The 52,437-nt window shown below is 71.6% G+C and carries 55 protein-coding genes and 2 pseudogenes (1 of these 57 cut by a window edge); 25 read left to right on the plus strand and 32 right to left on the minus strand.

Translation table 11 applies throughout. From position 1 onward, the window contains the following. The 7 genes and pseudogenes from ACWC21_RS28675 to ACWC21_RS28705 form a co-directional block, all read right to left on the minus strand. Window positions 1-463, minus strand: the 5' end (the start) of a protein-coding gene (locus tag ACWC21_RS28675; protein ID WP_450885845.1) for a HAMP domain-containing protein. 1,796 nt of this gene lie to the left of the window's left edge; the window shows 463 of its 2,259 coding nt (coding positions 1-463); the start codon lies at window positions 461-463; the stop codon falls past the left edge of the window. A gap of 458 nt (window positions 464-921) precedes the next feature. Beyond that, the gene (locus tag ACWC21_RS28680) at window positions 922-2,826 is read right to left on the minus strand and encodes an ArnT family glycosyltransferase (RefSeq protein WP_450885846.1); all 1,905 of its coding nucleotides are present in this window, start codon (window positions 2,824-2,826) and stop codon (window positions 922-924) included. Window positions 2,827-2,971: 145 nt separating this feature from the next. Next, window positions 2,972-4,264 carry a DUF418 domain-containing protein gene (locus tag ACWC21_RS28685; protein WP_450885848.1) on the minus strand — a complete coding sequence of 431 codons (1,293 nt, stop codon included), beginning with the start codon at window positions 4,262-4,264 and terminating at the stop codon, window positions 2,972-2,974. A 216-nt stretch (window positions 4,265-4,480) separates the two neighbouring features. Then, window positions 4,481-4,564 (minus strand): annotated as a pseudogene (locus tag ACWC21_RS28690) (VapC toxin family PIN domain ribonuclease); the annotation flags it as partial. A gap of 163 nt (window positions 4,565-4,727) precedes the next feature. Beyond that, complete coding sequence (locus ACWC21_RS28695) at window positions 4,728-5,786, minus strand: Rieske 2Fe-2S domain-containing protein (protein ID WP_450885849.1); 1,059 nt, start codon at window positions 5,784-5,786, stop codon at window positions 4,728-4,730. A gap of 180 nt (window positions 5,787-5,966) precedes the next feature. Continuing rightward, on the minus strand, window positions 5,967-6,635 hold the full coding sequence (locus ACWC21_RS28700) for a hypothetical protein (protein ID WP_450885851.1): 669 nt from the start codon (window positions 6,633-6,635) through the stop codon (window positions 5,967-5,969). Between the two features lie 55 nt (window positions 6,636-6,690). Beyond that, window positions 6,691-7,719, minus strand: coding sequence for an ArsR/SmtB family transcription factor (locus ACWC21_RS28705; RefSeq protein ID WP_450885853.1), 1,029 nt, complete (start codon window positions 7,717-7,719; stop codon window positions 6,691-6,693). A 169-nt stretch (window positions 7,720-7,888) separates the two neighbouring features. Between ACWC21_RS28705 and ACWC21_RS28710 the strand changes: the two genes are divergently transcribed. Next, complete coding sequence (locus ACWC21_RS28710; protein ID WP_450885854.1) at window positions 7,889-8,221, plus strand: hypothetical protein; 333 nt, start codon at window positions 7,889-7,891, stop codon at window positions 8,219-8,221. Between the two features lie 191 nt (window positions 8,222-8,412). Here the strand turns inward: ACWC21_RS28710 and ACWC21_RS28715 are convergent, their stop codons facing one another. Together ACWC21_RS28715 and ACWC21_RS28720 are read right to left on the minus strand one after the other, a co-directional pair. Further along, complete coding sequence (locus ACWC21_RS28715) at window positions 8,413-9,291, minus strand: alpha/beta fold hydrolase (RefSeq protein WP_450885856.1); 879 nt, start codon at window positions 9,289-9,291, stop codon at window positions 8,413-8,415. A 25-nt stretch (window positions 9,292-9,316) separates the two neighbouring features. Beyond that, on the minus strand, window positions 9,317-10,018 hold the full coding sequence (locus tag ACWC21_RS28720; RefSeq protein ID WP_450885858.1) for an SDR family oxidoreductase: 702 nt from the start codon (window positions 10,016-10,018) through the stop codon (window positions 9,317-9,319). Between the two features lie 324 nt (window positions 10,019-10,342). On the opposite strand from ACWC21_RS28720, the gene ACWC21_RS28725 reads away from it, so the two are divergent. From ACWC21_RS28725 to ACWC21_RS28735, 3 genes are all read left to right on the plus strand, one after another. Beyond that, complete coding sequence (locus ACWC21_RS28725; protein WP_450885860.1) at window positions 10,343-10,912, plus strand: TetR/AcrR family transcriptional regulator; 570 nt, start codon at window positions 10,343-10,345, stop codon at window positions 10,910-10,912. A 1,219-nt stretch (window positions 10,913-12,131) separates the two neighbouring features. Next, window positions 12,132-12,782, plus strand: a complete 651-nt coding sequence (locus ACWC21_RS28730) for a YeeE/YedE thiosulfate transporter family protein (protein ID WP_450885862.1) — start codon at window positions 12,132-12,134, stop codon at window positions 12,780-12,782. After that, window positions 12,782-13,198: a YeeE/YedE thiosulfate transporter family protein gene (locus tag ACWC21_RS28735; RefSeq protein WP_450885863.1), complete on the plus strand. Its 417-nt coding sequence runs from the start codon at window positions 12,782-12,784 to the stop codon at window positions 13,196-13,198. Before ACWC21_RS28730 ends, ACWC21_RS28735 begins: the two co-directional genes overlap by 1 nt. 24 nt (window positions 13,199-13,222) lie before the next feature. Here ACWC21_RS28735 and dhaK read toward each other — a convergent pair whose 3' ends face one another. The 6 genes from dhaK to ACWC21_RS28765 all read right to left on the minus strand — a co-directional run bounded on the left by dhaK (window position 13,223) and on the right by ACWC21_RS28765 (window position 18,976). Beyond that, the gene (gene dhaK / locus ACWC21_RS28740) at window positions 13,223-14,218 is read right to left on the minus strand and encodes a dihydroxyacetone kinase subunit DhaK (RefSeq protein ID WP_450885865.1); all 996 of its coding nucleotides are present in this window, start codon (window positions 14,216-14,218) and stop codon (window positions 13,223-13,225) included. After that, entirely contained in the window at window positions 14,215-14,892 is a 678-nt protein-coding gene (gene dhaL / locus ACWC21_RS28745) for a dihydroxyacetone kinase subunit DhaL (protein ID WP_450885867.1), read from the minus strand. The genes dhaK and dhaL overlap by 4 nt, the downstream gene beginning before the upstream one ends. Before the next feature lie 71 nt (window positions 14,893-14,963). Beyond that, window positions 14,964-15,767 (minus strand): HAD-IA family hydrolase, encoded by an 804-nt coding sequence (locus ACWC21_RS28750; protein WP_450885869.1) that lies wholly within the window; start codon window positions 15,765-15,767, stop codon window positions 14,964-14,966. Between the two features lie 3 nt (window positions 15,768-15,770). After that, on the minus strand, window positions 15,771-16,631 hold the full coding sequence (locus tag ACWC21_RS28755; RefSeq protein ID WP_450885871.1) for a class II fructose-bisphosphate aldolase: 861 nt from the start codon (window positions 16,629-16,631) through the stop codon (window positions 15,771-15,773). Between the two features lie 120 nt (window positions 16,632-16,751). Further along, window positions 16,752-18,080, minus strand: a complete 1,329-nt coding sequence (dacB, locus tag ACWC21_RS28760; protein ID WP_450885873.1) for a D-alanyl-D-alanine carboxypeptidase/D-alanyl-D-alanine endopeptidase — start codon at window positions 18,078-18,080, stop codon at window positions 16,752-16,754. 353 nt (window positions 18,081-18,433) lie between these two features. Then, window positions 18,434-18,976, minus strand: coding sequence for a DUF4232 domain-containing protein (locus ACWC21_RS28765; protein ID WP_450885875.1), 543 nt, complete (start codon window positions 18,974-18,976; stop codon window positions 18,434-18,436). Between the two features lie 243 nt (window positions 18,977-19,219). Between ACWC21_RS28765 and ACWC21_RS28770 the strand changes: the two genes are divergently transcribed. Then, a complete protein-coding gene (locus ACWC21_RS28770) occupies window positions 19,220-19,585 on the plus strand; it encodes a beta/gamma crystallin domain-containing protein (protein ID WP_450885876.1) in 366 nt (121 codons plus the stop codon). Window positions 19,586-19,640: 55 nt separating this feature from the next. After that, window positions 19,641-20,009 carry a beta/gamma crystallin domain-containing protein gene (locus ACWC21_RS28775; protein ID WP_450885878.1) on the plus strand — a complete coding sequence of 123 codons (369 nt, stop codon included), beginning with the start codon at window positions 19,641-19,643 and terminating at the stop codon, window positions 20,007-20,009. Between the two features lie 122 nt (window positions 20,010-20,131). On the opposite strand, the gene ACWC21_RS28780 is transcribed toward ACWC21_RS28775, so the two are convergent. The 8 genes from ACWC21_RS28780 to ACWC21_RS28815 form a co-directional block, all read right to left on the minus strand. Beyond that, complete coding sequence (locus tag ACWC21_RS28780) at window positions 20,132-20,770, minus strand: hypothetical protein (protein ID WP_450885879.1); 639 nt, start codon at window positions 20,768-20,770, stop codon at window positions 20,132-20,134. Window positions 20,771-20,838: 68 nt separating this feature from the next. Continuing rightward, window positions 20,839-21,072 (minus strand): ferredoxin, encoded by a 234-nt coding sequence (locus ACWC21_RS28785; RefSeq protein WP_450885880.1) that lies wholly within the window; start codon window positions 21,070-21,072, stop codon window positions 20,839-20,841. A 5-nt stretch (window positions 21,073-21,077) separates the two neighbouring features. Beyond that, entirely contained in the window at window positions 21,078-22,451 is a 1,374-nt protein-coding gene (locus ACWC21_RS28790; protein ID WP_450885881.1) for an NADH-ubiquinone oxidoreductase-F iron-sulfur binding region domain-containing protein, read from the minus strand. Next, entirely contained in the window at window positions 22,448-23,200 is a 753-nt protein-coding gene (locus ACWC21_RS28795) for a ferric reductase-like transmembrane domain-containing protein (protein WP_450885883.1), read from the minus strand. Before ACWC21_RS28795 ends, ACWC21_RS28790 begins: the two co-directional genes overlap by 4 nt. Continuing rightward, window positions 23,197-24,177 (minus strand): FAD:protein FMN transferase, encoded by a 981-nt coding sequence (locus tag ACWC21_RS28800; RefSeq protein ID WP_450885885.1) that lies wholly within the window; start codon window positions 24,175-24,177, stop codon window positions 23,197-23,199. Before ACWC21_RS28800 ends, ACWC21_RS28795 begins: the two co-directional genes overlap by 4 nt. After that, the gene (locus tag ACWC21_RS28805; RefSeq protein WP_450885887.1) at window positions 24,174-24,584 is read right to left on the minus strand and encodes a hypothetical protein; all 411 of its coding nucleotides are present in this window, start codon (window positions 24,582-24,584) and stop codon (window positions 24,174-24,176) included. The genes ACWC21_RS28800 and ACWC21_RS28805 overlap by 4 nt, the downstream gene beginning before the upstream one ends. A 214-nt stretch (window positions 24,585-24,798) precedes the next feature. Beyond that, a complete protein-coding gene (locus ACWC21_RS28810; protein WP_450885889.1) occupies window positions 24,799-26,214 on the minus strand; it encodes a sensor histidine kinase in 1,416 nt (471 codons plus the stop codon). Between the two features lie 6 nt (window positions 26,215-26,220). Further along, window positions 26,221-26,916, minus strand: coding sequence for a response regulator transcription factor (locus ACWC21_RS28815; RefSeq protein WP_450885890.1), 696 nt, complete (start codon window positions 26,914-26,916; stop codon window positions 26,221-26,223). A gap of 214 nt (window positions 26,917-27,130) precedes the next feature. Between ACWC21_RS28815 and ACWC21_RS28820 the strand changes: the two genes are divergently transcribed. Continuing rightward, complete coding sequence (locus ACWC21_RS28820; RefSeq protein ID WP_450885892.1) at window positions 27,131-27,400, plus strand: hypothetical protein; 270 nt, start codon at window positions 27,131-27,133, stop codon at window positions 27,398-27,400. 203 nt (window positions 27,401-27,603) lie between these two features. Here the strand turns inward: ACWC21_RS28820 and ACWC21_RS28825 are convergent, their stop codons facing one another. From ACWC21_RS28825 to ACWC21_RS28845, 5 genes are read right to left on the minus strand one after another with little or no spacing between them, the layout of a single operon-like run. Beyond that, window positions 27,604-28,032 carry a hypothetical protein gene (locus tag ACWC21_RS28825; protein WP_450885893.1) on the minus strand — a complete coding sequence of 143 codons (429 nt, stop codon included), beginning with the start codon at window positions 28,030-28,032 and terminating at the stop codon, window positions 27,604-27,606. Beyond that, window positions 28,029-28,775, minus strand: a complete 747-nt coding sequence (locus ACWC21_RS28830; protein WP_450885895.1) for a class I SAM-dependent methyltransferase — start codon at window positions 28,773-28,775, stop codon at window positions 28,029-28,031. Before ACWC21_RS28830 ends, ACWC21_RS28825 begins: the two co-directional genes overlap by 4 nt. Then, on the minus strand, window positions 28,772-29,536 hold the full coding sequence (locus ACWC21_RS28835) for a DUF2071 domain-containing protein (protein WP_450885896.1): 765 nt from the start codon (window positions 29,534-29,536) through the stop codon (window positions 28,772-28,774). The genes ACWC21_RS28830 and ACWC21_RS28835 overlap by 4 nt, the downstream gene beginning before the upstream one ends. Further along, complete coding sequence (locus ACWC21_RS28840; RefSeq protein ID WP_450885898.1) at window positions 29,533-30,456, minus strand: hypothetical protein; 924 nt, start codon at window positions 30,454-30,456, stop codon at window positions 29,533-29,535. Before ACWC21_RS28840 ends, ACWC21_RS28835 begins: the two co-directional genes overlap by 4 nt. After that, complete coding sequence (locus tag ACWC21_RS28845; protein ID WP_450885899.1) at window positions 30,453-30,842, minus strand: DoxX-like family protein; 390 nt, start codon at window positions 30,840-30,842, stop codon at window positions 30,453-30,455. The genes ACWC21_RS28840 and ACWC21_RS28845 overlap by 4 nt, the downstream gene beginning before the upstream one ends. 288 nt (window positions 30,843-31,130) lie before the next feature. Between ACWC21_RS28845 and ACWC21_RS28850 the strand changes: the two genes are divergently transcribed. Continuing rightward, window positions 31,131-32,108, plus strand: coding sequence for a TolB family protein (locus ACWC21_RS28850; RefSeq protein WP_450885901.1), 978 nt, complete (start codon window positions 31,131-31,133; stop codon window positions 32,106-32,108). Here ACWC21_RS28850 and ACWC21_RS28855 read toward each other — a convergent pair. Beyond that, entirely contained in the window at window positions 32,096-32,683 is a 588-nt protein-coding gene (locus ACWC21_RS28855; RefSeq protein WP_450885902.1) for a hypothetical protein, read from the minus strand. The genes ACWC21_RS28850 and ACWC21_RS28855 overlap by 13 nt on opposite strands. Before the next feature lie 294 nt (window positions 32,684-32,977). Here ACWC21_RS28855 and ACWC21_RS28860 point away from each other — a divergent pair, with 294 nt between their 5' ends. The 9 genes from ACWC21_RS28860 to ACWC21_RS28900 all read left to right on the plus strand — a co-directional run bounded on the left by ACWC21_RS28860 (window position 32,978) and on the right by ACWC21_RS28900 (window position 43,191). Continuing rightward, on the plus strand, window positions 32,978-34,279 hold the full coding sequence (locus ACWC21_RS28860; protein WP_450885904.1) for an alpha/beta hydrolase family protein: 1,302 nt from the start codon (window positions 32,978-32,980) through the stop codon (window positions 34,277-34,279). A gap of 293 nt (window positions 34,280-34,572) precedes the next feature. Further along, window positions 34,573-36,825, plus strand: a complete 2,253-nt coding sequence (locus tag ACWC21_RS28865; RefSeq protein ID WP_450885906.1) for a HAMP domain-containing protein — start codon at window positions 34,573-34,575, stop codon at window positions 36,823-36,825. Window positions 36,826-36,840: 15 nt separating this feature from the next. Beyond that, window positions 36,841-38,304 carry a poly-gamma-glutamate synthase PgsB gene (gene pgsB, locus ACWC21_RS28870; protein WP_450885908.1) on the plus strand — a complete coding sequence of 488 codons (1,464 nt, stop codon included), beginning with the start codon at window positions 36,841-36,843 and terminating at the stop codon, window positions 38,302-38,304. Then, the gene (locus ACWC21_RS28875) at window positions 38,301-38,783 is read left to right on the plus strand and encodes a poly-gamma-glutamate biosynthesis protein PgsC/CapC (protein ID WP_450885909.1); all 483 of its coding nucleotides are present in this window, start codon (window positions 38,301-38,303) and stop codon (window positions 38,781-38,783) included. Before pgsB ends, ACWC21_RS28875 begins: the two co-directional genes overlap by 4 nt. A 44-nt stretch (window positions 38,784-38,827) precedes the next feature. Beyond that, window positions 38,828-39,913, plus strand: a complete 1,086-nt coding sequence (locus ACWC21_RS28880; RefSeq protein WP_450885911.1) for an NlpC/P60 family protein — start codon at window positions 38,828-38,830, stop codon at window positions 39,911-39,913. Window positions 39,914-40,031: 118 nt separating this feature from the next. Continuing rightward, window positions 40,032-42,125 (plus strand): glycosyltransferase family 39 protein, encoded by a 2,094-nt coding sequence (locus ACWC21_RS28885; RefSeq protein ID WP_450885912.1) that lies wholly within the window; start codon window positions 40,032-40,034, stop codon window positions 42,123-42,125. A gap of 284 nt (window positions 42,126-42,409) precedes the next feature. Beyond that, window positions 42,410-42,535, plus strand: a complete 126-nt coding sequence (locus ACWC21_RS28890; RefSeq protein WP_450885914.1) for a hypothetical protein — start codon at window positions 42,410-42,412, stop codon at window positions 42,533-42,535. Between the two features lie 51 nt (window positions 42,536-42,586). Beyond that, complete coding sequence (locus tag ACWC21_RS28895; protein ID WP_450885916.1) at window positions 42,587-42,943, plus strand: hypothetical protein; 357 nt, start codon at window positions 42,587-42,589, stop codon at window positions 42,941-42,943. Next, complete coding sequence (locus ACWC21_RS28900; RefSeq protein WP_450885918.1) at window positions 42,940-43,191, plus strand: hypothetical protein; 252 nt, start codon at window positions 42,940-42,942, stop codon at window positions 43,189-43,191. The genes ACWC21_RS28895 and ACWC21_RS28900 overlap by 4 nt, the downstream gene beginning before the upstream one ends. A 768-nt stretch (window positions 43,192-43,959) precedes the next feature. Here the strand turns inward: ACWC21_RS28900 and ACWC21_RS28905 are convergent. Further along, the gene (locus ACWC21_RS28905) at window positions 43,960-44,421 is read right to left on the minus strand and encodes a nuclear transport factor 2 family protein (protein WP_450885919.1); all 462 of its coding nucleotides are present in this window, start codon (window positions 44,419-44,421) and stop codon (window positions 43,960-43,962) included. A gap of 180 nt (window positions 44,422-44,601) precedes the next feature. Here ACWC21_RS28905 and ACWC21_RS28910 point away from each other — a divergent pair, with 180 nt between their 5' ends. Then, entirely contained in the window at window positions 44,602-45,066 is a 465-nt protein-coding gene (locus ACWC21_RS28910; RefSeq protein WP_450885921.1) for a hypothetical protein, read from the plus strand. 229 nt (window positions 45,067-45,295) lie between these two features. Here ACWC21_RS28910 and ACWC21_RS28915 read toward each other — a convergent pair. After that, window positions 45,296-45,595 (minus strand): annotated as a pseudogene (locus ACWC21_RS28915) (DUF6624 domain-containing protein); the annotation flags it as partial. Beyond that, window positions 45,529-46,800, minus strand: a complete 1,272-nt coding sequence (locus ACWC21_RS28920) for a serine/threonine-protein kinase (protein WP_450885922.1) — start codon at window positions 46,798-46,800, stop codon at window positions 45,529-45,531. The gene ACWC21_RS28920 and the pseudogene ACWC21_RS28915, both read right to left, overlap by 67 nt. On the opposite strand from ACWC21_RS28920, the gene ACWC21_RS28925 reads away from it, so the two are divergent. From ACWC21_RS28925 to ACWC21_RS28955, 7 genes are all read left to right on the plus strand, one after another. Beyond that, the gene (locus ACWC21_RS28925; protein WP_450885924.1) at window positions 46,730-47,245 is read left to right on the plus strand and encodes an RNA polymerase sigma factor; all 516 of its coding nucleotides are present in this window, start codon (window positions 46,730-46,732) and stop codon (window positions 47,243-47,245) included. The two genes, ACWC21_RS28920 and ACWC21_RS28925, sit on opposite strands and share 71 nt — an antisense overlap. A 60-nt stretch (window positions 47,246-47,305) precedes the next feature. Further along, window positions 47,306-48,049 carry a hypothetical protein gene (locus ACWC21_RS28930; protein WP_450885925.1) on the plus strand — a complete coding sequence of 248 codons (744 nt, stop codon included), beginning with the start codon at window positions 47,306-47,308 and terminating at the stop codon, window positions 48,047-48,049. A 137-nt stretch (window positions 48,050-48,186) separates the two neighbouring features. Then, window positions 48,187-48,885, plus strand: a complete 699-nt coding sequence (locus tag ACWC21_RS28935) for a hypothetical protein (RefSeq protein WP_450885927.1) — start codon at window positions 48,187-48,189, stop codon at window positions 48,883-48,885. A 185-nt stretch (window positions 48,886-49,070) separates the two neighbouring features. Next, window positions 49,071-49,844, plus strand: a complete 774-nt coding sequence (locus ACWC21_RS28940) for a polysaccharide deacetylase family protein (protein ID WP_450885929.1) — start codon at window positions 49,071-49,073, stop codon at window positions 49,842-49,844. 149 nt (window positions 49,845-49,993) lie between these two features. Further along, window positions 49,994-50,221: a hypothetical protein gene (locus ACWC21_RS28945; RefSeq protein ID WP_450885930.1), complete on the plus strand. Its 228-nt coding sequence runs from the start codon at window positions 49,994-49,996 to the stop codon at window positions 50,219-50,221. A gap of 253 nt (window positions 50,222-50,474) precedes the next feature. Then, window positions 50,475-50,678, plus strand: a complete 204-nt coding sequence (locus ACWC21_RS28950) for a cold-shock protein (RefSeq protein WP_450885932.1) — start codon at window positions 50,475-50,477, stop codon at window positions 50,676-50,678. 179 nt (window positions 50,679-50,857) lie between these two features. Further along, on the plus strand, window positions 50,858-52,348 hold the full coding sequence (locus tag ACWC21_RS28955) for a DEAD/DEAH box helicase (protein ID WP_450885934.1): 1,491 nt from the start codon (window positions 50,858-50,860) through the stop codon (window positions 52,346-52,348). The last annotated feature ends 89 nt before the right edge of the window (window positions 52,349-52,437 follow it).

The raw sequence follows: 52,437 nt of genomic DNA on the forward strand, positions 1-52,437 counted from the left end.
CGCCTTGCGACAGCGTCGCGAAGACCAGTAGCCGGGTGACGCCCGAGTCGTCCCGAACGAGTGCCGGAGGCGGGTTCGCCGACAGCCCACGGAGGTTCACCTTGCCGAGCGGTACGGCCTCGCCCTGCGAGGCGAGCAGCCGACCGGTGGACAGGTCGACGACGGCGGTACCGCGCCACTTGCGGTACGCCCGGTCGAGGCGGGTCAGCATTCCGTCCGCCGGTACCGAGGGGGAGCCGCCGAAGTCCGCCGCTGCCACCCGCAGATCGGAGACGCTCTGGTCGACGGCGCCCTGCAGTGCGACCGCCCCGTCCTCCGCGATGTGCTGCTGGGAGCTGAGGACGGCCTCGGGCACGCCCCGTTCGGCATCGCTCCCGACGGCGAACACCGTCAGGCCCGCGATGAGCGTCAACAGAACCGGCAGGGCCACCAGTGGCGGCCGCACACCTCCCAACACAGCCATGTCGGCCCGACGCCGAGCCGGGCTCTGCGTGGATATCGGGGATCGAGTGGTGGTCAAGAAGAATCCTTCCCAGACTCTGCCGATGTCGCGTGAAGCAACGAAAAGAAGTTCTTGACCTGTCTGACGGAGGGAATACTTCTTCGGTTTATCGGTGAGGTGTGACGACACTCACCCCACCGGCGGCAAAGCACCGCTTCATGCACACCGGAAAGGGTCACAAAGCCCGTCTGACCTGCTAGTTCACAAGACACCAGCGACGAACCGGACGGCTGGTCCGTTCAATTCCACAACATCTGCAAGATCGCTGAAATTAAGCTTCACGAAACGCGCACACATTGCGATGGGACACCCGCTGACGAGGCGATAATTCCCCGCAGGGATTATTTTTGATTTCTTCTGGATTGCCCATCCCGCAGTCGGCTGCTCCACCCCCGCCGATCGGCGGGGGTGCGTTCTGCTCAGCCCTGCGCGCGGCAGTCGTAGAGGCCGAAGTTGCCCCTGGTGCGCCAGCCGTAGGCCCCGGAGCGGATGCGCTCGCAGTGGGTCTTCACCCAAGTGGTGGCGGGGGTGGTGGGTCGCAGGTGGGTGAGCAGCACGTAGCGGAGTCGGTGAGTGGCGATCAGGTGGCCGAGCTGCGGGGCCCTGGGGAAGGGGGTCTTCCCGGTGAATCCGCCCATGACGAGCACGGGTTGGGGCTGGGCGCGCAGCAGACGTTCCGCGGGGTAGGCGGCTTGGGTCGCGAGCAGGTACTTCTCGTCCTTGCGGTGCGCGATGAGGTAGTCCAGCAGGGCGGTGTCGCGGGCGCTGGGCCGGCCGAGCTCGGCCCGGCGGAGAGCGGACGGGTCGTGGAGGGCCCTGCGGTGGAACTCGCCGACCGGACCCGCCGTCGGCGACGTGGCGGCGCCCGCGTAGCGCGGGTCGAGAGACGAGACGGCCCAGCCGGCGGGTACGAGCAGAGTGGCCGCGATTCCGGCGGCCAGAGAGCCACGGATCAGCTCCTGGGAGGCGCGTGACCCGCTGGACCACAGGCCGAGCGTCCCGCACACCGCGAAGATCACGGCGAACACCAGCAGCCGGGAGACGAACCACGTCGGCCCGTCGAGTACGAACGCCCAGGCCACCGTCAGCACGATCGCCGACGACAGCCACAGCCGCTGCCGGCCACCCGACTCGTGCGCGGACCGGAAGAGCGCGAGCCCGCCTCCGGCAAGCGCGGCGATCGCCGGTGCGAGCACGGCCGTGTAGTAGACGTGATTGCCGTTGGAGACGCTGAACACCACGGCATGGACGGCAAGCCAACCGCCCCAGAGGAGGAAACCCGCACGCACCAGGTCGGTTCGCGGCTCGCGGGCGCGCCAGACCAGGGCTGTTACGGCGGCGAGCACGGCGAGCGGCAGGAACCAGGCGATCTGCGGGCCGACGGTGTCGTTGACGAGCATCCCCCAGCCGGTGTTGCCGGAGGTACGGCTGGCGGCGGTGCCCGAGACGGAGCCGAAGGCGGTGCCGTCGTCGCTGAAGCGACTCATGCCGTTGTAGCCGAAGACCAGGCTGAAGGGGTTGTTGTTCGACGTACCGTCGACATACGGGCGGTTGTCCGCGGGAGTCACCCACGCGATCAGCGCCCACGAGCAGGAGACGGCCAGCGTGACCGCACCGCTCAGCAGGAGGCGCAGAGCCCTCTGCAACGGCGAGTTCCGCGCGGTGAGCTGATAGACCACGGCGAAGACCGGCAGTACGAGCCAGGCCTGCAGCATCTTCGTCTGGAAAGCGAGCCCGACCCAGACGCCGGACATGATCAGCGGGAGCAGCCGCCCGGTCCGGACCGCCTTCTGCAGGGCTCCGGCGGCTGCCACCAGCAGCAGCGTGAGCGCGGTGTCCGGGATGGTGGCCCTGTTCAGTGCCACGGTGACCGGAGTGGAGGTGAGCGCCAGCGCGGCGATCAGCGCGGCGAACGGCCCGGCCCAGGCCCGGACGATCCGGTGCAACAGCCATACGGTGAGCACGCCCTCGATCACATGGGGCAGCGCAGCGGCCCACGTGTGCGGCCCGAAGAACCATACGGAGACGGCATCGGGCCAGAAGGCGCCGGGCAACTTGTCCAGGGTGATCGAACCGCTGCTGTCGAGACCGCCGAAGAAGAAGGCCCGCCAACTGGTGGCCATCGACCGTATCGCCGCGCTGTAGTAGGGGTGGATCGCGGCGTGCCCCATGTCCCAGGCGTACAGCAGTGCGGCGACGCACAGCACCGCAGCCGACGCCGGGCGTTCCCAGCGCGCGGGAGCTTCCGGTCGGTCGGGGCTGCGGTGCGATACCCGGCGGAGGCCATGGGAGCCGGTGCTTCGGGCGGTGGGGAGGGCTGCCATGGCAAAGGTCCTTGGATCAGTGGTCAGGCGGAACGGCAGGTGAGAGACGGAAGCTGCGACGGCTGACACCCGCCGGCCCCCAAGGCCGTGATCCCGAACAGCAGCCACTTCTTCGTACGGACTTCCCGGGGTGCCCGCCCGAGGCTCAGCGGAGGCGATACGCCAGTTTCGTGGCGCGGTTGAGCAGGTACTCCAGCGGTCCGCGGCGGAAGAAGCGGGACCAGACCGCCGCGAACACGGTGGCCCCGACGACGAAGCAGAGCAGCAACTCGAAAGAGGCGGACTGCGGCGGGGTGACCCCTTCGCCGGGCAGGGCGACGATCACCAGGACGTGCGCCACATAGAGGGTCAGGGACATGGTGCCGACGGCGATGACCGGCGCTGCCAGCCGGCGCAGCCACGGCAGTCGGTCCACGGCCACCGTCGCGCACAGGAGCACGGTGATCGCGACTCCCAGGCAGCCGACGAGGTCGAACGTGGAAGCGCTGTGCGGCTCGGCCGCCAGCAGCCCCCAAGCGTCGGGGCCCCCCAGCCCACCGCCGACCGGCAAGTCGAAGGATCCCTCCGCCATGCCGGGATCCGTCATGGCAGAGGAGTCCTTCACGGGGTCGAAGTCCATGCCGGGCATCCCGGCCGCGATCTTCTGAGCGCCATCGGTCAGCCGGAGCGCCAGCCACGAGACGCCGTATCCGAACGCGATCAGCGCGGGACCGACCACGGCCAGCCGCCGCCGCACCGCGCCGGAGGTCAGGTCGAGCCGGCCCAACGCCATGCCGGTGACCACGAACGTCATCCAGGTGATCGCCGGGTAGAAACCGGTGAGCAGGAAGTCGAGCATGCCCACGCCGGAGATTCGCGCGATCGGGTCCCAGGAGTCGATGCCGTGCACGATCGACTGGGTGAGCAGCGCCCGGATCACGTACGCCAGTTGCGGCGTGACAACCGCGAGCGCGACCGCGGTGATCGCGAGCGTCCTGGCCCGCAGCCGCACCAGGGGCAGGGCCAGCAGGAAGTACACCGCGTAGAAGTTGATGATCACGGCGCCGCCGAAGTCGGTCATCGCCAGCGCACTGCCCACCACCAGCAGGATGACGGCCCGGATCACGATCCTGGCCTTCGCCTGCCGGCCGGCCGGCCCCGTCTTCGGCTCGGGGCGGCCGGCGATCAGCACCAACGAAAACCCGGCGAGGGTGGCGAACAGCGCCGAGGCACGGCCGCTCGCCAGCCAGACGATCCACTGGCCAACGCCGCTGTCCGACGTTGGGAAGGGGTTGAAGGGGCCGACGTGCACGGCGAACATTCCGAACACGGCCAGTGCACGGGCGAGGTCCACCCCGACCAGCCGCGCCATCGGCGCAGGGCGCTCCGTCGCCAGGGCGGAGTCGGGTGAGGGTGAGGGCCGGGGAGGTTCCTTCTTGGCGCTTTCGATCTCGGTCACCGGGACAACCTTGCCGAGGCGGGGGCGGTCGACCATCCGCCGGGCTTCGGGAGCTGTCCCACCGGTCGGCCGACCGACCCCCTCCGATCGGCGGGGGTGAGTGCAGATTCAGTCAGTGACACCATGGACGACGGCGGACATCCGTCCCGCACGCCTTCGTCGCGGGCGGTGCCCAAGCCCCTTGCGGAGCAGGCAGTTGACCGCTTTGGTCCTGCGTCAGAGCGGGAGGTCGTCGGGGAGTACCCGGAACGCCTTGTGGCGGCCCGGCGGGCGTACGGCCCGGAAGTCCCGTCGGTCCAGGGCCGGTTCGATGTATGCCTTCCAGGGTTGCCGAGGGCCGGCCGAGCCGACCTCCCACGCCCCGCTCAGCGGCAATCTACGGCGCACGAGCACACGGCGCACGACACGCTCTCGTACGCGAACAGGCTCCACGCGAGCCTCTCGCCGGGCGGGCGGAACCTGCTCAAGGAGCGCCGGGCGGCGTTGATTCCGCGGGACGGCCAGGAGGACGGGACGCCGCCGGACCGTTCGGCGACGGGTCCGGGCAGGGGGGTGGCGATGGCGCGGATGGCGGAGCGAGGTCCGGAGCCGGATCGGGCGAGGGATAGAACTGGGCGTACCAGCGTCGGAGCCGCTTGATGCCCTGCTCGTGCGGAAGCAGCACGGGCCGCGCCTGATGGATCTTGTGGTCCCAGATCCGCACCTCTTTCCGCACCTCACCGAGCGCCTCGGCCCGGAAGACGAGCTTGAGCGCGGGGGTGAGGAGGCGCAGGCCGCCGTGGCCCGGATGCCGCAGGTAGTACAGCATCCGCAACTCGCTGCTGGTTTCGTCGACGGGGGTGGAGAGCGCGACGGCGGTCACGGACAGCGCGGGTCCGTGCGTCCGGACCACCATGACCCCCGGCCCGTACATGAACGCATCGAACGAGTTGTCGATGTCCCAGCCGAGCACGCGCCGTCTGATCCGTCCGCGTGCCTCGGCGTACGGCCCGTCGGCCCGCCACTCCTGCACGGGCGGCTCGCTCTGCCCGTGAATGAAGTGGAAGTGGGACTCGTCGACGATGTTCTCCCGCATCTCCTGTACGTGGATCCGGGCCCGGCAGGTGTCGTCGACGGGCGAGGCGAAGTCGCGGGACGTGGCCTCCGGGATCTCCGGCACCTCCCACGAGGGCCGTGCCTCGGGGCCGACGTACACGAAGACGAGCCCGCTGTGCTCGCGCACCGGGAGGCCGCCCAGTGCCACCTTGGGTGTGCGCGCCGCGAACGGCGCCTCGACGCACCGCCCGTCTGTCGCGAACCGCCAGCCGTGGAAGGGGCACTCGACCGTGCCGTCCACGACTTTTCCGCCGACGCCGAGATGGGCGCCGTAGTGCGGACAGTGCGCGTCCCGCACGGCGGCCCGCCCGTCGGTCCCACGGAACGCGATCAGCGCCCGGCCGAAGTAGTGCAGGCTGACGACCTTCCCCGGCCTCAACTCGGCGCTGCGCAGCAGGCCGTACCAGCCGAACGGCACGAAGGGCATCGGATACGCGTCGGCACGGGGATCCCGAGGAGCGGCGTTATTGTCATGCCTTCGACATATCATTCCGGCATGGTAGTGCTGCACGCGGGAAGTACACCGTGCGGCGCCGGAAGTGCACCCCCTGCCGTCGGCAGACCACTGAGCGGCAGGAAGACCGCGCCTACGGAGGCCTCGCGGCCATCACTCCGCCTGGCCGCCCAACTCCGCCCAGGTGTAGCTGTCCATACTGTCGTGTGGGCCGAGCCGGGAGAGCTCCGAGCCGTCCCGCCCCACGGCGACGATGAGCGGTCGTATCCCACCGCGCCCTGTGGACGGGGACTTCCAGACGACGATGAGCCTGCCGTGCCCGGGCACCTCGATCCGTCGGTCGCCGAGCAGGAGATGATCCACTTCGGCCGCCACCCGGAGTTCGCCGGCCCCGACCCAGGGGGCCGTCCCGATGCGGTCCGGATGACGATGCCGCAGGCGGTAGGCGTGGCTCAGCCCACCCGCGCCTCCGCCGACCTCGATCATGCCGACCTGACCCGGCCGGCCCGCCGCCGGCCGCTCCGCAGGCAGGTCACCATCCGACCTACTGCCGCCGCCCGTGCACTGCCATTTCCCGTCGCAGCGCTCGATGAGCGCGGTGTGCGTCTCGGCTTTCGCGGATCCGGGGCGCCGGACGAGCCAGACCGCGCCGACACCCGCCTCCCGGTCGACGTCACCCGACACGAGGGTCAGCCAGCGGCGAGGCAACCAACGGGGCTGCGACAGCTCACCGTCGACCACGCGGCGGACCACCCGGGGCAGGACGATCTCCGTCCAGCGCTCGGTACGGCGCATCCGGCGCAACTCGGCGCGAGTGGGCATGTACACACGGTACCCAGTGGCGGGCGTCCGCACGAGCACGGCCGGCGGCCGCGCATCAGGGACGGGGTCCCGGGGCTCCTGTCCGGCTCGCTGGACTGCTCGCGACGAGTGCGCGGCCCAGTCGGGTGACGCTGTGCCGGACGCGCTTGCCGTCCCGGCGGCTCGCGACCAGGCCCGCGGCCCGCAGGACGGATATCTGCTGACTGGTGGTCGGTACCGAGACCCCGACGTCCCCGGCGAGTTCGGAGGTGGACATACCGACGCGCTCTGCGAGCGTTTCCAGGAGTGAGGCCCTGGTCCGGCCGAGCAGCGCGGGGAGCGCCGTGTCGCGCGGATCGTCGTTCGTCACGGCGAGCAGCACATGGGGCTCCTTGCGCACCGGGTACACCAGCGTCGGCGCGAGGGCCTGGTCCACCAGCGTCAGCACTCTGCGCCAGCAGAAGTAGGACGGCACCAGCCGCAGCCCCCGCCCCGCGAGATGCAGGTCCTGATCGACCGGATAGGGGAGGTGCAGGACCGGGGGCTCCCAGCGGGCCGTCGGCAGCTGCTGCAGCAGTGCCTCGCTGCCTCCGTCGACCAACTGCCGTATCCGCAGCTGCACATCGGCGTCGACATGACGTCGCAGGTCCTGCCAGACCGGTGCGAGGGCGGTGTCGAAGTAACCGCGCAGTCCCCGTCCGAGTCGGCCGAGGGCCGCCGTGTGCCCGTCGGCCAGGTCCGCTGTCCAGGAAGGCAGGGACGTGACACCGGCGAGCAGCTCCAGTTCGTGCCGCAGTCGGCGCGGGGAGGTGCGCAGCACCGTCTCGATCGCATTCCGCGGATCGACCTCCGGCTCGGCGGGCGTGAGGAAGTCGGGGATGTACGGCCCCAGCGGCACGAGTGGCCGCAGGGTCGTTCTCAGCAGACCGCGGTCCGGTCGCCGGAACAGCTCGGCCGTCGCGCGCCGGCGCCACTGCGCGAACAAGAGGTCGCCGTTCCGGCTCTGCAGCCGGCACAGGCTGCAGACCACCTCCCACATGGGTTCCGGCTCACGGGCCAGGCGGATGCGTTGAAGATCATCGGCGGTGAAATGGACGCGCAGCATGAGGACCCCCGTTACTCCTGCCGACAGCTTGGTCCCGGGGGAATGGAGGGGGCGAGGAGCAATCGGGCCAATCCGGATAGTTTTGGCTGCAATCAAAAGGTTTGAGCTGATCTTGCCCGCGACCGGAAGCTGGATCCGACCACCCACCGAACGGAAACGGGGAAGAACCATGAATCCAAGGCGTCATGTGCGCCGGGCCGCACTGGGCCTGGCCGCCACCGCACTCGCCGTCGGCGGACTCGCGACAGGCGGGTCCACCGCGCAGGCCGCAGAGACGACCGCGAAGGCGGCTCCCTCCGACGTCCGGCCGCTCCTCGACCCGGGGCCCGAGTGCACCGGGCAGAGCGGCAACTGCTGGGAGTACTACAGCTGGTACTGGACGTACGAGAGCTGCCAGAGCGCCGGCCGCCAGCAGCTGGCAAGCAACCCTGGTCGCTACAACGACTACAACTGCGCCGGTGACCACGGACTCGTGGTCTGGCTCTGGATGCACCGGCCCTGATCGACGGCACTGACCCGAGGGGCGCGAACCCCCGAGCCCGATGGATCCAAGGCGCCGGGTCCATCGGGCTCAGTGCTGTCCGGGTTCCGCCGCGGCGTGCCACGCTTTGACGACGGGGCGCGAGGAGCGTCCTCGAGTGCCACGGCTCGGGCGCCGGTCTCCGGCACGCCGGGCGCGACGGCCTCGGCGGGTCAGGCCACCGCTTTCAGCAGGCCGGCCAGTACGTCGGGCCGTTCCAGGGCGATGAAGTGGCCTGCCCCGGGGACCTGGGTGAAGTCGGCGGCCGGAAGCAGCTTCCTGTTGGCTTCCCGGTCGGAGGGCCGGGACCAGTCCTTCTCCCCGTAGACGAGGTGGACGGGCGCCTCGACCTCGCGGTAGCGCGAGCGGGCGGCGATGAGGCTGGGCAGGCTCCGGTACACGGCACGGGCGACGGTCGGGTAGCCGGGGCGCCCGCCCACCCGGAGGAGCTCGTCCACGTAGTCCTCCCGCAGCGCGCTCCTGTCGCCGAGGCCGCCCTGAAAGATCTTGCGGAGGGCGGGCTTGGGCTCCACTCCGGCGATCACCGGGCCCACCCCGGGCGCGAGGACACCGCCGACCACGACACGGGCGAGGAGACCGGACCGGGCGATCCCGCCGCGGAAGTCGTAGGTGTTCACCGCGACGACGCGCCGTACCCGCTCCGGGAGGTCGGCCGCGGTGGTCAGGGCGAGCACCGCCCCCATGGACTCCCCGGCCAACGTCACGTCGTTCAGGTCGAGTCCGGTCAGCAGCCGCTCGACGCCCGCGCGCATCGCGGGCTCGTCGTACGACGCCCCGGGCACGATCTCGGAGTAGCCCATCCCCGGCAGGTCGAGTGCGTACACGGTGTACCGGTCCGCGATCAGCGGGACGAGGTGGCGGAAGTGCTCGGCCTGGGTGCGCACGGTGTGCAGCAGGACCAGGGGGGCGCCGCTCCCCGCCTTGATGTAGCGCAGCGTTCCCTCGCGGCCTTCGGAACCCGCGCGCGGGGCGAGGGTGTGGCTGGTGGTCCCCTGAACGCGGATCGTGGGACGTGGCTCGTGGGCGGGCATCTCGCCGACTCCTCGTACGGGGCGGTTACTCGGCCAACTGGGGGTACAGCCCCGCCAGGTCGCCGGCCAGGCCGGCCTTGACCTGCCGCGAGACGTCGTCGGCGAGCACCTCGTACGCGCCCGCTTCGACCCCGTCGAGGGCGAGTGCGGCGACCTCGCGCGGGTCGGCCTTGGGCGCCTCGACGCCGGCCGCGAGGTCCGTGTCCACGTAGCCCACGTGCAGTCCGGTGACCGCGATGCCGCGCGGCAGCAGCTCCAGGCGCAAGGAGTTGGTCTGCGACCACAGGGCGGCCTTGGAGGCGCTGTAGGAGCCGCCGAGCGCGATCCAGGAGAGCACGGAGTGCACGTTGAGGAGGTGGCCGCCGCCGTTGCGCTCGATGACCGGTACGAAGGCGCGGGTGACCAGGAGCGGGCCGTAGAAGTTGGTCTCGAACTCCCGGCGCACGTCGTCGACCGGGGAGTCGAGGAAGGACGCGCCGACCGAGGCACCGGCGTTGTTGATCAGCACGGTCACGTCCTGCGCCTGCGCGGCCGCCGCCGCGACGGAAGCCGGGTCGGTGACCTCCAGCGCCACCGGGACGGCGTCCGGGTGCGTGACGCCGCGCGGGTCGCGGGCCGTGGCGTAGACCTTGCCGGCGCCACGCGCGTACAGCTCTTCCACCAGGGCCTTGCCGATGCCTCGGCTACCGCCGGTGACGAGGACGTTCGCGCCCTTCAAAGCAGTCATGACTCTCTCCACGAAGTGAGAAACCGATCGGTTTCCACCAACGTAAACCGATCGGTTTCCAGGCGCAAGCCGCACGGGGCGGCCGGACTCGTGGCGGTCGGACTCGTGGCGGTCGGACTCGTGGCGGCCGCGCTGTTCGGCTTCGGCGTACTGGGGCGGTACGACAGCGAGGGCCTGCACGCGCCCCGGGGAGACGAAGCCCGACAGGACCACCGTCCCGGCGCAGCGGCAGGTCACCCGGGGCGGGGCCATGGCCCGGCGCCGCCCGGAACCACCTGAAACCGATCGGTTTTCATCACGTCCGCCCGGGGTTAACCTCGCGGTATGACCACCGAAGTGAAGCTGAGCCCCAGGGAGCGGTTGCTGGAGGCGGCGGCCACGCTCACCTACCGCGACGGCGTCGGCATCGGCATCGAGGCGCTGTGCAAGGCGGCAGGGGTGTCGAAGCGCTCCATGTACCAGCTCTTCGAGAGCAAGGACGAACTCCTGGCAGCAAGCCTGAAGGAGCGCGCCTCCGCCTATGCGGCGACCCTCCTGCCCGCGACGGACGACGGCCGGTCACCCCGCGAGCGGATCCTGCACGTCTTCGGGCAGGTGGAAGCACAGGCCGGCGCGCCCGGGTTCCGCGGCTGCCGGTACCTGGCCGTACAGGTCGAACTCAAGGATCAGAGTCACCCCGCCAGCCGGGTCGCCCACCAGATCAAGGCGAACCTGACCGCCTTCTTCCGCACCGAGGCCGAGCAGGGCGGGGCGGCCGATCCCGATCTGCTGGCCCGGCAGCTCAGCCTGGTCTTCGACGGCGCCAGCGCCCGCGCGGGAATCCAGGCCGACGACCTGACCGGGCTCGTCGCACCCACGGTGACCACCCTGCTCGACGCGGCAGGCGTGCGCTGACATGTCGCCCAGGGCGGCCGAGCCGGCCTCGTCTCAGGCCGGGCTCTTCATCCAGGCGACGAGCCGGGCCCACCAGCGATCGCTCGACCGCCCGGACGAACCGTCCGGGCGTCGCGTGCGAGTCGCCGGCTCCCCCGGGCCCACACGCTCGCGCCCCGCCGATCCGCACGCGCAGCGCTGGGGCGCCGGCACGTCGGCGAGCACCTGCTCCACGTGTCTCCCGCATCCGGCATAGGTCGCCTTCCGGCATGACTGGCAGACGGCACGTCGGCACATGATTCCTCTTCCTCAACTCCCGTATTAATGACCAGTAATATCAACAGTTTCGTCACAATCAAATTCACCATTCCACCACAAGCGGCGCCCGGACGCGCACCACCTCCACAACTAAACACTTCCCGCCAGCAGAAGTTCCAGCTGTCGGAGTGTTACGCCATAAATATCTCGTGGCGCAGCTCACTTGACGACGTTCGAAAGGTGACGGGCGGAATCCGCCGAGGTTGCCCGGGACGCCACATCAATGGTTCCATCGCGCCCGGTCGAGAAAGGGAGGAAATTCTCCGCATAGGTGACAGGCCATCACCGCGCCTTCTCAGATCGTCGACCCGGGCGCGGCGAGGGCGAGCGACCGAGAACGGCAACCGCCCTCACGTGACGGGTGGTGTGTACGCCGGTCAGAAGGGAGCGACGTGAGTTGCTCACACTCCGCAGGATGCCCCCTCTTCCCCTTGCTCAGGGCGAGCCTGAGAGGTTGGCGCGACTACTACTGCGACAGCGAGGACCAGTGGCTCGGCTGTGCGCGCTACCAGGTGGCGCTCACGGGCGAGCGTGTGCCGATCAGTCTGCTGCCCAACGGGGCCCGCGCCCGACACCTTGAGGACACGGCCACCGGCGCGGACCGGTCCGCCGCACGGAGCCCGGCGCGGGAACCCCGGCAGCCCTCTCCCCCACAGCCCGGTCCCTGGCCGCCGGAGCAGGCGTCCTGGTCGCAGCCGGCACCGGCGCGGCCACCACAGCCGTCGGCACCTGTGCCCGCGCCACCGGAGACCGCGGACTGGTTCGGGCCGGCGTCCCCGACGATTCCGGTCTCGCATCACCGACCGTCACCGTCCCCGCAGATACCCCCGCCCCCGGACCGCCCCTCTCGACACGCGGGGCAGAGATCCAGACCGAAACGCGGCTGGTGGGCTCGACTCACCGCATGGATGGGAGGCCCCGCATGAGTGACTACTGGCCCTGGTGGGCCGGCGCCGCCGGGCTCGCCCTGATCACCGTCAACTACACCCTCGCCACGGACCGGTCCTTCGGGGTGTCGTCCGCGTGGGATCGCGTGCTGCACTGGCGCAGGGAGCGCCGCCTGGAGCGGATGGACGAGGAGTTCACCGACGAGCGTGATCTCGCCGACGCCCTCGCCGCGGCCACGGCGGAGCACTTCGGCACCGGCCCCACCGCGCCCGGCGTACCGCCGGCCCCGTACGGGACCGCACAGCCGCCCGAATCCGAGGTCGGACCGACGGCGGGTGCGGACACCCCGGTGACGAGCCCGGCGCCGCTGGCCACCCAGGCCGCCCTGCTGGTGTCGATCTTCTTCGGCGGACTGATCGCCGCGGTCACCTCCGGGCGGTTCCACCTCCGCTTCGACATGGGCCCGGGATTCCGGGACGTGGTCACCGCGAACCCGATCACCATGATCATCCTGTTGTTCGCCGGGGGCGTGCTGGTCGGCTTCGGCACCCGCCTGGCCGGTGGGTGCAGCTCCGGCCACGGACTCAACGGCTGCGGCCGTCTGCGCCCGGTCAGCCTGGTGGCGACCGCCGTGTTCTTCGGGACCGCCGTCGCGGTGTCGTTCCTGCTCTGGAAGGTGATCTGATGCGCACTCGGGGCGCGATCCTCCTGGCCAACGTCATCACCGGCCTGGCCCTCGGCTACACCGTCTCCAACATCGGCTTCGGCGACTACACGCAGCTGAACCGCATGTTCACCTTCCAGGACCTGCGGATGCTCCTCTCCTTCGCCGGCGCCGTCGTGATCATCATCGGCGCGTTCGCCGTGCTGCGGGTACCTCGCACCCCGGGGCGCATCCACGCCGGCGTGATCCCCGGCGCGGTGCTGTTCGGTACCGGCTGGGCGATCTCCGGTGGGTGCCCGGCGATCCCGATCGTCCAGGTCGCCGGCGGATACCTGCCCGCCCTGGTCACCATCGTCGGTGTCATCGTCGGCATCCGGCTGTGCCGCTGGGCCAACGGCCGTTACTTCCACTTGGACCGCGGTTCCTGCGGCCTGTGACACGCCACCCGGGTCCCGCGCCCGTCAGAAGACGCGGATCGGGATCTCGGCAGGGGCGGTGAGGAGGTCGGAGATCTCGTCGTCCAGGCGGACCAGGGTGAGGGAGAGACCGGCCATGTCGAGCGAGGTGCAGTACTCACCGACGTAGCTGCGGTCGATCTCGATGCCGCGCTCGGCCAGCTGCTTGTGGGCCCGGCCGTACACGAGATACAGCTCGCCCCACGGCGTGCCGCCGAGACCGTTGACCATCAGTGCCACGTGGTCCCCCGAGGAGTACGGCAGGTCGTCCACGACCGCGCTGACGAGCTCGCTCACCATCGCGTCCGCCGACTGGAGTTTCTCCCGCCTCCGGCCCGGCTCGCCGTGGATGCCCACGCCCATCTCCACCGCGTCGTCCGGCAGGTCGAAGAGCGGGGAGCCCTTCGCCGGCGGGGTGCACGCGGTCAGAGCCATGCCCATGGAGCGGGTGACGGAGTTGACCTTCTCGCCGATCCGGTGGACCTCGTCCAGGTCCGCGCCCCGTTCGGCGGCCGCGCCGACCGCCTTCATCACGAAGAAGTTGCCCGCCACTCCGCGTCGGCCGACGGTGTACGTGGAGTCCTGTACGGCCACGTCGTCGTCGATGAAGAGCGTACGGACGTTCAGCCCGTCGGCCTGGGACAGCTCCTCGGCCATCTCGAAGGCCATCCGGTCCCCGGTGTAGTTGTTGACCAGCAGCAGAACGCCCTTCGGGGAGGCGACCAGCTTGACCGTCTCGTAGACCGAGTCGGCCGGCGGCGCGGCGAACACGTCGCCCGGGCAGGCCGCGTCGAGCATTCCCCTGCCCACGGTCATCACATGCGCCGGCTCGTGACCGGAGCCGGAGCCCTGGACGATGGAGACCTTGTCCTCCTGCGGGACGTCGGCACGCATGATCAGGTTGTGCTCGGGGACGTACCTCAGTGTGTCCGGGTTGGCCAGGGCCAGCCCCTCCAGCATCTGCGCGACGTAGTTCTGCGGGTCGTTGACGAACTTCTTCATCGCCTCGCTCCTTCGGGTCGGTCGTGGGCGTCCCACTCGTCGGCGATGCGCTCCGCCATGACCGCGACAGCCACCGCGCCGGGGTCCGGCGAACCGATGCTGCGCTCCCCCGTGTAGCTCTGCCGGCCGCGTCGGGCCTGCATGGAGGTCGTCGCGTCGGCCGCGGTGCGGGCCGTCACGGCGGCCAGCCGGGCGAGTTCCGCCCCGCCGGGCCCCGGGCCGCCCTCGGCCAGCCGCCGTTCCAGGGCGTCGGTCATCGGTATCAGCGCGTCCAGCAGCGTCTTGTCACCGAGGTCGGACCTGCCGCGCGCCTTGATGCCCTCGGCCGCGGCCCGCAGCATCGCGACCGCGTCGGTGGCAGCCAGTTCCGGGCGGTCCCGCACGGCCGCGGACGCCCGCAGCAGGGCGGTGCCCCAGAGCGGCCCCGACGTGCCGCCGACGCGCTTGGAGACCACCATGGCGACCTTCTTCAGGAAGTCGGACGGCGAGTCGGACACGAGGGTGTCCCAGTCGGCGAGCACGATCTCGAAGCCGCGGGCGAGGGAGTACCCGAAGTCCCCGTCACCCGCGACGGCGTCGAGGTCGCCGAACGCCTTTTCGTTGTCCACCGCGGTCCGCGCCATGGTCCGGACGACGAAGGCGAGGTCACCGGCGGTTGTCGATGGCGATGACATGGTTCTCCTGACTTCGACGACATGGGCCTCGGCGCGGAAGGGGCTTCGGCGCGGCATGGACGTCGACGACATCAGTCCGTACGGGCTCCCGGGCCTCCGGACGGGGTGAGCAGGGCGGCCAGGTCCGCGAGGACCACCCAGGGCCCCGGTCGGGTACCGAGCGGATCGCTGAGCACCCGGACATGGGTCTCCTCCGGTGCCGGATCGCCGAGCGAGGTGACCACCAGCGAGGCCCCGGTGAAGTCCTCCTCTCCGGTGTAGGCGCTGGTCGTGACGGCACAGGTCAGCCCGGCGCCGAGCGCGGCCAGCAGGCCGTTGCGGCTGTCCTCGATGGCGAGGGCGTGCTCCGGATCGACGCCGAGCCGCTCGACGGTGACGGCGTAGATGTCCGGGGCCGGTTTCTTGCGGTCGACCACATCACCGGCGAACACGCTGAAGTGGCCGGTCAGTTCGGGCCCCATGGCGAGTTCGAGCACGCTGCGGACGGACGCCTCCGCGGAGGTGGAGGCGACCGCGAGCGTCCACCCGGCCTCGTGGGCCTCCTGCGCGACCCGCCGCACACCGGGCCTGGGCGGGATGTCTCCGCCGCGGATGATCCCGGTGTAGATCTCGGTCTTGCGCCGGTGCCAGCGGGCGACCTGCTCGTCGAGAGCGTCCGGGTCGGAGGGCAGACCGGCCGCGGCGAGGAAGTCGGGGGTCAGCAGGGTCCGCATCCGCTCCTTGCCGCCGCCGACCTTCACCTTCTCCGCGTACTCCTCGTCGCTCCACCGCACGGGCAGGCCGAACTCCTCGAAGGTCTGGTTGAACGCGCGCAGGTGTCCGTCGCGTTCGGTGTCGGCGAGGACACCGTCGCAGTCGAAGACGAGCGCGGGCATGGCTCAGCCCGCCCGCCCGGCGCTGCCGAAGAGCCGCATCAGGGAACCGGCCAACTCGATGACGTCCTGGCGGACGGCCCGGAAGAGCGACGGCGGGTCCCACTTCTGCCGTTCCGCCGCCGTTTCGAGGAAGGCCAGGTTCGACTTCATGTACGTCTCCTTGAGAGCGGTGGAGATGTTGACCTTCGCGCATCCCCGGGAGATCAGGTCGTGGAACTGCTCGTCGGACAGTCCGCTGCCGCCGTGCAGCGCGATCGGTACCGGATGGGCCGCCACGATGTCGGACACGCGCTGGGCGTCGAGCACCGGCGCCTGCTTGTACGACCCGTGCGCGTTCCCGATCGCCGGTGCGAACACGTCGACGTGGGTGGTCCGCAGGAAGTCCAGCGCGACGGCGAGGTCCTGCCGCTCGGCGGCGGTCTCGGTGCCGATGCCGTCCTCCACACCGGTGATCGACTCGATCTCACCCTCGACCGCGGCCCCGTGCGCCCGGGCTTCCGCCACGACCTCGACGGTCTGCCGCATGTTCTCCTCGACCGGCATCGTGGACGCGTCGAACAGCACCGAGTTCCATCCGCGTCGCAGGCACTCGGTGATGACCTCGCGCTCCGGACAGTGGTCCAGGTGCAGGGTGACGGGCACCTCGATGCCGGCGGTCATCGCCTTCCACATGGCGTAGAGCACGTCGCTGCCGATCGACCTGACCGTCTTCACGGAGGTCTGCACTATCAGCGGTGACTCGTTCTCCACCGCGGCCGCCAGCACGGCCTCCATCGTGAGGTCGTTGAACACGTTGATCGCCGGTACGGCGTAGCGCTCGTCGAAGGGCGCGGAGAGTATCTCGGTCAGCGGTGTCACACCCACGGGCGCCTCCACGTTTTCCGCCCCTCTCCATTGCACGCCCGCGCTCCGGGACCCGCCACTCGTCGCCGGGACGGCGGCGGCCCCGGCGGGTCCCCACCGGGTGGCGTGGCTACGGCCGCCCTACGCCCAGCAGCCGTTGACCGTGGCGGCCAGGCCGTCCAGGGTGTCCTTGATGGCGTCCGGGGCGGCTGGGGAGCCGTTCTCGATGAAGGAGAAGACCTTCCAGCGGCCGTCCTTGGCCTTCGTCAGTCCGCTGAGCGCGAGTGCGCCGGTAAGGGTGCCCGTCTTGGCCTTGACCTTGCCGACGGCACACCGGGAGTGCGCGGTGTCGAAGCGGCCCCATTCGGGCCCGAGGGTGCTGCCCGCCTCACCCGCCACCGGCAGTCCGTCGACGACGTACTTCAGGGTGTTGCCGTGACGCGGGTCGGCCGCGACGGCGAGGATGTCGGCGAGGGTCCGTGCCGGGATGCGGTTGGCGCGCGAGAGGCCGCTGCCGTCGTGGATGACGAAGTGGTCCAGGGACACGCCGTAGCGGGTGAGCACCGTACGTACGGCCGCCGTGCCGCCCTCGAAGGTGGCCGGGCGGCCGGAGGCGAGCGCGGTCATCCTCAGCAGCGTCTCCGCGACGTCGTTGTCGCTCACCTTGAGCATGTGCTTCACGATGACGGACAGCCGGTCGGACCGGTGCTGGGCCACGGGAACGGTTCCGGTGCCGGCGGCGCCGCGGGTGACCTGGCCGGTGACGGTGACGCCCTGCTGGGTGAGGAGTTGCGCGAAGGATCGTCCGGCGTCCAGGGCGGTGTCCGCGACCATGCGGCCGTCCACCACCAGGGACCGTACCGGGGCGACGGTGTCCGGGTAGTAGCCGGTGTTCCAGCCGGTGGCGAGCGTGGGCTTGGGGAAGAGGCTGTCGTCGACCCGGACCTTCACCGAGGTGAGACGCGCGTTGCGCAGCCCCGCGGCCGCCGTCCTGGCGAGCGCCTTGAGGTCGCCGGTGGTCAGCGTGCGGTCCCCTCCCCCGACCAGAGTGAGGGTGCCGCCACCGTAGACGACCTTCGTGGTGAACCGGTGGTCCGGGCCGAGGACCGTCAACGCGGCGGTGGCTGTGGCGAGTTTGGTGTTGGAGGCGGGCATCAGAGCGGTGGTCGCCTGGTGACCCCAGACGGTTCTGCCGGAGTTGGTGTCGATGACGACGCCGCCGAACGTGCTGCCCAGCCGAGTGTCCTGAACGCGTCCGTCGAGGTTCTTCGCGATCTTCTGCTCGGCGGAATCGAGTGCGGCGCTCTTGGCCACGGGCTTGTCCGCGGCGAACGCCGACGGACCGGCCAGGATCGACCCGGCGACGGGGGCGGTCAGTGCGACAAGGGTCGCTCGCCGGACCGACCGACTGGGCGTTCTGGTCTTGCGGTGCCGTCCACGCGCGGGGGCGACGGAGAGGGATCTGGGCATACGAGAACCTCGCTGCGCTGTGCGGGGACGGGATGTCTGCTGTGGATCTTGCGAGCGAAGCTAGCGACGAGGTTTCAGGTTGTGATGGCTGTTCGGTAAAGAAAACACCGGGTGGCCTCGGCATCGATGACTCCCAGCGCCCGGGAATCCGGCGTCCTCGTCCAGGACTGTGTGCGCAGGGCGTCCAGCGGCTCAGGGTGCCCGGGGCTTGCGTCCGCGCCGGTCGCAGGGGGCCGGGCACACGGCGCCCCGGCGTGCTCGTGGCCACCGCCCCACCCGGAGGATGCCACTGGTTCCGGGGGTGCTGCGGTGGCCACGAGAGATGCTGGAAGCCCGGAGGCTGTCCGGGCTGGTTACCGCCCGACCGGGTGGAGGTAGGTGGCCGGGTGGGTGGCGCCGTCCTGCTTGAGGATCTGGCCGCCGAACGGCCACTTCAGGGTGAAGTGCTCCGTCTCGTTGGGCGGGGTGACCAGGAACTTCGCCGGAACGAACTTCTCGTCCCGCGGCGTGGACGCGGCCACCGGGAGCAGGGTGATGCCGAAGTCCGTGGTGTCACCCGGCTGCAGGACCAGCTGCTCGGGCTTCTCGGCGGAGCGCGCCAGCGACCAGGTGCCGTCGGTGGGCTGCGCGCCGACCATGTCGACACCGGCGAAGCCGTACAGGGTGCAGGTGTGCGTGCTCTGGTTGGTGAACCAGATGAACGCCTCCGTCTGCTTCTCGGTCTGTCCCATCTCCGGCTTGGCGTCGTCCCCGGTGGCGAAGCCGGCCTTCAGGTCGGCGGTGTGACAGCGGGCCGGTGCGGCCTTGACGGTGGCGGCCGAGGCCGGGACGGCGGCAGCGGCGGTGCCGGCGACGACGACGGCCGCAAGGGCCACGGCGGTCAGCTTGCTCTTCATGGAGTTTCGGTCCCCTTCGCATATGAATCGGCGCGCGAGGTCACGGCGCGCGTACGCACCTGAAGAGGGGAAATCCCCGGAAGCGGTTCGGCCTGCCGGAGTCATTGCCCTTTCCGCCTTCGAATTTGCCCGAAAGGGCAGGCTCGGGAAACTCTGCTGCGGCGACGCAACCTGGTCCACCGCCCGCTCGTATCAACAGTCGACCGAGTCACTTTTGTCGACTTCCGAAAGGTGGAGGTTTCCATGAAACGAACCGTCAAGCGGGCGGCCATGGCAGCGGCTACGACTGTGGCGCTGACGGCGTCACTGACCGCCCTCACCGCGACGAGCGCGTCCGCGATCAATCAGGTCGACTGCGGCCCGTCCGACTTCGTGCAGGTCACGTACCACTACGCCGGGCACGGCGACGAGAACCTGTGCTTGGCCAATGCCGGAGTCTTCCCGCTGCCCGGCAACTCGTGGATCACCCGGATCTCGACCGGCAACAACCGCGTCCAGTGGTTCGGGAACGGGGCGTGGCAGCCCGCCGAAGGGATCAACAAGTGGACCGTCATGACCTGGCCGAACCACCCCGGCGGGGTGAGCGCGTCCTGGGTCCAGATTCTCTGAACCTCGACAGTTGCCCCAAAGGGCAGAACGGCTATCCGGAAGGCAGAGGAACTCCGTGAAACAATTCGCCAAGCGGGCCGCTCTGGCCGCGACTACGACTTTGGCGCTGACGGCCTCGCTGACCGCCGTCACGGCGACGGATGCGTTCGCGATCAATACGGTGCCGTGCGGAAGCAGCGACTTCCTGCAGGTCACGATCCACACGACGGACACCGGCCCCTACGACTGGTGTCTCGCCAACGCCGGGACGTGGGACGACTCGGGCTCCCATACGTGGCTTCACCGGATCTCGACCGGCAACAACCGCGTCCAGTGGTACGGGGACGGAAGGTGGCAGCCCGCCACGCCGATCGACAAATGGACCGTCTACACCTTCCCCAACAACCCGGGTGGGGTTCGTATGGACAAGATCAGGATCCTTTGAACCACTGGTCACAGTCCACCGGTGACACCGGGGCGGCGGTCCTCCCGGGCCGCCGCCCCTCTCGCTCCGCGTGCACTCCCTCTGATCGAAACGTTCAATACCACGGTCCCGTATCCACCGCCCTATCCGGTCCAGCGGGAGGCCAGGTGGACGCCGGCGAGTGCGACGGCCAGGCCCGCGCCGAGTGCCAGCGCCAGCAGGGACCAGCGTCCGGCGCGCAGCGGAGCGGTGATGCCGTGACGTGCCGGGCGGCGTCGCAGATCGGCGCCGACGAGGCGCGGCAGCCGCCACACGTAGGCGAGGACGTGTACGGAGGTCACGGCGATCCAGCAGACGAAGCTCGCCTTGTGCAGCAGGAGCACGGGAACCGGGCCGGTACCTGGTCCGAGCAGGGCCAGGGCCACTCCCGTGCCGAGGACGGCGACGCTCGTGGCGACGACCAGGGGGCCGAGCACGCGCAGCAGGGGTGCGGGCGGCCCCTTGCGACGGTATGCGGGCGAGCCCGTGTAGTAGCGGAGGAACCGGTAGCCGGTCGAGCCGATCTTCAGGCAGACCGGGCCGGTCAGCAGCAGTCCGATGAAGAAGTGCAGGGTGAGAAGCCGCCCGAGGAAGAGGATGGTGACGCCCTCGACGGCGAACAGGACCAGCAGCACCGCACCGGTCGCCGCGGTCAGCCGCTCATTGCCCTCCGGGCCGCCGGACGCCGTGGCGGCCGCCTCCGACGTACTGTGCGCCGGTGCCCGGCCGCCGATCACGGTCACTCGTCCGTCCTCCTGGTCGTCAGGCCCCACCCGGCCCGGATCGCGTGCCGTCCCGCCCGCTCCGTCGTTCACGTCCGCTGGTCCGGGCCGCGCCCGGGTGCCCGGTCCAGGCGCAGTGCCAGCGCCGGGCACGCGGCCACGGCGCGCCGTGCGTGCCCGAGGGCTTCCCCCGTGAGCGGGGCCGATCCCACGATCGGATAGCCCCACTCGTCCAACTCAATGATCTCTGGGAGGAGTTCGGCGCACAGGCCGTATCCGTCGCAGGCGATGCGGTCGATTCCTAGGGCGTGTGCGGCGGCCATGCCGGTCACCTCCAGTCCCGGTCGTCGGGTGCCGGTGCGTCCGGTACCGGCAGTACGGGCTCGTCGCCCGCCGCGGCGCACGGGCCGGCGCTCAGGTGGTGCCGTACGTCGTCGGCGAAGACCCGCAGAGCGGTCACGGCGAAGCGTGACGCACCGTCGGGGTGCCGGCAGGCGCCGCGCCCGGCGAGCAGCCCCGCACGGCCTTCCAGACGGCGTACCGACTCCGGGGCGGGACGGCCCCAGGCCAGGTCCGCGAAATCCGCGGCGACGGCGGGCAGCCCGAGCCGGCACGGTCCGCACTGGCGTGCGCTCTGCGCCGCGAGGTGGCCGAGCACCCTCGCCGCCTCCGCCAGACCGCAGGCACGGGCGGGCAGCGCCACGACGACCCCGGCACCGGGCCCCGCGCCCAGCACGGCCAGGTCCTGTTTGGCGAACGGGACGCGCACCGCCCGCGCCGCCGGCAGCCAGCTGCCGAAGAAGCCGCCCAGCAGCACGGAGCCGAGCGGTTCCGCGGGCCCCCCGGCGGTGTCCAACACCTCGCCGAGCGGCAGGCCCATCGGAACCTCGTAGACGCCCGGCGTGCGCAGCGCACCGGAGAGGGTCACGAGTGTGGTGCCGGTGGCGTCGGGACGACCCGCCTCACGGAACCAGCCGGGACCGTAGCGTGCGATCAGCGCGAGGTGGGCGAGCGTCTCGACGTTGTCGACGAGGGTGGGGCGCCGGTCGACGCCCTTCTCGAAGGGCCGCGGAGGGGTCGCCAGCGGACGGGCGTCACCCCCGTTCAGCCAGCTCACCAGCGAGGTCTCCTCGCTGGAGACGTAGTGGTGGGGCAGTTCGTGCACCTGCACCGGCACCGGGTCGAGGCCCCGCGTCCGGCGTTCCGCGACGGCTTCGCGCAACGCCTGTGCCTGGTCCTGCCTGGTGCGCGGCAGACACAGGTGCGCCACGTCGGCGCCCACCGCGGCGGCGGCCAGCACGGCACCGTCCAGCACCAGGTGGGGGGCGAGGTCCAGCAGGGTCTCGTCCTTGCGGCTGGCCGGTTCGCTCTCCATGCCGTTGGCGACCACGACGGCGCCCCGGCCGGCGGCGACGGTGCGCAGCTTGCGCCCGGTGGGGAAGGCGGCGCCGCCCCTGCCGGTCAGCCCCGCGTCCTCCACCGCGCGCACCAGCCGGTCGGCCAGGTCGGCGGAACGGGGAAAGGGCGGCGGACCGTACCGGTGGAGGTGCTCGTCCAGGCCGGCCGCCCGGCCGGTGGCGTACCAGCCGTGCAGCAGCCGGGATCCGTACGGGCCGAGCATGCCCTCCCGGCCTCCCCCGGCCCGCGGGGCCGTCAGTCCCCCGGTGGGGCCTGCCATGGCGTCGGTCATCGCGTCGGTCATTCGTCGCCTCCCTCGTCATCGGCCGGCGCGGTCGCCGGGTGGACGGTGCCGGTGCCGGTGCCGGTGCTCGTGGCCGTGGTGCCGCCCGCGCGGTGCGACCACCCGGGTTGCAGCGGGCCGGACTGCAGGAACACGGCCAGCACCACGGGGACCACCACCGCGGCGAGGCCCGTCCAGAGCCGTACCGCGACCCGGCCCGGTCCCGCCCGGTACAGCCGCCACCAGACGGCGGCGACCACGAGGACGACGCATCCGGCGTAGAGGGCGAGTTGCGGCGTGAGCCGGGTGTCGGTGCCGGTCCCGGCCGCGTGGAAGAGCGCCACCGGCCAGGCCGCGTAGGCCAGCCAGTGCACGGACTTCCACCGCCGCCGGCCCATGCGCAGCCGTACCGCGCTGGTGGCGGCGACCGCGAGCAGCAGGTCGAAGGCGACCGTGCCGAGCCCCAGCCAGAGCGGCCGGTACGAGGCGGTGAACGGTACGACCGTCACCAGCCAGCCCAGGTGGACGAAGGTGTCGAGGATCGCGGTGGCGATGTGCAGGGCCAGGAAGGCCAGGGTCAGCACCGACAGGTTGCGGTGCAGCGCGCCCACCTCGAAGCGGGCGAACCGCCGCGGTTCGTACCGTCCGCTGACGGCGATGCCGAGCGCGACGGTCGTGGTGAGCAGCACCAGGGCGACGGTGCCGCCGGCCCGGGTCGCGTACCACAGCGGGCTGGGACCGGCCGCGGCCAGTGGAACGAGTCCGGTCACCGGGCACCTCCCGCGGTGGTCCGCGCCGCCGTGTCCGCGGGCCAGCCGCAGACCCGCTCGACGGCGCCGTCCACGCGGACCAGCCGCGCGGGCAGCCCCGCCCGGCGCAGCCGGCCGAGGGCGCGCTCGCCGACGACGACCGCCTCGGTGCTCGCGGTGTTGGCGGCCACGCAGCTGACGGCGGCCACGCTGACGGTCCGCCACACCGGCGCGGGGTTGTCGCCCGTGCGGGGATCGACGATGTGGTGGACGCGCCGTTCCCCACGGCGCCAGGTCCGCACCGCGGTGCCGGAGGTGGCGAGTCCGCCCTCGGTGATGCTCACCGTGGGCCGTCCTGCCGTGCCGGGGGCCGCGTGGTCGTCGGCGACGGCGATCCGCCAGCCGCCCGGCGGCGGGTCACCGGCGGCCGAGAGATCACCGCCGAGGTTGACCAGGACGCCGCGGCCCGTCACCTCGGCGGCGCGACGGGCGGCCCGGTCGGCGGCGAGGGCCTTGGCCGTCGCACCGAGGTCGAGCGCGACGCCCGGGGGCAGCCGCAGCCGCCGTGCGGTCCGGTCCCATGCCACCGCCCGCCAGTCCGCGCCCGGTCCGGCCGGGCGTACGGGGCCCAGGTCCTGCGGGCGCAGCGCGGCGAAGGTGAGCGCGGCGAACGTGCTGCCGTAGCCGAGCGCGCGCACCGCGGTTCCGACGGTGGGGTCGACGACCCCGCCGGTCACCTCCGCCGCGTGCAGCGCCACGTCCAGGGCCTCGGCGAACAGCGCGCTCACGGACACGGCGGCGCCCCCCGCGGCGTTGACGCGGGACAGTTCGGAATCGGGCCGGAAGCGGCTGCACGCGGCGTCGACGGCGACGAGTTCGGCGTCGAGCACCCGGCGTGCCGCCGGCAGGGCGCCGGGGTCGGTGACGAGCAGCGTCGCGGTGGTGCCCAGCGCGGGGAAGGAGACCGACGCCGGAGCCGGTGCGGTGGCGGGGGTCATGACGCCCCCGACGTGGTGTGCGAGGGCTTGGGAGTCGCCGCCGGGGGTTTCCTGGGCGCGGGGGTCGCCTGACGGGTGGCGGGAGCGGTCCGCCGGTGGTGGGCGGTCGGGTGCGAGGCCTTGCCGGCGGGCGGGGCGGCGGTCCTGTGCGGGGCGGCCGAGTGCGACGCCCGGGGGGTCGTGGACGGACCCGGCACGGGAGCGGACGGCCGCGAGGTGTTCCGGGACGCCGGTGCGGACTTCCCCGGCAGGGTCTGGGCGTATCCGGTGGCGAGCACCACCGAGCCGGCCGCGGCCGCGGCGGCCACCCAGCGGGTGGTGCTCCCGACCCGGCGCAGACCGCGGTCACGGCGCCGGGCGGCACGGGTCGACGGGGAGTGGTCGAGCGGGGAGTCGGGTGGGGACACGGTTCCTCCTCGGCCGTCGGTGTGCCCTCGTGAAGCACCCGGCACCTCGCGGCCTAGCCGGTGACTGTCCGACACCAGCGTGCGCGGGCGGCTGTCGGGATCCGGTTCAGGAATCCTTCAGAACCCGCAAAGATCGGCGGATGCGCTGGTCAGGAGAGTGCGACGAGGTGTTCTCGAGAGGCGCCCGGCACGCGCCGGAGGGGAGAGCCGGGTTTCAGGCGTCGCCCGCCCCGGCACCTCCGGATCCGGACTCCCCGCTCCGGTCGCGTTCCCCGCTCCGGTCGCGTCGGCGCCGTGAAGCGGGCAGCGACAGCGCCACGGTGAGCCCGCCACCGGGCGAGTCCAGCAGCTCGGCGGTACCCCCGTTGGCGGTGATCAGCCGGTGGACGATGGCCAGGCCCAGCCCGGTACCGCTCGCCTCGGGGTTGCCGAACCTGCGGAACGCGCTCTCCCGTGCGGCTCCGCCCATCCCGGGCCCGTTGTCGACGACCCGCAGCTGCACGGTTCCGCCCTGCCGCCTTCCGCTGACCAGCACCCGGCCGCCCTCCTGGACCGCGTCGAGGGCGTTGGCGATCAGGTTGTCGAGCACCTGCTCCAGGTCCCCCTCGCCGAGGAAGGCGGTGAGCCCGGGGCGGCAGTCGGCGGCGAGCCGGATCCGGCCCGCGTCCGCGACGGGCTCCCAGGCGGCGACCCGCTCGGCCACCAGGAGGTCCACCCGTACCGGGACCGGCAGCGGCACCGCGTGCTCGGCGCGCGCCACCGCCAGCATGCCGTCCACCAGCCGGGACAGCCGGGCGATCTCGCCCTGCGCGTCGGCCAGCTCGGCCGCGGTGTCCCCCTCGGCGTCGGCGGCGAGCAGGTCGAGACGCAGCCGGAGCGCCGCGAGCGGGGTGCGCAGCTGGTGCGAGACATCGGCGACGACGGCACGGTGGCCGTGCACCAGGGCCTCGGTGCGCGCGGCCATCGTGTTGAACGTCGCGGCCAGACGGCGTACCTCCTGGGGTCCCGCCCCGCCCGGCGCCCGCGCGTCCAGCGCGCCCTCGCCCAGCCGCTGTGCCGCCGCGTCCAGCACCCGCAGCGGACGGCCGACCCAGCGGGCCAGCAGCACCGACATCAGCACGGCGGTGCCGAGGCCGCCGACACCGATCAGCGCGAGCCAGCCCCACATGGCCAGGATCCGGTCGTGCAGCGGATCGGCGGACCGGCTCAGCACGGCGACCCCGACCGGGTTCGAGTCGTCGCCGATCGCCACGGCCGTGGTCAGCCACTGATCGTCCTGGCGTACCCGGGTGCCGGGGTGGGCGAGCACGGCGGAGACCAGCTCCGCGGAGTCGTCCCCGGCCACGTCGGAACACGCGGTCGACAGCAGCACATGGCCCGCGCCGCCGTAGACGGTCGCGCAGTCGCCCCTCCGGCGGGCCTCCTGGAGGAGGCTCCGGGCCGCCGCGTCCGGCTTGCGGTCGGACAGGTACTCCTCGGCGGCGGAGGCGATCGACCTGGTCCGCGCGGCCGCGTCGTCCCGGAACGAGGTCTGCTCGCGCTGCGTCATGATCAGCCCGAGCGGCACCACCGCCAGCACCAGGACCGCGGTGACCAGGGCGATGACGCTGAGCGCGATGCGGCGGGTCACGGCGGGTCAGCCGACTTCACCGAGGCGGAATCCGCGCCCGTAGACGGTCTCGACCAGTCCGGGCACGCCCAGTTTGCGGCGCAGCGCGGCCATGTGGACGTCCAGCACCTTCGTGGGCCCGTACCAGTGGGCGTCCCAGGCCCGCTCCAGGATCTCCTGACGCGTCACGACCCGGCCCGGGTCGGCGGCCAGACACTGGAGGATGTCGAATTCCTTGGGGGTCAGCGCCACTTCCTCGCCGCCCACGGTCACCTTGCGGGTGCGCGGGTCGACGACGAGCGGGCCATGGGTGAGCAGTTCGGGCCCGGACGGGCGGATGCGCCGCAGTACGGCCCTGATCCGTGCCAGCAGCTCCGCCAGCCCGAAGGGCTTGACCAGGTAGTCGTCGGCGCCCTCGTCGAGCGCGGCGACCCGGTCGCCCTCCTCGCCGCGGGCGGTGACCACGATGACCGCCACGTCGGACTGGCGGCGCAGCGCGCGGCAGACGTCGATGCCGTCCATGTCCGGCAGGCCGAGGTCGAGCAGGACCACGTCGGGCGGCGGTACGTGGCCGAGCGCACCGCGCCCGGTGCCGACGCCGGTCGCCCGGTACCCGGCTCGCTCCAGGCCGCGCACCAGCGACCCGGCGAGCCCGGGGTCGTCCTCGACGACCAGCACGGTGAGGGGGTCGGGAACGGCGCGGGGGCCGGTTTCCTGTGCCACGGCACCCAGCGTAGGACGACGTGCACGGCTTTCCGGATCGCCGGGGCAGGGCACCGGGCAGCGGCCGTCGCCGTGGCCGACCGGCTTTGCCGCATCTGAAGCTTTCCCGAACGGCTCTCCGACGCGGCGCGGCGCAAGCTGGTGACAAGGCGTCCGTGAGCCGGACGACCGCCTCGCGGTACGCCTTCGCCCCTCGTCCGAAGGAGGCCGGCCCATGTCCCTGCCCGGACCCGCACCAGACCCCGACCCCGTGCGGCGACGCGAGCGCGGCCTGCGGCGGGTGGGCACCACGACCCGCCGGACCGCCACGGCCGCGACAGCCGCGGCCCTGCTGCTGGGCGCCGGCTACGCCCACGCGCTGCCGGACGTCTCCCACCTGGCGTTCGGAACGGCCGGGCGGTCCTCCCGCGACCACCCGCGGTCCCCGGCGGGCGCCCCGGCACCCACCTCGCAGCCGGCGCAGACGACGACCGGCGCGTCATGACCTCTCGCCTCCGCCGCTACCGGCCCGCCGCGTCAAGACCTCTCCCCTCCGCCACTACCGGCCCGCCGCGTCAAGACCTCTCCCCACCGCCGCTACCGGCCCGCCGCGTCAAGACCTCTCCCCACCGCCGCTACCGGCCCGCCGCGTCAAGACCTCTCCCCTCCGCCACTACCGGCCCGCCGCGTGGACCGTCCCCACCGCCGCTACCGGCCCGCCGCGTGGACCGTCCCCACCGCGAACACGACGGTCACCCACGTCCACAGCACCGAGAGCGCGACATGTCCCGCCGTCCGCAGCCGGTGCCCCCGCCACAGCCGCGGTGAGAAGTAGGCGAACTCCATCACCCAGCGCAGCCCCCAGAACACGGTCTGCCCGCCCAGCAGGACGGTCGGCAGGGGATCGCCGCTCAGCAGCTCCCGGGCGAACGCCAGCGGCAGCGCACCGAGCAGTACGCAGGTGAGGCCGATGAAGAACAGATGCGCGTAGGAGACCTGCCGGGTCAGCAGGCTGGTGGTGCCGAGGTCGTCCGGCCAGCCCAGGACGCGCGGCAGGACGACGTGCAGCAGCCCCATGCCGATGAGGGCCGCACCGACCAGGCGCAACTGGCAGGTGAGGGCGAGGAGGTGGGTCATGCGGGCCCCCTGGCGAAGGCGAACGCGGTGACCAGCCCGGCGATGCGACGCTCGGCGGCCGGGCGCAGACCGGCGTGCGCGGCCAGCCGGAGCCACTCCGCGCGGGGCAGGAAATGCCAGGCGCCCGGCCCGAAGACGGCCGTGTTCCGGCCGTCCCTGAGGTGTTCCACCAGGACCAGGCGCCCGCCGGGACGCAGGACCCGGGCGCATTCGCCGAACAGCCGCTCCCTGTCCGCCGGCTGCCGCAGTTCGTGGGCGGCGAAGACCAGGAACACGGCGTCCGCCCCGGCCCGGCGCACGGGAAGGGCGTCCGGCCGGCCGGGCACGGCGTGCGGTGGAGGGGGCACCCGGCGCCGGGCCCGGCGCACCGAGCCCTCGGTCATCACGGCGGGGTCGTAGAGGTCCACGGTGATCTGCAGGGAGGCGGGCCAGCGGGCGGCGAGCGGGGCGCTCGCCTCGTCCAGGCCGGTACCCACCACCAGGTGCACGGACGGCGTGCGCGGCAGCAGCGTGTCCAGCCAGTCGTAGTCGTACAGTCCGGAGCGGTCGTAGACGAGCCAGCTCGCCACCGTGGCGGAGGTGAGCAGACCGGCGGCGGCCGCCGAGCCCGCGCGGGCCAGGGTGCGCAGCGGGTGCGGCAGACGGCCGGACAGGGCGGCGGAGACCGCCGCGGTGGTCAGACCGGCGGCGTACCGCGGCCAGTTGTAGGCGAGCACGTCCCGCACGCCCGACCGGTGGGTCACCGCGCACTTCCGCTCTCGGTCCGGCGCAGACCGCGTTCCCAGCCGTACTCCAGGTCGGCGACGTGGAAGGCGTTGGCGAGCAGCGGCCGGGTGCCGGCGAACGGTCCGTGGTCGAAGAAGGTCAGGCGGTGCACGTCGACCGGGACGGGCCGCGGGTCCCAGTGGGCACGGAACGCCTTGATCACGATCATCGAACGGGTCTGCGGCTCGTACTCGAAGGTGTAAGGGAGCGGGCCCGCGAAGCGCCGGGCGGCGCGCGCGTCCGCGAACGGGCTGCCCGCGGGCAGCGGGGCCGGCGCGCTGCCGAGGTCCGCGTGCACGTGCAGGTCCGCCCGGCCGTCGGCGCTGTCCACGCGGAATTCCAGCGACCCGTCCTCGACCCGGGCGCTGATCCGGGCCAGCCGGTAGTTGTAGCGGGTCAGCAGGTTGCCGCCGAGCACCATCAGCCTGCGGTCGGTGTCGCTGCGCAGGATGCGCAGTCCGCGCATGACGCGCCCGCCCGGAGTGCGGAAGCGGGTGAAGACGCGGTAGCCGGTGAGCAGGTGGTCCGCGCCGAGCCGGGCGGGCAGGAACGCCGGCCGCAGGGCTCGGGTGTCCACCAGCGCGGCCGCCACGAACCCGTGCTCTTCATAGGTGTCCAGTTCCAGGCCCGGTGGGACCAGGGGGCGCAGCACGGCGGCCGGCAGTGCGTACGTCAGCACCAGGGAGTGGGCGAAGCGCGTGCGTATCGCGACGGGGTGACGCTGCAGCAGGTGCCTCACGGTTCGATCCTCCGGTCCGGGGCGGTCCCCCCGAGGCGCACGGCCCGTACCACGCCCCACAACGGCGAGCGGTCCCGTGCCGCCCAGCCCGGCCCGTCCGGACCGGGCTCCCGGGCGCTGCGCAGGACCACCACCCCGCCGGGCCGCACCGCGTGCCGTACGGCCGCCCGCAGCCGACGGGCGAAGCCGGGGTCCGGCCCGTCCAGCACGTTCGAGAGCGTCACGGCGTCGTAGCCGCCGCGCGGCGCCCGCTCCAGCGCGTGCACCACGTCGTCGCACACCAGCCGGACGCCCGGCGCCCGCAGCGCCGGGGTGCCCGGTGGGTCCACGCCCGCCAGCAGCCGCCACAGCAGCGGATTGCGCGCGTTGGGATGCGTGCCCACCGTCCGTTCCAGGCGCCGCCGCAGCACCTCGTCGAAACGCGGCGGTACGACACCGGCGAACGACGGGCGCAGGGCCACCGCCAGGGCACCGCCGGGGCGCAGCGCGACCCGCATCAGCCGGCGCAGACCCGGGGTGTCCAGCTCCTCCCGCCAGCGGCGGGCCTGCTCCGCCGGGTCGTCCAGCGTCAGGAAGCCGTGCAGCTCGCTGGGCCGCCAGGCGGGCAGCAGCAGCGCCGCGCTGTTCCGGCCCAGGCGCATGACCGCCTCCGCGGTGCCCTCCCGGGTCCCGCCGCCGGCCAGCCGCCGCCGGGCGTAGGTGAGCTGTACGGGATTCACGTCGACGGCCGTCACCTCGTACCCCGCCGACCGCAGGGCGGCCGCCGTGTCCCCGGCCGAGGCGATGCACAGCACCCGGGCGCCCGGCGCCGGGAAGACCGCCAGCTCGACCCCCCAGTCCTCGTACATCCGTCCGAAAAGCAGGCGTGGGCCGCCGAATCCGCCGAGCAGCCGGCCTCGCGCCCACGGTGTCCCGCTCACTCGGCCGCCGTCCGGGGCACGGTCCAGGTCACCGTCCAGATCAGCGCCAGGAAAGCCAGATCCTGTGTGACCAGCCGCCCCGGCTCCTCGATCCGGCCGGGGCTGAAGAGCAGGCCGCCCAGGTTGAACGCGCACACCAGCACGGTCTGCAGGACCGCGGCCGGCCGCGCCCGCCGCCCGGTCAGCACCCACACGCCGATCGCGACCTCTGTCAGGCCGATCGCGACGAGCACTCCCGTCACCGCCCATCCCGGCAGGAACGGCACGTCACCGACGATCGCCCGCTGATCCGCCCGCCCCGGCCAGACCTTGCACCAGAAGCCCTCGTAGAACCACACCAGGGCGATCGCCCACCGCGCCACCAGGACCCGCCACGTCTTCCCCACGGGACGATCATGCCTGCCGCGCCGTCCGGGGCGGGCTCCGGCCCCGCGTCCGGGCCCGCCCGGGCAGGCGCTCAGGCCTCGCCGCGCCCCTTATCGACGCTCTTCATCCCGTCTGACGCGTTATTGCACAGCTGTGACGGTGAGCGCACAGCTCTGTCACGCGCTGTGGGAAGACTCCCCTCATCGCGAAGGGCGGCAGGCCGAGCGGACCGGTTCAGGTCCCGGGGACGGCGGGCGGTTCCCGCGACAGCCTCATCGCCGAGTCATCCACATCACTGGGGGAACCTGATGTCCGCTCGTTACCGCCGGAGCACCGCGGCCGTCGTCACCGCGGGTGCCGCCGCACTGCTCACCCTGTGCGGCGCCCCCGCCACCGCACTGGCCGCTCCGTCCTCCGGCCGCGACGCCAAGGGCAGCCCCGCGATGGTCGCCGCGGCCGCGTCCGGCCACACGCTCACCGTGCCCAGGGGACTCACCCTCAGCGACGGCACCCGGCACGTCGTGGTCAACGGCAGGTCGATCGACTTCGGCACCGCCGTCCGCGACCTGGCCTGGAACCCCGGCGGCAGCAAGGCCGCCTTCGTCGACGGGCACGGCGACCTCGTCGTCTCCGACCCCGACGGCAGCCACCGCGTCACCGTCGCCGCCAACCCGGGCGGGCAGACCTGGTCCCACCCCACCTGGCAGGTGACCACCGCCGACCGGGCGAACCGGATCCCCGCGAAGAACAACCTCATCTTCTCGGCCAGGATCCACGGCCACACCGTCCTGGAGGGCATCAGGGCCACCAGCGACCACGGCAGGCCGGCCAGGATCAGCCTGAACGGCGACCCGGGAGACGGCAACGTCCCCCAGACCGACAACACCTGGCCGAACGTCGGCGGCGACTACGGCTCGGCCGTCTACGAGAACACCCGCACCGGCGAGGTCTACATCCGCGACGACTACCTGCGGCAGCAGGGCGGCCCGCTGACCAAGGGGTCCGAGCCCGCCCTCTCCCCCGACAACGAGGAGGTCGTCTTCGTCCGCTCGGTCCACGGGCACGACCACCTCTTCGTCGAGGAGTTCGGCGGCCCCCACAACGTCGTCAAGGACGTCACCCCCGGCGCCACCACCGACTTCACCGAGCCCGCCTGGTCGCCGAACGGAAAGACGATCGCCTTCCGCGCCCCCACCGGTACGTACACCCTCACGAAGACCGCCCACGGCTTCGGCCGGCCCGTCAAGGTCTCCCAGCACACCGGTCTGCCCGCCTACCGCGGCTGACCACCGCCCGGCCCGCCGCCGGAACGGGCGAGTTCGGCCCGGAGCTCCGGCAGGTGCTGGTCGGCCGTGTCATGCGGCAGGTACTCGACCACGTCGAGAAAACGGAACAGGACCTGGGTCGAGGTGACGGCGAACTCGTAGTCGCCGAAACCCACCACGGCACCCAGCTCGCCACGGACGGCGCCCCGGACGACATGTGCGGTCATGTCGTCCGGGTTCTCGGCCGTCAGCCCGCGCCGCGCGTTGGGGCGAGCCAGGTACGGGCAGACCATCGAGGCGTAGAGCATGCACGCGCGGTGCCCCGGGGCCTCCAGGGTCGCCGCCATGTTCCGGTACGGCCGCCCGGCGGCGAGCGCCGCACGGATCGCGGAACTCTCCGCGGCGCCGACCACCCGCCACACCGGGCCCCTGGGGATGAGGGTGTCGCACACGGAACACAGACGCCGTCGCGCGCACTCGGCGCTGCGCCCGTAGTCGGTGAGCGCGAACCGGGGCTCGTCGCCCTCCCACGGGGTGATGGCGGGCACGGGATAGCCACGGCTGTCCCGGGGCCTGGCCTCGACGGTCGCCGGCATGGGAACGGAATCGAATCGCACACCTCATGTTCAACCAGATGACCGCCCGCCGCGACGGTCTTCGCCGACCCGGTGTGCGCCTTCGCCGACCCGCGCCGGTCCAGGGGCGCCCGGCACCAGGACCCGCCCCGGCGGTCAGGGCGCCGAACGCGCGGTCGCCACAGCGGAATCCGGGGTGCGCGAATCCGTCCGGCGCCGCGGCTGTACGGTATGCGGCAGTCGATCGCGAGTTCTACGATCGCTGACCAACAAGGGGGTTTCATGAGACAACGCCGCCCGCGCCACCGTCGCAGAATGATCGCCAGAGCGGTCGGTTCGGCGGGTGTGCTGGCCCTCGCCCTGGGTGTGGGGATGACACCGGCGCTGGCCGCCGGGAAGCCGTCCGCCAAGCCCGCGGCCACCGGGGCCACGGCCGGCCAGGCCGACCCGAAGACGCCCTGGGCGCCCGAGAACGACGAGCTGCCGCTGCACCGCAAGGCCACGGCGCTCGCGTCGCCCCGCACGGCCGGGGCCGCCCAGCAGCTCACCATGCCCGCGCCGACCGGGCCCAACGAGGTGGGCATGGTCGGCCTGCACCTCGTCGACTCGTCCCGTACGGATCCGTACGTGGGCGGCAAGCGCGAGCTGATGGTGTCGCTCTTCTACCCGGCCACCGCCACGTCCGGGCACTACCAGGCACCGTGGATGCCGTCGATCTCCGGCGCGCACTTCCTCGGCACGCGCGGACTGTCGCCGCAGCAGGTGACCCTGCCGAAGACCGCGGGCCACGTCCTCGCCCCGGTGAAGACCTCGCTCGGCAAGCTGCCCGTCCTGCTGTACTCGACCGGGCTGCACTCGGACCGCGCGATGGGCACCGCGCTCGCCCAGGACCTCGCCAGCCGCGGCTACCTCGTCGTCATCGTGGACCACACCCACGACGCCAACGAGGTGCAGTTCCCCGCCAACCGGCTCGAGCTCAACCGGATGCCGGCGGGCACCCACTCCTCCGACACGCTCAAGGTGCGCGCGGCCGACATCAAGTTCGTCATCAACGGGCTCGTCAAGATCGCCGGTGGCGGCAACCCGGACGCGGGCAAGGCGACGCTCCCCTCCGGGCTGACGAAGTCGGTGGACACCTCCCGTATCGGGATGTTCGGCTGGTCGCTGGGCGGCGCCGCGGTCGACACCGCCATGCAGCTCGACACGCGGATCAAGTCCGGTGCCAACCTGGACGGCCAGTTCTTCGGGACGGCGCCGACCAAGGACCTGAACCGCCCCTTCATGCTCTTCAGTTCCGGCAACCACAACCGCAACAACGACTCGTCGTGGCGGACGCTGTGGCCGCATCTGAAGGGTTACAAGGTCGACATCAAGCTCAAGGGCGCGGCGCACCTGTCGTTCAGCGACAACGAGTACCTGGTGCCGCAGTGGGCGCGCCTGCTCGGGATCTCCCAGACCCAGATCCAGCAGCAGTACGGCACGATCGACCCGAACCGGGCGGTGAAGGTCCAGCGCGACTACCTCGCCGCGTTCTTCGACCAGACGCTGCGCAAGAAGCACAGCACCCTGCTCGACGGGCCGAGCAGCAAGTACCCGGAGATCTCCTTCGTCCCGTGACGGGACGGGCCGACCGGACGTCCGAAGGGCCGGACCCGCTCGCGGGTCCGCCCTTCGGCACGTGGCGGGGCGGGCTGCATGGGTCGCCGCCGTGCAGAGCCCCGTTGTCACGTACGACACATGGGGCGAAAGTGTGATGGTTTTGCGAGCGCCGGAGGCTAGAATGTTCGTCTTGTCGAACATTTGGGCGCTCGGCGCCAGTTGAGGAAGGATCCGTTCCCCTGTCCTCCGCACCCCGGGCGCCGCGCCGGCACCGAACCCGCCGCCGCGCCGATATGCCGATGCTTGGCGGTGTGCGCCCGCCGATAGCCGCACTCGTCGTACTCCTGCTGGTGGTCGCCACCCTGACCGTGATCGGTCTCGCGGGCGTCCACTCCGCGGGCATCCCGCAGGCCGTACTCAACGGCGAGCAGCGGATCGCCGCGGACACCGCGGCGGCGACGCGCACCGCGATCGAAGCCGAGGCGGGCACGATCCGGCGCAAGGCCCGCGCGTACCCGGCGACGAGCGCATCGACCCCCACGACCACGCTCAAGGCGCTGACCTCCGCCAGGAAGGCGTTCCTCGGCCGTGCGCTGCTCGACGCGCACACCGGCAAGCTGCTGGCGACCGGCGGGAAGACCGTGCCGCTGGCCGGGGTGGACGTCGTCAGGACGGCGGCCGGGCACGGGCAGATCCGGCCCCGGCTGGTGACGTCGGGCGGCACGCGGGAACTGCTGTACTTCGCCAGGGTCACGCTGCCCGCGCAGCAGGACGACCCCGACCAGGACCAGTACCAGGCCCGGACCGGGGCCGACCGGCAGTGGCTGCTGGTGGTCTCCGAGGCCCTCCCCGCCGTCGCGGCGTACGGCGACGGACGCACCGCCCAGGTGCTGGACGCGAACGGCACGGTGCTCGCGACCGCGGTCCACGGCAAGGCGTCCGCGTCCGCCCCCCGCAACGGTCTGCCCGCGGCGGCGGCCCGCGCGGCGAAGGGGGCGAGCGGTGACACCGACGCCTCGGGCAACCTGCCGGTCGACGCCACCGGCAGCCGGCGCACCGTGGCCGGCTGGTCCCAGGTCGCCTCGGCGACGGGTCCGGGCGACACCGACGACCTCGGTCTGGTCGTCCTCACCTCCCGCGCGGTCCCCGTCACGACCACCGCCGCCGACTACTCGCGCTTCGCGCTCGAGGCCGCCGGGGCGCTGGCCGTGGTCGCACTGCTGCTGGGGCTGGCGCTGTACTTCTCCGTGCAGCAGCCACTGCTGCGGCTGTACCTGTCCGCCGCCCGCCTGGCCCGGGGCGCGACCGGAAGCGGGCCGACCGCGGCGGAGGAGCTGTCCCGGCCGGTACCGGTGCACGGCTTCGGAGAACTGGCCCGGATCGGGCGGGCCCTGGACTCACTGCGCGGGCAACTGCTCGGCGAGAGCGGCCCCGAGGAGTTCCCGGCCCGCCGCGGGCCGGGCTACCGGGCGCTGGCCGTGGTCTGCCTGGCGGTCGTCGCCTGCTGGTCGGTTCCGATGATCTTCATGCTGAACCGGGCGGACACCGCGACCGCCGTCCCGGCCGCGGTCCTCGCCGACCAGCAGACGCGCACCGAGATCGCGACGCACCGGATCCGGCAGTCCCTCGACCAGTCGTACACCGACCTGAGCGACGCGGCCTCGAGCCTGCCGGGCCGGAGCCGGGCCGCCCAGACCGAGGTGCTGCGACAGGCCCTCGCCGACCACAAGCAGTACCGCTCGCTGTACCTCCTGGACCGCAAGGGCGGCATCACGCTGCGGGTGGGCGGCACACCGCTGCGCACCCTCGTCCACGTGCCCCACGGCGGCGGGATCACCACCGTCAACACTTCGGGCCGGATCCCGGCGATCGCCGCCTACGCCCAGGTCCGCGCCGCCAAGGGCAAGGCCCCTGCGGCCGGGGTGGTCCTGTTCGGCGAGATCGACGTGAAGGCGCTCAACTCCATCCTGCCCAGGCCGAAGCTGGGCAGCGTCTGGGTCACGGACGCCCACGACAAGGTGCTGGCGGCGAGCGTGGGCTACCTCGCCTTCCAGTCGCTGCCCGAGTCCGGCCTGACCCGTCTCGCCCGCGCCACCCAGGGCGCCCCGGGGACCACGGGCACCGCGACCTCGGCGGTGCACACCACGTCCTCCGGCCCGTCGGTCGACGCCGCCGCGCCGCTGGCGCAGAGCGGCCCGACCGCCCGGCTCGGCTGGCACGTGGTGACCGCGGAACCCGCGGCGGCCCTGCAGATCCCCGCCGTGCAGGCCGAGCAGCGCACCATGCTCGCCGGCATCCTGGGCCTCGCCGTGGGCGCGGCCGGCCTGGGCTGGCTGCACGTCGTGGTGATCCGGCCGCTGCGCGCGGTCGCCGTGCTCGTCGAGCGGCTCGCCGGCGGAGACCGCCGCACCGTGCTGCACCCGGTCAACCACGACGAGATCGGCTCGGTCACCCGCAGCCTGGAACTGGTGCGCCAGTCCCTGGCGGAACGCGACCGGGCGGCCAGGTCCGGCCACTCCGCCGGGCCCTCCCGGTCCCTGCGCGAGAACACCCTCCAGCGGTAGAAGGACGTAATCGGCGTGCTCTTCCTCTATGTCATCGTCCTGCTGTGCTGCTCCGGCCTGTGGATCGCCGGAATCCTGGAGCAGCGGCGGCACTTCGCCTCGCTGGAGCAGATACCCACGCGGGTACTGGTCAACGGTATCCGCGGCAAGAGTTCGATCACCCGGCTGTGCGCGGGCGCGCTGCGCGGCGGCGGCCTGGTCACGGTGTCCAAGACCACCGGCACCGCGGCCCGGTTCATCCACCCGGACGCCACCGAGGAACCCATCTACCGCAAGTTCGGCATCTCCAACATCGTCGAGCAGATCGGCATCGTGCGGCGGGCGGCGACCTACCGGCCGGACGCGCTGGTGATCGAGTGCATGGCGGTGATGCCCGCGCTGCAGGAGATCAACCAGGAGAAGCTGATCCGTTCCACGATCGGCGTGCTGTGCAACGTCCGCGAGGACCATCTGGAGGAGATGGGGCCCACGCTGGACGACGTCGCCCGCTCGCTCTCCCGCTCGATGCCGGTCGGCGGGATATGTGTGACGGCGGAGAAGGACCGGCTGCACATCCTCCAGGAGGAGGCCGACAAGCGGAACTGCCGGCTGATCGCGGTCGATCCGGAGTCGGTGACCGACGCCGAACTGCGCGGCTTCAGCTGGTTCACCTTCAAGGAGAACGTGGCGATCGCGCTCGCCGTCGCCGAACTGCTCGGCATCGACCGGCAGACCGCGATGCAGGGCATGTGGGACGCGCCGCCCGACCCGGGTGTGCTGTCCGTGGAGCGCTACGTCACCCCCGACGGCAAGCGGCTGCGGTTCGCCAACGTCTTCGCGGCCAACGACCCCGAGTCGACGCTGATGAACGTCAAGCAGCTGGAGGACCTGGGTGCGATCCGGCGGCCGATCGGCGTCGTGATCAACTGCCGCCCGGACCGGGTGGAGCGCAACGGCCAGATGGGCGCGATCGTCCCCGACCTCGCCGCCGAGACGGTGTTCCTGATCGGCCACCCGACCAAGAGCGCCCGCGACGCGATCCCGGACGGCTTCACCGGCCGGGTGGTGGATCTCGGCGGCGACCGCCGGGACCCCGAGGAGCTGACCGCGGCGATCCTCGCGGAACTCGGCCCCGACTCCTCGCTGGTGGCGATCGGCAACATCCACGGCCAGGGCGAGCTGTTCCTGGAGTGCCTGGCCGAGCTGCCGGTGGACGAGTCCGAGGACCCGTTCGACATCGTTCCCGACGGCGACGGCCTGGACCAGGAGACCATGCAGATCGCCCTGCCCCGCCAGCGGGTCTCCGTGGCCCGGCCGCCCGAGCCGGAGCCGTACAGCTGGGTGGCACCACTGGATTCACCGACGCAAGCCATCCGCATCCCGGAGCAGCGCGACCTCGCCCGCCGGGCCGCCGAACGCCAGGGCCGGCCCGACGACCAGAGCCCCGCGGACGCCCCGCACCAGTCCTACGACCCGTCCCAGTTCACGAGGAACCCGTGATCCCCGCCAATCTCAACGCACAGACCGCCGCGCTCGGGATCGCCCTCGGGCTGGTCTTCTCGCTCGTCTGCTATCTGACCACCAACCTCTCGCCCGGAGGAATGATCACCCCGGGCTGGATCGCCCTCACACTCGTCACCGACGTGCGGATGGCCGGGCTGATGGTCGCCGTGGCCGCCGGAACGTATTTCCTGACGAAGCTGGTGCAGCGCACGGTGATTCTCTACGGCAAGCGGCTGTTCGCCGCCGTCGTGCTGTGCGCGGTGCTGATGCAGACCACCGTGATGCTCGCCCTCAGCCACGAGTTTCCGTTGCTGTACACGTCACAGACCCTTGGCTTCATCGTTCCCGGCCTGGTCTCCTACCAGATGGCCCGCCAGCCGATGGCGGCCACGGTCATCTCGACCACCGCGGTGACCCTGGCCACGTACGTGGTGCTGGTCTCCGGCCTGCTGATCGGTGTCCTGCCCACCGGCTGACCCGCTCACCACCCGCTCACCTCACAGTTCAAGGAGGATCGGTCATGCACTCCGCACATGACGGCAGGCGGAGCGGCCCTACCCGCCGCGCCGTGCTCGGAACGATCGCGGGCGTGGCGGCCGCCGGGGCGGCGGGCGGGTACGCCTGGGACCGCTACGGGCACGGCAGCGACGACTCCGGCGGTACGGCGGCCGGCGGCACGGGATCCGACCCGAGCGCCCGGGCGGCCGGTCCCCACACCTTCGAGCGGCTGTCCGGCCCCGACCGCACCGTGGTCCGCGCCGCCGACGGCGGCACGCTCGCCACTTTCACCGACGGCGCGCGTACGGCCGTACTCACCGGCTCCAGCCGCACCTTCAGGGAGCCGCGGACCACCGAGGCCAAGGTGACCACGGACGCCTGGGTGCGGGTGCTGCCGCACGCGTGGCAGCGGGGCACGGAGAAGTCCGCCTGGTTCAAGAGCTGGTTCAAGAAGGCGCTCGGCGACAGCAGCCCGGACGTCTTCGCGGTGGCGTTCCAGTACAGCAGCGCCGGGGCGCCCGACAAACACAACGCCAAGGGCGTGCGCTACGCGGGCACCGCGCACTTCGGCCCGCGCAACTCCGCGGTCAAGAACCCGCTGGACTTCGCCTACTACGACGAGCAGTCGGACTTCTACGACTACCTGGGCATCGGCTGGACCTTCCCGGACGGCACGCGCGTGCAGCCGGAGCAGGCCCGCTACGGCTGCGTCGACTGCTCCGGCTTCCAGCGTCTGGTGTGGGGCTACCGCATGGGCATCCCCATGCACAACACCAACACCAAGGGCGTCGGTCTGCCGCGCCGCGCCTACGCCATCGCCGCCTACGGTCCCGGCCGCACCGTGATCCCCCACACCGGTACGAAGCAGGCCACCGACCTGGACGTCCTGCAACCCGGCGATCTGGTCTTCTTCGCCATCATCAAGGACAAGCCGGACTTCATCGACCACGTCGGCATGTACATGGGCCTCGACGACCAGGGCCGGCACCGCTTCTACTCCAGCCGCTCCGCCGCCAACGGCCCGACCCTGGGCGACCTGTCGGGTCACGCGCTGCTGGACGGCACCGACTTCTACGCCCGCGGCTTCCGGGCGGCCCGCCGCCTGTGACCGAAGCCGCGTGTGATGTCGCGCCCGTGGCTGAAGCCGCGTGTGACGTCGCCAACCGTGACTGACGCCGCGTGCGCCCCGCCGCCTCACCTGACCTGCTGATCCGAGGACCACTGCCATGACCGCCATCCCCGACGCCCAGCCCATCGGAGCGCAGGAAGGCCGCCCGCCGGCGAACCGCTCCGACCGGCCCGAGGACGCCCCGCGCTGGGAGCGCCCGGCGCTCGCCGCGGTGCTGGCCCTCGCCACGGTGCTGTACTCCTGGGGCATCGGGCACGCCGCGCTCCACCCCTTCTACGGTGCGGCGATACGGTCGATGGCCGGCAGCTGGCGCGCGTTCTTCTTCGGCGGACTCGACACCGCCGGCTCGATCAGCATCGACAAGCTGCCCGGCGCCTTCTGGCCCGACGCCGTCTCCGTCTGGCTCTTCGGCCCGCACACCTGGGCGGCAGCGCTTCCGCAGGTCGTCGAGGGCGTGCTCACCGTATGGCTGTTGCACCGGATCGTCCGGGCCTGGGCCGGGCCGTTCGCCGCGCTGATCGCCGCGCTGGCGCTCACCCTCACCCCGGTCACCGTGGCGCTCAACCGTGCCACCATCCCGGACACCGCGCTCACCCTGCTGCTGGTGGCGGCCGCCGGGGCACTGCAGAAGGCGGTGCGCACCGAGCGGCTGCTGCCGCTGATCACCTGCGGGATCTGGGTGGGGCTCGCCTTCCAGGCGAAGATGCTGCAGGCGTGGCTGGTACTGCCGGTCTTCGCCGTCGTGTACCAACTCGTGGCGCCGGGCAGGCCGTTGCACCGGGCCGTACGCGTCCTGGTGGGCGGGGCGGTCGCGCTGGCGGTGTCCTGCTCCTGGATGTTCATCGCCTGGGCGACACCGGCCGCGAGCCGCCCGTACCTCGACGGAACGTCCGACAACAATCCGTTCGCCCTGGTCTTCGGCTACAACGGCCTGAGCCGCTTCACCAGCGATCCCACCGCGTTCGGCGCCGTCGCGGGCACCGCCGCCAGCCGCACCACCGGCAACACCGGCTGGGACATGCTGATCAACCACACGGTCGGCCCGCAGGTCGCCTGGTTGCTGCCGCTCGCCGTGCTCGCCGCGGCCCTGGGGGTCGCCCGGCGCGCGGGTCGACCGCGAACGGACCTGACCCGCGCGGGATTTCTGCTGTGGGGTGGCTGGCTGGCCGTGCACGCCGTGGTGTTCAGCATCTCCAACGGCAACCACGCCTACTACACGGCCGTCATCGCCCCGGCGATCGCCGCACTGGCCGGCGGCGGCCTCGCGCTCTTCCGCGCGGACTACGAGGCGAAGTACGCACCGGAGGCGGAGCAGGCGACGGAGCACCCGCCGGAGCAGGAGGCTGAGCAGGCGACGGCGTACGGGCCGCAGTGGCAGCCGACGTACGGACCGGACCAGGGGGCGACGTACGGGCCGCCGTGGGAGGCCGGGCACGCGCCGGGGCCGGAGGCGGAGCACGAGCCGGAGCGGAAGGCCGAGGACGGAGCGGCCGACCGGCGCCACCTCGTGCTGCCCGCGGCCATCGCGCTGACGGCGGCGTGGGCGCTGGTGCTCGACTGGCCGACCCGTTTCGTCTCCTGGCTGCTGCCGGTCGCCGTGATGCTCGCGCTGTGCGGCGTGGTGGGCCTGTGGAGCCGCGGGCCGCGCACCTCCCCGCGGATGATCCACACCGCCCTCGCCGCCGGGATCGCGGCCACCCTGGCCGTACCGGCCGGCTGGGCCTTCTCCGGCCTCGACCCGCTCTACGCGGGCGCCACCACCTCTCCGATGGCCGGTCCGGTCGGCAAGTCGTACAACGAGCACCCCCGTCACGCTCCGCGGCGAAAGGGGCTCGGTCAGCCCAGCACCCGCGACACCGCCCTGCTCGACTACCTCACCAAGCACCGCCACGGCGAGAAGTACCTGCTCGCCACCCAGGCCGCCTACACCGCCGAACCCCTGCTGCGCGCGAGGTCGGAACCCATCCTCGTCATGGGCGGCTTCACCGGCAGCACCCCCTTCCCGACCGCCCAGCGCCTCGGCAGCCTCGTCACCGCCCACCAGCTGCGCTACGCGCTGCTCACCACCCAGCGCCCCACCACCCCCGCCACCACCTGGGTGAAATCCCACTGCACCCGCGTCCGCCCCACCGCCTACGGCCTGCGCACCGACGGCACCTTCACCCTCTACGACTGCGCCCGACGGAAGTGAGGCCCCGTGGTTGCCCAACGTGGTTTCCCGGCCCGCTCACCTTGTCCACTCCCCCTGAAGTGACATCTACGAGTGACATTGGGGGGCCCGGCTCACCGCGCGTCGGTTCCGGGTGCTGCGGCCGCTAGGCAGGCGGGACGCCGGACGTCCCGGCCTCCAGACGGGCGTGACCTCGCCAGACGCCAGCGCTCCTAGGCGGTCCGGCACGGCCAGCGTGGCCAGGCGGCTCCCCGGCAAATCAGAAGGCCCCCTCGGAGTCGTCTCCGAGGGGCTTTCTGGCTTGCATGGGAACGAATGGGAAGGCGCTGTCACGCAGCGTCCTGCCTGCGAAGCTGGGCGACTTCCACAGCGCCCGCAAGGCCGCCCGGCGGGTGATCCGCCGCGAGGAGGACCCGGACGACTACGTCTGATTCGTACGCCCCGGCTGGATATGCTGGCCGGGGCACCCTTTGGAGGACATCGTGAGCACACAGCCGGATCACGGCACGGAGCTGCTACCGCGCCCCGAACGTACCCCCGACGCCGTCCGCGTGGCGCTCGCCCGGATCGCCCCTCACCGCCTGGACGAGATGGAAAAGCACAAGGAGGAAGCGCTGGCCGCCGCCATTCGGACCAGCAAGATCGGGCACCTCCAGCACTGGCTGACCCACTGGGCCGCTCAGGTGGAGATCGAGCGTCGGCCCGATCTCTCCGCACGCCGTAGCCGTGCACTCGCCACGCTCCACGGAACGACCAACAAGGACGACCCCGCATTCCGATCCGCCATGGACGAGCTGCGTGCCGTCGAGGACATGGCGACGCAGGCGGTATCCGAGTGACGTGGACGTGGGAGTACGACCCCAGCGAGGCGTACGTCATCGGCGGAGCACCGCCGGCGTTCGTCGCCGAGGTCGAGAAAAAAGCTGACGAACTGGTGCGGGCTGCTGCGGCCTTCTACCTCGACGGAACACAGTACGAAGGGCTGGGTCCGAAGGGAGATATCGCGCATGTCGACAGCGGATTCTTCGTCTACCTCGTCGTTCCCAGGCATGAATGCGTGTACGTTCGCCAAGTGACCTGGATCTGATCCGGTAGTAGGCGTCGGCTCCTTGCAGGGGGCGTTTTCCGTCTCAGCCAACCGCGCAAGACGTGGGGGCCCGGCGGCCTCGACGCATTCGCCACCGTTGAAACACGTTGGTCGCGCTGAAGACGATCCGCGCCGCCCGGCCCGACGGCGCACCCCTCTAAGTGATCCTGGACAACCTGTTCGCCCACAAGGTCGCCACATCCGGCGGGCGAACCTACGCGGCCACAGCAGCAGGAGTGGTTGTTGCCGGAGTCCGGGAACGACAGCGAACGGCTGCCGTGGAAGATGTCGGCGAGGACCAGGGACAGGGTTTTGCGCGCGTCGTGCAACGGAAGCCTGGCGCGACTGACTCGCTCACCAAGTCCGTCACTCTGCAGCCTCCTGAGAGAGCACCCATTGGGGCGGGTGCCCGGGATCGGCAGGACAGGTGAAAACGTGCAGGTCCCGGTCCCGGCCGAAGCGGAGGCGAGTGGGTCGGGCAACGGACCGACCGCCCTGGGTCGATGCCTCCCCCCCGCAGGGACGGGTTGCGGTCCTCCAGCGGCACCCAGCTGTGCGAGTCGGCGTCCATCTCGCTGCCGTCGGCCGTCAGCAGCAGCTGCATCGAGGGCCGGGAAGACGCCACGCGAGCGGAATGCCGCAAGCCCGTCGACGACGTCACCGAGGCCCGGGACCGGGTGCGGCAGGAAGGCCACCGGCGCGAGGCTGGAGGCGGCGCGGCAGCCGGCGCCGGGCAAGGGCGAGAGGTATCTGGCCACACGTGGTCACTCAGAGTTGCGGTTTGCCGGTGGTTGGAGTGCGTGCTGGTGTGGACCCCTCCCCGAAGATCATGCGGTGCCCGCGGGCGGTGTCCATATACTCGCGGACCCGGTGGATGAGGCCGTCCCGGAGCTCGAAGACCAAGCAGTAGTCGTTGGCGTAGTGGTTGCCATTGGCCAGAATCGCCGTCATGGTTTCCTCCACGATCACCCGCTTGCCATCGGCGTGGAGTCCGTGAAACGTGACCGCGACGTCGCGCACAAACAACCGGGGGAAGTCCTCGGCAAGGAAGCGTGTGATCGCTTCCTTGCCGATCATGTGGCTCGGGGCGTCCAGCGCGATCGCCGTGGCGTTCCCCGGCGGAGCCAGCCACTCAGCGTCCTCGGTGAAGACCGCGGCGATCTGATCGGCGTCGTGGCTGGCGAACGCCTCCCACGCCGTCTGGACGATGGTGCGACTCTCATGTGACATGCCGTGACACTACGCACGCGCCGCAGGACGGGCTGGCGACTTTCCGTCATCATCACTGACTACCGTCCGTGAATCGGGAACTGGCCGTCCGTGGGGAATTCCGACTGGCCGCTGTCAAACTTGGCAGCGAAGTTGGGCCAGCAGCCCACCGGCGACGGCGAAGCGTGATCAGCTTGAGGCGTGGAGTCCATCGTCGCCAGCGCCATAGCCGTTCTTGGAACCTTGCTTGGGTCGGGGATCACTCTGGCGTTTCAGCAGCGCACCACCGACAGAAGCCATCAGTTCACCCGCCGCGAGAAACTCCGGCAGGAGCGACTCGATGCCTACTCGGCCTACGCCGGCGCGTTGGTCAACTATCGCCGCTGTCTGGTCCATCTGTGGTTCTGTGAACATGAGCAGCCGCCACCGGAGGACCCCGACGCGGTGCGTATCCGCGCCTACGACTTGCGCTCCAGCGCCCAGGAGGCCCTATTTCGGGTCCAGATGCTGACGGATGACGGGAGGCTGAGTCGGACCGCGGAAGACGTGCTGGCGAACATCACGGAGCTACCCAAGGCAGATGCCAGGGCTGAGCTGGACGAGCTGAGAGCACGGACCCGTGACGACATCAGCCGACTCGTTGGCTCAGCGAAGCAGCACCTTTGAGGTTTTTGCACAGGCCTCTGGGCTGATTCCCAATTGCCGACCGGACCGCACCACAACCGCACCAGATCGAGCGGGGAACAGCGGGGAATCACGGTGAAAGCAATCCAGCCCGGAACCAGCCCCAAATGCCCGCAGCTGCCCAAGCTGAGAGCCAGGGCCTGTCCGGCGGATCATGTCCGCGACAGTGAGCCTGGGCAGTGGTCCACCGGATGCGGCTGGGAACGGGGCGTCAGGCCATCGAGAACTTGGCGACGTACTCGTCGAAGGGCTCGATGCCGACTTCCGCACGGAGTTCGTCCATGCGCTCGGGCTCTTCACAGGGCCACGGAACCGGTGCCCCGTCCTTCACACCGGCGATCTGAGTGCCGTAGACCTGCTTACGGCCCTCATTGACCAGCGTGCGGTCGCGCAGGAAGGCCAGCTCGCGGGGGCTGGCCGACCCTGTCGACACCGCCCCCTGCATCAGCTGGAGGGCACGACGCTGAACGTCGAGCTGCCGGTCGGCGTGCTGGGCGATGAGCCAGGCCAGGGGGCGGCGCCCGCCTTCTCCGGGACGCAGGCACTGACAACGCCCTGCCAGTGATCGACCCCGGAGTCGCGCGGGGCACTCCCGTGCGGCGATCGGTCGCCATCCTCGTTCAGCGGGCCAGCCAGGTCAGCACCGTTGTCACCAGGAACACGACAAGCGCCGCTAGCCAGACCACAAGGGGTGTCGGCCTTGAGGGCGTGGCCGGCGCCCGCTCCTCTTCCCCTTGGGACAGCAGCGCGTCCGCGAACGCCTGCGCGGTTCGCGGGCGGTTCTCGGGTTCCACGGACAGCGCGGCACGGAGAAGAGTGTCGATGCCGTGCGGAACCCCCAGCTCCTTGGGAAGCGTCGGCGACGATGACGGCGGTGCCTGGCCCGTCGCGAGGGTCGTACGGCCGCCCGAGCCGAACGGCTTGCGACCGGTCAGCAGCTCGTAGGTGACCGAGGGCGTACACGTCGGCGCGGCCGTCGAACCCGCCGGTCTGGAAGGCCTGTTCGGGCGCCATGTAGGCGGGAGTGCCGGTGGTCACGGTCAGCCCCGACGCGTCGGCCAGGTGCTTCGCGCTGCCGAGGTCCGCGACGAGTACGGCAGGGTGCGTGCGGCCGGTGTCGAGCAGGAGGTTCGACGGCTTGACGTCACGGTGGACGACGCCTGCGTCGTGGAGCACCTGGACGGCGTACCCGGCCTCGGCTGCCAGACGGAGCGCCTCCGCGGGCCGGCAGTGCCCGACCTTCTCGGCCAGCGTGCCGCCTCGGACGTAGTCCATGACGAAGTAGGGGCGGTCGTCCTGGACACCCACGTCGTGGACGCGTACGACACGGGGGCTGGAGATCCTCCGGAGCAGCCTCGCCTCGGCGAGGAACCGTTGGCGCACATCGGCGTTCGACGCCCAGTTGTCGGCCAGTACCTTGACCGCGACATCCGTGTCGAGTTCGGGATCGTAGGCTCTCCAGACGGTCGCGAACGAACCGGCTCCCAGCCTGTCCTCGAGGAGGTAACGACCCAGCTTCCGCATGCGGCAGCATTCTGCCCCGAGGCGATCGGGCCGGGAACCGCGGGACGGCCGGGCGGAGTCCAAGGTCATAGGTGAACGGGGGGACAGCAGGATGCTCGAAGAGAATGAGCTGATACGACTCGTGACGTCTGCCCAGGCGGGTGACCGGGCGTCGCTGGACCGCCTTCTGGTCAGGCTTCGCCCCCTGGTCATGCGCCGTTGCTCCAGGTTCCTTCCGCACCACGCCGACGCCGAAGAGGCCGCGCAGGACGCTCTGCTGTCCATCAGCACCCATCTGCACGAGTACAGCGGGCGGGGCTCGTTCCTCGGGTGGGTGACAGTGATCGCCTCGAACGCCGCCAGGTCCACCTATCGCTCGATGCGCCGTCGCGCGGAGGACAGTCACGCGGTCCTTCCCGAGGGTGCCGACCCCCGGACGACGAGCGTCATCGCGGGGACCCGCCTGGACCTGATGGACTCGCTGGCCGCGCTCGAGGAGCGGCATCCGGCCCTGGTGGAGTCCTTCGTGCTGCGCGATCTGGGAGACCTGACCTATGTCCAGGTCGCTGAGATCACCGACGCTCCCCTGGGGACGGTCAAGGACCGTATCCATCAGGCTCGTCGCTTCATGCGGGACCGCCTCGGCAGTGGCTGCTGACGCGTACCGGTTCTCCGCGGTGGACCCGCGTCGGCCGACCGAGAGCCGGGAGGTGCTGACGTGCGGACCCGGACGATCCTCGTCATCCTGACGGCAGCGATCGGACTCGGCCTGCTGACGGGCCGGTTCGTCCTGCCCGCTCGTTCCGCTCCGGCCGGCCCGTCGCTGACGACAGACGCCGCGACGCCCTCTCCGGGTGCCCACTCTCCGGCACCGGAGCCCGCGAGCGGCCCCATGACGAACCGGCACTTGGTGACGGGCGCCGAGTTCAGGAAGGCCGGAGTCTCCCAGCGCATCTACGCGCGGGATCGTGTCGGAGACGGCAACTACGCCAACGCGGTCTGCACCGGCGAGAAGACACTCGGCCAGAGCCTGGGATCGTACGACGCGCACTTTCGCGACCTGGTGACGCGCAAGGACCCGGGCAAGGACCCCGCCTCGGCGACGAACACCGGCTCCGAGATCGCACGCGAAGTCGCCGACGATGCCGGAAGCCGGGCACTGGCCCGGAACTACGCCGAGCGGCTGCTGCTGGAGGAAGTGCCGTGCCAGAGCGAAGTGGCCACCCACTGGGTCTACGGGCCGACGCACAGGATCGACGTCGCCGCGGACATCACCGCGAGTTGGATGGGGATGTACGACGGCGATCTGAACAGCGCAGGGACCGCGCCACGGGGCAAGGAGCCGTGTGGAGGCATCGCCGTCCTCCGCAACGGCACTCACTACGGCGTCCTGGAGGTCAACACCTGCCTGGGCACGGCCGCGATGACGCGGATCGTCCGGGCGGCCGTGACGCGGCTCTGAGACCGTCCGAGCCCACCCAAGGAGAAGTGAGCTGGATCACATCGATCGCACGGATTTCCATCCAACATCTCACGGACCCGCGGCATCTCCCAGGTGTACGACGACGCGCACCGCGTCGCCACCAGACAGGAGATGAGATGTTCGACCACCAAGCAGCCGGCCAGAGGATCTCGCGTCGCGGTCGTACCGCAGGAGCAGTTGCCTCCGCCGGCGCCGCCCTGATCGCGATCGTCATCGGCACGCATCCCGCTGCCGCCGGCGCGGGCACCACCACACCGAACCAGTCGGCAACGGCGCGCACCGCCGCCGTTGCCGAGCCCGGCCTCGGCTCCGCCAGCGTGACGCAGAGTGAGGACTTCTTCCAGCAGGGCCTGATCCCGGTCAGCGCGACCGTGGGTCTGTCCGGGAAACGAGCTCTCTCGGCGTGCTCCGGCGAGGAGACGATGCGCACCCTGACCAAGGGGAAGGCCGTCGCCTATGCCGACGTGGCCTGGGCCTTCGACACCAAGGACATCTCGCTGACCGAGTCCGTCGCCGACGGCTCCACCGGCGCTTCGGCGGCGTCGTACGAGGCGCAGCTCAACAAGCTGGTGCGCGGCTGCCAGGACGAGCCCGCGGGCCACTGGCGCTACGGCAAGGCGCACGCGACCACCGTCAGGTCCGGCGAGGGCACTTGGTACCCGGCCTACAGTGGCAACGGCAAGGCGGCCGGCGGTGTCGCGGTGATCCGCAGCGGTCACAGGGTCGGCATCGTCGAACTCTCCGGTCAGCCCAGCGACGACCCCGGCTACATGGAAGGCATCGCCGCCGGCGCCATCAACCGGCTGGCCGACTGATCTCCCTGGCGTAGGGGGCCGGTGAGGCCGGCTCGGGTCGACCGGCGCGAACCGGTCGGGGATCGCCGGGTTGTCCGTGAACTTCCCCGGAATTGTCCTCGGTCGGTAACGGACGTATCCAAGGGCCGTTCATTCTCGTCATGCTGATCAAAGGACACCGGGGAACAGCGGGGATCGGGGCGGACATGGCACGGCACGGGGGCAGGCGGGGCTGGTACGGCAAGGTGGTCGGTGCGGCGCTCGGAGTGACGCTGCTCGCCGCCGGTGCCTCGGTGTGGACCGCGCAGGCCGGTTCCGTGGGCGGCTCGACGCCGAAGGCGTCCGCGTCGGCCAAGCGGGCCAGTGGCGTCAAGCCGGTCGACGTGACCATCGCGCACGCCTCGGACAAGGGCGAGCGCGGTGTCAACATCACCATCGACGACGGGCCCGATCCCACGTGGACGCCTCAAGTGCTCGACGTGCTGCGGGAGTACGGGGTGAAGGCCACGTTCTGCATGGTGGGGACGCAGGCGCAGGCCCACCCGGACCTCGTGAAGAAGGTGGTCGCCGCCGGGCACCGGCTGTGCGACCACTCGGTGTCGCACGACACCACCATGGACAAGAAGCCCGAGGCGTACCAGTCACGGGAGATCCTCGACGCCGAACGCATGATCACGAAGGCGTCCGGGGGGGTACGGCCGATGTACTACCGGGCGCCCGGCGGGGCCTTCACCCCGTACAGCCGCAAGCTGGCCGCCTCCCGGGGCATGCGCCCGCTGGGCTGGAACGTGGACAGCAAGGACTTCGAGCGGCCGGGCACCGACGCCATCGTCGCCACCGTCGAGCGGGAGCTGTCCAACGGGCCGACGATCCTCTTCCACGACGCGGGAGGCGACCGCTCCCAGACCGTCGAGGCCCTGCGCCGGGTCCTGCCCTGGCTCAAGGGGCAGGGTCACTCCTTCGGCTTCCCGGTGCGCTGAGACTCCGGCGTGGCGGCATGACGGTGAGATGCCAGGCCTGCGGGGGCCCGGTCGACAGGGGTGGCGGGCCCGGGCGGGCGGCTTCGTACTGCTCGCAGGCGGGCCGTCAGCGCGCCTGTCGGGAGCCGCGGCGGCCGGCCGGACCGCCGGTGTCACCGACAGCCTCAGCCCCCGAGAAGCCGGCCGCCGCCGGCGCCCCCGGCATGGACGAGGCCGCCGTGCAGGGCGTCCGCGCTCACCTGGACGGTCTGCGGATGAACAAGCGCTCGCCGCGGATCGCGGACATCGCCGCGCTGGCGACGTTCCTCGCCTCCGACGCCGGTGCCGCCATCACCGGCACCTGGGTCAACGCGACCGCCGGAATGTTTCCCAGCTGAGGGCCCTGGTCCGCGCCGCCGGGAACGAAATATCTGTAGTCGCCACGTGAGAAATCGACGCGGCGCACGATGAATATTCCTGCGGTCAAAGGCGGCGGAGAATTACTTTCCGTGCAGGGTCGGCACCGGCATGCTACTGTCGTCATCAGTTGCGGGTGTGGTTGCCAGAAGGTTTTTCCGACGGCCGATCATCACGGCGACACGGAATACGCACAGAGCGTATCCCTGACACCGTCTCCGAAGGAGAAACATAATGGCTACTGGCACTGTGAAGTGGTTCAACTCCGAAAAGGGCTTCGGCTTCATCGAGCAGGACGGCGGCGGCGCCGACGTCTTCGCCCACTACTCGAACATCGCCAGCCAGGGCTTCCGCGAGCTGCTGGAAGGTCAGAAGGTGTCGTTCGACATCGCGCAGGGCCAGAAGGGCCCGACGGCCGAGAACATCGTTCCCGCCTGACGCACCGGCGCTGACGCGTACTTCGCAGCCGGGACCCGCACTTGGGGTGCGGGTCCCGGCTCGCTTTATTCCCGGGGCAATTGCGCCCTGGCGTTTTCGGCCCGTTCTCGTGATTCTCTGCGCCGCTCATTCCGCTGCGGAAATTTCTTGATACGTGCCCGCATCGAGGAAGGTTCCGCATGAACCGCACACGTACCACTCGCGCACGCACCGATCACGCATACGGCCGCTTCGGAAGAAGCACGGAAACGGGTCGCTCCGGCGTTCCGCGCCGCTCCAACGGCTACGGAAACCGGCCGGCCGCGGGGGGCGAGTTCGCGCTTCCGAAGACGGTCACGCCCGCGTTGCCCGCTGTCGGGTCGTTCGCCGATCTCGCCATGCCGGCGCCGTTGCTGACCACGCTCGGTCAGGAGGGCGTCACCGTACCCTTCCCGATCCAGGCGGCGACCCTGCCGAACTCCCTGGCCGGCCGTGACGTGCTCGGTCGCGGCCGCACCGGGTCGGGCAAGACCCTCGCCTTCGGCCTCGCGGTACTGGCCCGTACGGCGGGCCGGCGCGGCGAGCCGCGCCGGCCACTGGCCCTGGTCCTCGTCCCCACCCGTGAGCTGGCCCAGCAGGTCACGGACGCGCTCGCTCCCTACGCCCGCTCCGTGCGCCTGCGGCTCGCCACCGTCGTCGGCGGGATGTCCATCGGCAGGCAGGCCGGTGCGCTGCGCGCCGGCGCGGAGGTGGTCGTCGCGACGCCCGGTCGGCTGGGGGACCTCATCGACCGGGGCGACTGCCGGCTCGACGACGTGCGCATCACGGTTCTCGACGAGGCCGACCAGATGGCCGACATGGGCTTCATGCCCCAGGTCACCTCCTTGCTCGACCAGGTGCGCCCCGAGGGCCAGCGGATGTTGTTCTCGGCCACCCTGGACCGCAACGTCGACCTGCTGGTCCGCCGCTACCTGACCGACCCGGTCGTGCACTCCGTCGACCCGTCGGCCGGTGCCGTGACCACGATGGAGCACCACGTACTCCACGTGCGCGACGCGGACAAGCACCGCACGACCACCGAGATCGCGGCCCGGGACGGCCGGGTCATCATGTTCCTGGACACCAAACACGCCGTGGACCGGCTGACCGAGCACCTGCTGAACAGCGGTGTCCGCGCCGCGGCCCTGCACGGTGGCCGGTCCCAGCCGCAGCGCACCCGGACCCTGGCGCAGTTCAAGGACGGTCACGTCACCGTCCTGGTGGCCACCAACGTCGCGGCCCGCGGCATCCACGTCGACAGCCTCGACCTGGTCGTCAACGTGGATCCGCCCAGCGACCACAAGGACTACCTGCACCGCGGCGGCCGTACGGCCCGCGCCGGGGAGTCCGGCAGCGTCGTCACCCTGGTGACCCCTGCCCAGCGCCGCGGCATGACCCGGCTGATGGCCGCGGCCGGCATCACCCCGCACATCACCCCGGTCCGCTCGGGCGAGGCGGAGCTGAGCCGTATCACGGGCGCCCAGGCGCCCTCCGGGGTCCCGGTGGTCATCACCGCGCCTGTCGTGGAACGCGCCCGCCGCGCGTCTTCGCCGTCCCGGGGCCGTCGCGGCCGCACCGGCCAGGGCCGGCCCGCCGGCGCGGGTCCGCGCAGCAGGGCGCAGCGGCGGCCCGGGAGCGACTCGGCTGCTTAGGGGTCCTTGCACTATGCCCGCCCGGGTCGCGCGGCCTGGCACCGCACCTCGCCGCGTTGCCGAAAAGCCCTGGTAGCTCCTCCCCCACT

The sequence above is a fragment of the Streptomyces sp. NPDC001348 genome (assembly GCF_053597535.1).

Bases quoted from the DNA above. Each gene is read 5' to 3' on its own strand.
- ACWC21_RS28680 (WP_450885846.1), bottom strand. From the start codon at position 2,826: ATGGCAGCCCTCCCCACCGCCCGAAGCACCGGCTCCCATGGCCTCCGC.
- ACWC21_RS28695 (WP_450885849.1), bottom strand. From the start codon at position 5,786: ATGCCCTTCGTGCCGTTCGGCTGGTACGGCCTGCTGCGCAGCGCCGAG.
- ACWC21_RS28700 (WP_450885851.1), bottom strand. From the start codon at position 6,635: ATGCCCACTCGCGCCGAGTTGCGCCGGATGCGCCGTACCGAGCGCTGG.
- ACWC21_RS28705 (WP_450885853.1), bottom strand. From the start codon at position 7,719: ATGCTGCGCGTCCATTTCACCGCCGATGATCTTCAACGCATCCGCCTG.
- ACWC21_RS28710 (WP_450885854.1), top strand. From the start codon at position 7,889: ATGAATCCAAGGCGTCATGTGCGCCGGGCCGCACTGGGCCTGGCCGCC.
- ACWC21_RS28715 (WP_450885856.1), bottom strand. From the start codon at position 9,291: ATGCCCGCCCACGAGCCACGTCCCACGATCCGCGTTCAGGGGACCACC.
- ACWC21_RS28720 (WP_450885858.1), bottom strand. From the start codon at position 10,018: ATGACTGCTTTGAAGGGCGCGAACGTCCTCGTCACCGGCGGTAGCCGA.
- ACWC21_RS28725 (WP_450885860.1), top strand. From the start codon at position 10,343: ATGACCACCGAAGTGAAGCTGAGCCCCAGGGAGCGGTTGCTGGAGGCG.
- ACWC21_RS28730 (WP_450885862.1), top strand. From the start codon at position 12,132: ATGAGTGACTACTGGCCCTGGTGGGCCGGCGCCGCCGGGCTCGCCCTG.
- ACWC21_RS28735 (WP_450885863.1), top strand. From the start codon at position 12,782: ATGCGCACTCGGGGCGCGATCCTCCTGGCCAACGTCATCACCGGCCTG.
- dhaK (WP_450885865.1), bottom strand. From the start codon at position 14,218: ATGAAGAAGTTCGTCAACGACCCGCAGAACTACGTCGCGCAGATGCTG.
- dhaL (WP_450885867.1), bottom strand. From the start codon at position 14,892: ATGTCATCGCCATCGACAACCGCCGGTGACCTCGCCTTCGTCGTCCGG.
- ACWC21_RS28750 (WP_450885869.1), bottom strand. From the start codon at position 15,767: ATGCCCGCGCTCGTCTTCGACTGCGACGGTGTCCTCGCCGACACCGAA.
- dacB (WP_450885873.1), bottom strand. From the start codon at position 18,080: ATGCCCAGATCCCTCTCCGTCGCCCCCGCGCGTGGACGGCACCGCAAG.
- ACWC21_RS28765 (WP_450885875.1), bottom strand. From the start codon at position 18,976: ATGAAGAGCAAGCTGACCGCCGTGGCCCTTGCGGCCGTCGTCGTCGCC.
- ACWC21_RS28770 (WP_450885876.1), top strand. From the start codon at position 19,220: ATGAAACGAACCGTCAAGCGGGCGGCCATGGCAGCGGCTACGACTGTG.
- ACWC21_RS28785 (WP_450885880.1), bottom strand. From the start codon at position 21,072: ATGGCCGCCGCACACGCCCTAGGAATCGACCGCATCGCCTGCGACGGA.
- ACWC21_RS28790 (WP_450885881.1), bottom strand. From the start codon at position 22,451: ATGACCGACGCGATGACCGACGCCATGGCAGGCCCCACCGGGGGACTG.
- ACWC21_RS28800 (WP_450885885.1), bottom strand. From the start codon at position 24,177: ATGACCCCCGCCACCGCACCGGCTCCGGCGTCGGTCTCCTTCCCCGCG.
- ACWC21_RS28820 (WP_450885892.1), top strand. From the start codon at position 27,131: ATGTCCCTGCCCGGACCCGCACCAGACCCCGACCCCGTGCGGCGACGC.
- ACWC21_RS28825 (WP_450885893.1), bottom strand. From the start codon at position 28,032: ATGACCCACCTCCTCGCCCTCACCTGCCAGTTGCGCCTGGTCGGTGCG.
- ACWC21_RS28850 (WP_450885901.1), top strand. From the start codon at position 31,131: ATGTCCGCTCGTTACCGCCGGAGCACCGCGGCCGTCGTCACCGCGGGT.
- ACWC21_RS28855 (WP_450885902.1), bottom strand. From the start codon at position 32,683: ATGCCGGCGACCGTCGAGGCCAGGCCCCGGGACAGCCGTGGCTATCCC.
- ACWC21_RS28860 (WP_450885904.1), top strand. From the start codon at position 32,978: ATGATCGCCAGAGCGGTCGGTTCGGCGGGTGTGCTGGCCCTCGCCCTG.
- ACWC21_RS28880 (WP_450885911.1), top strand. From the start codon at position 38,828: ATGCACTCCGCACATGACGGCAGGCGGAGCGGCCCTACCCGCCGCGCC.
- ACWC21_RS28885 (WP_450885912.1), top strand. From the start codon at position 40,032: ATGACCGCCATCCCCGACGCCCAGCCCATCGGAGCGCAGGAAGGCCGC.
- ACWC21_RS28890 (WP_450885914.1), top strand. From the start codon at position 42,410: ATGGGAACGAATGGGAAGGCGCTGTCACGCAGCGTCCTGCCTGCGAAG.
- ACWC21_RS28905 (WP_450885919.1), bottom strand. From the start codon at position 44,421: ATGTCACATGAGAGTCGCACCATCGTCCAGACGGCGTGGGAGGCGTTC.
- ACWC21_RS28920 (WP_450885922.1), bottom strand. From the start codon at position 46,800: ATGACCAGGGGGCGAAGCCTGACCAGAAGGCGGTCCAGCGACGCCCGG.
- ACWC21_RS28935 (WP_450885927.1), top strand. From the start codon at position 48,187: ATGTTCGACCACCAAGCAGCCGGCCAGAGGATCTCGCGTCGCGGTCGT.
- ACWC21_RS28940 (WP_450885929.1), top strand. From the start codon at position 49,071: ATGGCACGGCACGGGGGCAGGCGGGGCTGGTACGGCAAGGTGGTCGGT.
- ACWC21_RS28950 (WP_450885932.1), top strand. From the start codon at position 50,475: ATGGCTACTGGCACTGTGAAGTGGTTCAACTCCGAAAAGGGCTTCGGC.
- ACWC21_RS28955 (WP_450885934.1), top strand. From the start codon at position 50,858: ATGAACCGCACACGTACCACTCGCGCACGCACCGATCACGCATACGGC.